This is a genomic window from Streptomyces sp. NBC_01255 (genome assembly GCF_036226445.1).
Taxonomy (GTDB): Bacteria; Actinomycetota; Actinomycetes; order Streptomycetales; family Streptomycetaceae; genus Streptomyces.
In genome coordinates, this window is sequence record NZ_CP108474.1 from 978,487 (window position 1) to 1,034,923 (window position 56,437).

The following is a 56,437-nucleotide window of genomic DNA, read 5'->3' on the forward strand; positions in this document are numbered from 1 at the left end:
GTCTGGGTGCCCGCCTGGAAGCTGGGCCTGCCGCTCGCCCACCTGTCCGTCTACCTACGCTGAACGGTGCACGCCGGGGCGGTACTTGGGAATGCGTACCGTCACCTTCATGCCCGCGCCGACGCCGGTCTCGATGACGAGGCCGTGCTCCGCGCCGTACACCTGCCGCAGCCGCTCGTCCACATTGAGCAGACCGATGCCGGACCCCGCCGGGTGCTCCCCGCGCAGGACGGCCCGCAGCAGCTCCGGGTCCATGCCGACGCCGTCGTCCTCGACGGTCACCACGGCCTCGGCACCCGCGTCCCGGGCGGCGATCGTCACCCGGCAGCCCCGCTCCCGCTCCTGGAGGCCGTGCTTGACGGCGTTCTCCACCAGGGGCTGGAGGCAGAGGAAGGGCAGCGTCACCGGCAGCACCTCCGGGGCGATCTGCAGCGTCACCTTCAGCCGGTTCCCGAAGCGCGCTCCGGCGAGGGCCAAGTACTGCTCGATGGAGCGCAGTTCGTCGGCGAGCTGGGCGAAGTCGCCGTGCCTGCGGAAGGAGTAGCGGGTGAAGTCGGCGAACTCCAAGAGGAGTTCCCTGGCCCGCTCGGGGTCGGTGCGGACGAACGACGCGATGGCGGCGAGGGAGTTGAAGATGAAGTGCGGGGAGATCTGCGCCCGCAGGGCCCTGATCTCGGCCTCCACGATCCTGGTCCGCGAGCGGTCGAGCTCGGCCAGCTCCAGCTGGACGGAGACCCAGCGGGCCACCTCGGTCGCGGCCCGCACCAGGACGGCCGACTCCCGTGAGCCGTACGCGACGAGCGCGCCGAGGACCCCGTCCTCGCCGGTGAGCGGGGCGATCACCGCCCAGCGCAGGGGGCACGCCGGGTCGTCGCAGTCGGTGTGCGCGGACCGGCTGCGGCCCGTGTCGAGGGTGTCGGCGGCCAGCGCGGGAACGTGCGCCCGGTGGTGGTCCCCGCCCGGACCGTCCCAGGCGAGGACCGCGCCCCGGTCGGTGAGGCAGAGCGCCTCGGTGCCGAGCAGCGAGCGCAGCGTGCTCGCCGCCTTGCGGGCGGTCTCCTCGGTCAGCCCGGCACGCAGCGGCGGCGCGGCGAGCGAGGCCGTGTGCAGGGTGTGGAAGGTGGCCCGTTCGACAGGGGTGCCGAGGTCGGGGTCGGCGGTGCGGCCCCCGCGCCGTGCGGCGAACCGCCCCAGGACGAAGCCCGCCGCGAGGAGCACCACCCCGGCGGCGGCCGCGGCGGCGAGCGCGATACCGGTCACGGGCGTACCTCCGGGGCGGCGGGGTCGGTGCCGGTCATCGGCGTCCCCCTCGGGAAGGAACGGTGCCGGTCATCGGCGTACCTCCTGGGAGGGGACGGAGCCGGTGAACTCCTCCGGCAGGTGGAGCCGGGCGAGGAGTGCCGGGGTGCCGGGCGGGATCCGGCCGGGGGTCGCGAGCGAGACGAGGACCATCGTCAGGAAGCCGAGGGGAACCGACCAGACGGCGGGCCAGGCCATCAGCGTGTGCGGCCAGCCCTCGGGCGCGAGCCCGGCCCGGGTCGCCATCACGGCCGCGAGGGCCGAGCCGCCGCCGAGCAGGAGCCCGGCCATGGCCCCGGGCGGGGTGAGCCGGCGCCACCAGATGCCGAGGACGAGCAGCGGACAGAACGAGGAGGCGGAGACCGCGAACGCGAGGCCGACGGCGTCGGCGACCGGCACCTTGGACGCGACCACGCCGACGCCGAGCGGGACGGCGGTGGCCAGCAGGGTCCCGAGGCGGAAGTGGCGCACGCCCCGGGAGGGCAGCACGTCCTGGGTGAGGACACCGGCGACGGACATGGTGAGTCCGGAGGCGGTGGAGAGGAAGGCGGCGAAGGCCCCGCCCGCCAGGAGCGCGCCGAGGAGGTCGCCTGCGGATCCGCCGAGGATCCGCTCGGGCAGGACGAGCACGGCGGCGTCGGCTGAGCCGGTGAGGGCGAGCTCGGGGGCGTAGATCCGGCCGAGGAATCCGTACAGCGGCGGCAGCAGGTAGAACGCGCCGACGAGCCCGAGGACGACGAGGGTGGTGCGGCGGGCCGCGCGGCCGTGGGGGCTCGTGTAGAAGCGGACGGCGACGTGCGGCAGGCCCATGGTGCCGAGGAAGGTCGCGAGGATCAGCCCGTACGTGGCGTACAGCTGGTGTCCGTCGTGTCCCCCGGCGAGCGGCTGGGACCAGCCGAGGGGGTCGGTACCGCTGGCGGCCCTTTCGGGCAGGACCGCGCCCGGGGCGAAGGCGAGTTCGGTGCCGGCGAGGACGTGGTGGGTGCCGGGGGCGAGGGTGACGGTCCGGTGCTCGTACGGGACGGTGTCGACGCGCCCGGTCACGGTGAGGGTGAGCGGGGCGTCGAGGCGGATCCGTACCGTGTCGGCGACGCGGACGACGGTGTGCTCGCGGAGGACGGCGGGGGCGTCGAAGCGGGCCCGGGGCGCGCCGTCCCCGTACCAGGCGGCGAGGAGGAAGAGGACGGGGACGAGCAGGGCGGTGAGTTTCAGCCAGTACTGGAAGGTCTGGACGAAGGTGATGCTGCGCATGCCTCCGGCGGCGACGGTGCCGGTGACGACGAGGGCGACGAGCAGCCCGCCGACCCATTCGGGTGCGCCGGTGAGGATCTCCAGGGTGAGCCCGGCGCCCTGGAGCTGCGGCAGCAGGTAGAGCCAGCCGATGCCGACGACGAAGAGGCTGGCGAGGCGGCGGGCCTGCGGCGATTCGAGGCGGGCCTCGGCGAAGTCGGAGAGGGTGTACGCGCCGGAGCGGCGCAGCGGGGCGGCGACGAGGACCAGCAGGACCAGGTACCCGGCGGTGTAGCCGACGGGGTACCAGAGCATCGCGGGGCCCTGGACGAGGACGAGCCCGGCGATGCCGAGGAAGGAGGCGGCGGAGAGGTACTCGCCGCTGATGGCGGCGGCGTTGAGGCCCGGCCGGACGGTCCGCGAGGCGACGTAGAAGTCGGAGGTGGTGCGGGAGATCCGCAGGCCGAGGGCGCCGATGAGGACGGTCGCGAGGACGACGGCGGTGACGGCCGCGACGGCGTAGGTCTGGTTCACGCGGGGTGCTTCACCGTTTCGGTCACCGTTCGACGAGGCCGGTGAAGTCGCGCTCGTTGCGCTCGGCGCGGCGGACGTACCAGTGGGCGATGCCCCAGACGACGGGGTACACCCCGGCGCCGAGCGCGGCCCAGACGAGGGCCTCGGGCGCGGGCAGCGCGAGCAGCAGGGGCAGCGAGCCGACGAGCAGGGCGAGCGCGCCGAGCGCAGTGAGCGCGGCGCGCAGCTGGCTGCGCATCAGGGAGCGGACGTAGGTGTGCCCGAGGGTGGTCTGCTCGTCGATCTCGGAGCGGGCCGGGGCGTGCGCGGGAGGCCGCCGCCGGGCGGGTCCGGGGACGGCGCCGTGGGCGGAGGCGTACGTGACGGTCTCGCGCCGGGGTCTGCGCGGCGGCTGGTGCTCGGACATCGGCGTCCGCTCCGGCATCTCTCGGACGGCTGCACGGCGGGCGGTCGGGCCGTCGGGCAGGCGGGCCGTGGGGCCCGGGACGCGTGGAGTCTACGCAGCGCTCCCCGGCCACGACAGACCCGCGGGTGATCAGCCCCCGGCCCGGCGCATCAGCAGGTCACGGAGGTGGCGGGCGTGGCGGCGACTCACGGCGAGGTCGGTGTCGCCGAGCCGTACCGAGGTGGCGCCGCCGTCGAGGCGGAGTTCGTCGATCCGGTCGAGGGCCACGAGATGGCTGCGGTGGATGCGGACGAAGCCCCGGGCGGCCCACCGCTCTTCGAGGGTGGAGAGCGGGATGCGGACGAGATGGCTGCCGTGGTCGGTGTGGAGGCGGGCGTAGTCGCCGTGGGCCTCCACGTACGCGATGTCGTCGACGGAGACGAAGCGGGTGACCCCGCCGAGCTCGACGGGGACCTGTTCGGGGGCGGCGGGCCCGGAGGTCACGGCCGGGGCCGCCGGCGCGGTGGCGTGGACCAGGTCGTGGACGCGGCGGACGGCCTCGGCGAGACGTTCGCGGCGGACGGGCTTGAGGACGTAGTCGACCGCTTTGAGGTCGAAGGCCTGGAGGGCGAAGCCCTCGTGGGCGGTGACGAAGACGACGAGCGGCGGGCGGGCGAAGCCGGCGAGCAGCCGGGCGACGTCGAGTCCGGTGAGACCGGGCATGTGGATGTCGAGGAAGACGACGTCGATGCCGTCGTCCCCGTCGGGCCCGGTCTCCAGGGCGCGCCCGATCCTGCGCAGGGCCTCGGTCGCGTCGCCCGCGCCCTCGGCGGTGCGCACCCGGGGGTCGGCGCGGAGCAGGTAGAGCAGCTCCCCGAGGGCGGGCTCCTCGTCGTCGACGGCCAGTACGCGCAGCATGCGGCGGAGTGTAGTGCGCTGCCCGGCGCGGCTATTTGAGCAGCTTCGACATCCGCCGGTCGGCGAGCGGTCTGCCGCCGGTCTGGCAGGTCGGACAGTACTGGAGGGAGGAGTCGTGGAAGGAGACCTCGCGGATGATGTCGCCGCAGACCGGGCAGGGTTCGCCGGTGCGGCCGTGGACGCGCAGGCCGCTCTTCTTCTCGGCCTTGAGCTTGCCGGCGGCGAGGCCGTGGGAGCGTGCGACGGCCTCGCGGAGGGTGGTCCGCAGCGCCGTCCAGAGGGCGGTGGTCTCCTCCGGGGTGAGGTTCTGGGTGGGTTTGAAGGGCGACATCCTCGCGGCGTGGAGGATCTCGTCGCTGTAGGCGTTGCCGATGCCCGCGATGAGGCCCTGATCGCGCAGGGCGCCCTTGATCTGCCGCCGTTCGCCCGCGAGGAGCGCGGCGAAGGCTTCGGGGCCGAACTCCTCGGCGAGCGGGTCGGGGCCGAGCCGGGCGACGCCCGGCACCTCCTGCGGGTCGTGGACCAGGTGGACGGCGAGGCGTTTGGTGGTGCCGGCCTCGGTGAGGTCGAAGCCGTCGCCGCCGGTGAGCGCGGTACGCAGGGCCAGCGGGCCCTTGCCGGGCTTCGGCGGCCCGGAGGGCAGCGGGTCCTGCCAGCGGAGCCAGCCCGCGCGGGCCAGGTGGATCAGGAGGTGGAGTTCGCCCGCCGCGCCGCTGGTGGTGAGGTCGAGGAACTTCCCGTGCCGGCCGACCGCGGTGACCTCGGCGCCCTCGACGGCGGTGAGAGGCGGGTCGTACGTCTTGAGGACGCTGATCGCGACGGGGAGGACGCGGGCGATCTCCTTGCCCACCAGATGCGCGTCGAGGAACTCGCGCAGCGCTTCCACTTCGGGCAGTTCGGGCATGGCTCCACCCTGCCGCAGGGTCGGCGGGGCCGCGCGCCGGGACGCTTTAGGGTGTGTGACGTGCGCGTACTGCTCGTCGAGGACGACGAAGACCTCCGGTTCGGGGTGGCCGCCGCTCTGCGGGCCGCCGGGCTCGCCGTCGACGAGGCGGCCGACCTGCCCGGGGCCGACGAGGCCCTGTTCGTCACCGCGTACGACTGCGCGGTCTTCGACCGGATGCTGCCGTCGGGGGACGCCGCCGCCTATGTCGAGGGGCTGCGGCGCGGCGGCCGCGACGTGCCCGTCCTGTTCCTCACCGCGCGCGACACCGTCGCGGACCGGGTGGAGGGCTTCGCGAGCGGCGGCGACGACTATCTCGTCAAGCCGTTCGCCGTGCCCGAGCTGGTCGCCCGGGTGCGCAGCCTGTGCCGCCGCTCCGCCGTCGTACGCCCGCCGGTGCACCGCGTCGGCGACCTGGAGGTCGACACCGCCCGCCGGCACGTCCGCCGGGCCGGGGTGCTGCTCTCCCTCACCACCAGGGAGTTCGCCGTCCTTGAGGCCCTCGCGACCCGCGCCGACCAGGCGGTCTCCCGCGCCGAGCTGATCGAGAGCTGCTGGGACGAGATGGCCGAGCCGCAGTCCAACGTCCTGGAGGTGCTCGTCTCCCAGCTCCGCCGCAAGCTCGGGGTCCCTCCGCTGATCCACACCGTGCGCGGTGTCGGCTACCGGCTCGCGGCCGACGACGCCCGGTGAGGCGCCTGCTCCCCCGTCGGACGGGCCCGCTCACGCCGACCGCGCGGGTGTTGCGGCTGCGCCGGCGGATCAGCCTGCTGTTCGCGCTGACCAGCGCGGTGGGGCTGGTCGCGATGGCCGTGTTCGCCGTGCGGAGCGACAGCTCCCGCTGGCGTGAGCAGCTCGACCACGCGATGGACGCGGACACCAGCTGGGCCCTCGGTCTCCTGGAGACCGACGAGAGCGGGCAGCTGGCCACGGATGTCCTGGCGGACACGGTGAACACGGGCTGCCCGCCGCTGACCGTGCTTCTCGTGACCGGCGACGACCCGGGCGGTACGGGGGGTGGCCTGACCGTGCAGCACGCGCCGCCCGCGCCGTGTCTGTCGGTGAGTACCGGGGTGGTCCTGGAGGCCGGGCGGGCGGCGGCGCGGACCGGGGATGCGCGGGGCTTCGACCGGCGTACGACGGACGGCGCACCGGTGCGGGTGTTCGCGTTGCCGTTCTACGCGCCGGAAGCGGCGGAGGACGAGGGGCCGCAGGGCGTCCTGGTGACGACGGCCGACGCGACGGCCCAGCGGGACGACCACCGGCGGCTCGTGTGGATGGTGGCGGGCGGCTGCGCGGTGCTCGTGCTGCTGTCCGCCGCCGTCGGGCACGTGCTGTCGGGGCGGGCGGTCCGGCCCGCGCTCTCCGCGCTCGGCCGGCAGGAGGCGTTCCTCGCGGACGCGGCGCACGATCTGCGGACGCCGGCCGCCTCGCTCCGGACGCTCGCGGAGACGGCCCTGCGCGGCGAGACGGACAGCACGGACGTGCACCGGCGGACGCTGCGTCTGGCGGAAGGCATGGGCCGGCTGGTCGACGGGCTGCTCACCCGGGCCCGGCTCATGTCCGGTACGGCCACGGTGGCGCGGCAGCCGCTGCGCCTGGACCAGTTGGCGGAGGCAGTCGCCCAGGAAGCCGCCGAGGCGGCCACAAAGGGACACCGCGTCAGGGTCGAGGCCGAGGACACGATCGTCGTCGCCGATCCGGATCTCGTACGCCGGGCGGTCGGGAACCTGCTGGGAAACGCGCTCGCGCACGGCCACGCGCCGGGCGTTCCGGCGGACGTCCTGATCACGGTGGCCCGGGACGGCACGCTGACGGTCGAGGACGCGGGTCCCGGCCTGCCTCCGGGGGTCGCGGACGCCCTGTTCGAACGCTTCCGCAGCGGATCCGGATCCACAGGCCTCGGTCTGTCCATCGCGTCCTGGGTCGCCCATGTCCACGGAGGCACGCTCACGGCGGGGCGCGGGGAACGCGGCGGTGCCAGGTTCGTGCTCCGGCTCCCCGGCCAGGGCTGAACCTCCCCCGCTCTCTCTGCCCCCCGCCTCAGCAAATCCTCAGCATCCACGCGTGATCCTTCCCTGGACCGACCACCCATGGGAGTACTCCGTGATCACCGCCCCCACCCGCCGCCGGACCCTCGTCCTCGCCCTCGCCGTCCTCGGCGCCACGTCGCTGGCGGCCTGTACGGCCGGAACCGGCTCGGACGGGAACCGGCCGAGGACCTCGGCCGCCCCCACCGACCCCGCCTCCCGCCCCGACCTGCGGCGCTTCTACGGCCAGAAACTCGACTGGCGGCCCTGCGGCGACCACCGGTGCGCCTCGCTCACCGTCCCGCGGGACTACTCCCGCCCCGGCAACGGCAAGACCTTCGTCCTGCCGGTGGCGAAGGCCGTCACCGCGATCCCGGGGAAGCGTGTCGGATCGCTCGTGCTCAACCCCGGTGGCCCGGGCGAGCGCGGGGTGCAGTTGGTCAAGGACGGCGTCGCCGAGGACATCGGCCGGGGCGTGAGCGAGCGGTTCGACATCGTGTCCTTCGACCCGCGCGGAGTCGGCGGGAGCAAGCCGGCCCTGACCTGCACGCCCGCCGACTCGGCGGAACCGGCCGAGGGCGGGGAGGAGTCCACGGACGACGCCGCCGAGGTGCCGCTCCACCCCCGGACCGCCTCCGAGCGCGCCGACGCCCTCGCGAGCGCCCGGGCGACGGCCGCCGGCTGCCGGGCCGCCAGCGGTCCGCTGCTCCCCCACGTCGGAACGGACGACGCCGCCCGTGACCTGGACGTGCTGCGCGCGGCCCTCGGCGAGCGACGGCTGACGTACGTCGGCTGGTCGTACGGCACGAGCCTGGGCACCTCGTACGCCGAGCAGTTCCCGCGCCGCGTACGGGCGATGGTCCTGGACGGGGCCGTCGACCCGTCGCTCGACTGGCGGCAGCGCATGCTCGGCCAGTCCACCGGGTTCAGGAAGGCGGTGGAGGAGTACGCCGACTCCTGCGCCGACACGGTCGGCGACGCCTGCCCGGGCGCGACGCCCGAGGAGATACGGGCCCTGATCGACCGTCTCCTGGAGCGGACCGAGCGCGAGCCGCTGCCGGTCGACGACTCCGCGTACGGTCTCGACGCCCCGGCCCTGGTCTCGGCGCTCAGCCTGTCCATGTACACGCCGGAGGCGCAGTGGCAGGACCTGTCCGAGGCGCTGGTCGCGGCGGACGGCGGGGACGGAACGAGGCTGGCGGCCCTGGCGGCGGGAGAGGAAGCGCCCGAGGACACAGACGCGGACGCCTCCGACGACTCCTCGGGGGCCGCCGTCTCCGAGGGTCCCGCGGAGAGCGAGCCGTCCGGCGCGTCGGAGGACGACGTGCCCGAGGACAACACCGACGCCGCCCTGATCGCGATCAACTGCCTCGACGTCCCTCATCCGCGCGACGCCCAGGCCTACTGGGACGCCCTTGCCCCCGCGGAGAAGGCCGCGGGTGTCTACGGCACGACCGGCGTGGTCAACGAACTGGTCTGCAAGGACCTCCCGGCCGGTTCCCAGCGCCCGCACCGGGTGACGGCCGAGGGTGTTCCGCCGGTGCTCGTCGTGGGGACGGCGGGCGACCCGGCCACGCCGTACGGGGAGGCCGTGAGCCTGGCGCGGCAGTTCCCCGGCGGGATGCTGCTGTCGCTCGACGCCCCCGGCCACACCGGCTACGGCCGCAGCACCTGTGTCGACAGGAAGGTCGAGGCGTACCTGATCTCCCTCACGAAGGTCCTGCCCGGCACGACGTGCACGGAGTGACCCCTGCGTTCTACGGGGCGGCCGGAGGGTCCAGGAGGTCGAGTTCGGCCGTGAACGCGGCGGCGAGCGCGTCGAGGTCGGGGACCGCCTCGCCGTCGGCGACGAGACCGATGTGGACGCTGCCTCCGTACGGGGACATCGCGACGGCGAGGGACTGGCCACGGGCGAGCGGCGCCATGGGGAAGAGCGCCCGCAGCGGGGCGCCGCCGAGCGAGAGCGCGGAGCGGGGCAGCGGCACCTGGGTGACGAGGAGGTCGAAGAGGAGCCGGGCCGCGCCGGAGGCGAAGGGCGCGCCGAAGCGGTGGGCGAGCGGGGGGAGCCGGTCGGCCAGGAGGGCGACGGCGCCCGCGCCCTTGAAGGGGCCTGCGGCTTTGTTCCGGTCCATCGCGTGCCGTACGGCGGCGAGTCGGGCCGCCGGGTCGGGTTCGGTGACCGGCAGGTCGACGAGGTAGCCGGAGAGACTGTTGCCGGGGCCGGGTGCGGCGCCGGGGCGGCGGCGGGAGACCGGGACGAGGGCCTGGGGGTCGGCGCCGGGGAGCGGCAGGCCGCGCCCGTCGAACCAGCGGCGCAGGGCTCCGGCGGCGACGGCGAGGAGGACGTCGTTGGCGGTGCCGCCCGTGGTGCGGCGGATCCGGTGGACGCGGTCGAGGGCCAGGGTCGCGGTCGCGAGCCGGCGCGTACCGCTGGATTCGGCGGCGAGAGGCGCGGCGGGACCGTCGAGGCGGCCGGCGCGGACGACGGAGGCACCGACGACCGAGGCACCGACCTCGACGGCCCTGCCGAGGTCGCCGAGCCGGTCCCGGGCGAGGTCGAGAAGGCGGCCGGGGCCGGGGAGCCAGGAGCGCGGGGGTACGGGGCGGGGGCGGCGTGCGGGGCGGCGTCCTGCGGCGATCTCGTCGAAGATCCCGGCGCCGATGGCGACGGCCCGCATGCCGTCGGCGAGGGCGTGGTGGAGCTTGACGAGGACGGCGAAGGAGCCGTCGGGGGCACCGGTGAGCAGGTACATCTCCCAGGGCGGCAGGCCGCGCTCGACGGGGCGTTCCATGAGCTCGGCGGCGAGCCGGGTGGTCTCGGCGGGGAAGTCGGCACCGGGGAGGGTGATCTCGCGGACGTGGTGGCGTACGTCGAAGTCCGGGTCGGCGCTCCAGGCGGCGCCGCCGACGGGGAGCAGGACGTCGCGCACGCGCATCCGGAGCCTGGGGACGGCGGCGGCGCGGCGGGCGAGCAGCTCCAGGACGTCCACCGGCGGCTCGTGGCCGGGGGCAGCGGGGACGGGTCCGAAGTGGGCGAGGGCCCCGAGGTGGAGGGGGTGGGTGGGGGATTCCAGGTGCCAGAAGGCCAGATCCAGGGGTGCCAGTAGTTCAGGTGCCAGTGGTTCGGGTGCCTGGAGCTCGGGTGCCTGGGGCTCGGGTGCCAGTGGTTCGGGTGCCAGTAGCTCGCTGCTGCTGCTCACGGGTGGTGTCCTCACGTCCTGCGCGGAGAGGCGGGAGACCGCAGTCAATCGCGTACCGACAGTTACGGTCAAGTACGATCAGTTCACGCTCAGTTAACAGGTTCAGTTCGCCACGATGAACTCGCACCAGACACACTTGCCACCGCCCCGCGACTCGACGCCCCACGCGTCGGAGATCTGTTCGACCAGGAGCAGTCCCCGCCCGGAGACGCCCGCCTCCCCCGCCTCGCGGCGCCGGGGCAGCGCGCTGGACCGGTCCTCGACCTCCACACGCATCCGCCGCTCGGGCCCGCTCAGCACCCGCAGGGTCACGATCGCACCGCCGTCGGTGTGCATCAGCGCGTTGGTCATGAGCTCGTCGGCGACCAGCTCGATCTCGTCGGCGCGCTCCCCCGCGCCCCAGGCCCGTACCGCGGCCCTGATCATGTGCCGGGCCGAGCTGAGCGCCTCCGGGTCGCTCTGCGCGACGTGCTGCTGGAACCGGCCGGCCCCGTGGGTCGCGAAGGCGGCCTCACGGCGCAGCAGCAGGATCGCCACGTCGTCCTCGCCGCCGCGGTCGGCGACCACGTCGCAGAGGTGGTCGGCGAGCTGCTGGAGGTCGGCGGGGCCGCGCCGGACGAGGGAGGTGAGCCACTGGAAGCCCTCGTCGAGGTCGGCGCCCGGCTTCTCCACCAGACCGTCGGTGTAGAGCATCAGGGTCTGCCCGGGGTCGAGTTCCAGGGCGGTCACGGGATAGTCGAGCCGGCCGAACTCCGCGGAGAGCCCGAGCGGCAGCCCGCCCTCCACCGGGAGCCTGCGGCAGCGGCCGTCGATCTCCCTGACCAGCGGGTCGACATGGCCGGCGCGGACGATCTGGACGACCCCGGTGCCGAGGTCGACCTCGGCGTAGGTGCAGGTGGCGAAGCGTTCGGTGTCGAGCTCGTGCAGGAAGACGGAGGCCCTGGCCATGACCGTGGCAGGAGGGTGCCCCTCGGCGGCGTACGCGCGCAGCACGATCCGCAGCTGGCCCATGACGGCCGCCGCGTGGGTGTCGTGGCCCTGGACGTCGCCGATGACGGCGCCGACCCGTCCTCCGGGGAGCGGGATGATGTCGTACCAGTCACCGCCGATGTCCCGGCCTAGGCGGGCCGAGCGGTAGCGGACGGCCGTCTGCGCGCCGGGCACCTCGGGGATCCGGCGCGGCAGCATCGCCTGCTGGAGCCCTTCGGCGAGGTCGTGCTCCTGCTCGTACAGCATGGCCCGCTGGAGGCTCTGCGCGATGCTGCTGCCGAGGGCGACGAGCAGCGTCCGCTCGTCCTCGCTGAAGCCGGTCTTGTCGCTGTAGAGCAGGCCGAGCGCGCCGATGGGCCGAGCCTGGGCGATGAGCGGCAGATAGGCGGCGGCGGTGATGCCGAGTCCGCTGATGTGCGGCCAGAGCACCGGGAAGGAGTCGGCGAAGTCCCGGGCCGAGTCGATGAACCGGGGCCGCAGGGTCCGGATCACCTCGCTCATCGGGTACGGCTCGTCCACCCGGGTGAAGCGGGTGCCCGGCACGAAGGCGCCGTCGGGCCCCTCGGCGACCAGATGGATGCGGCCGGCGTCGAGGAGGCCCATGACGAGGCTGGCGGCGCCGAAGTGCTCGAGGGCGTGCGAGTCGTTGAGCAGGTCGATGACGTCCTGCACGGTCCGGGCGTAGGCGAGGGCGGCCGTCGTGCCCTCGACGACGCCCGCGCGCTGCCGGCGCCCCTCGTCGAGGCCGAGCCGGGCGGCGGACTCGGTCAGCTCGTGGGTGGCGTCGCGGAGGATGCCCACGATGCGCACCGGCCGGCCCGTGTCGTCGCGCTCGACGAGGCCCTGGGTGTGGGTCCACTGATGGCTGCCGTCGCGGCGCCGGATACGGAAGTACGCGCCGTACTGGTCACTGCCCTCCTTGAGCGCCTGGGCCACCAGTGTGTCGAGGCGGCGGCCCTCGTCGGGCAGGACGCGGGGGCCGAGGCTCTCGGGCCGGTCGTCGTACTCCGTGCGGTCCAGGTCGAACACCTCGAGGGCGGCGTCGTCCATGATCATCGTCCCGGTGAGCAGGTCCCAGTCGAATCCGCCCATCCGGAACGCCGAGCCGTAGTCGTGCAGGATCCGCGCGGCGGCGCGGGGCTGCTCCGTCGGCGCGTGCGCCGGCCCACGGCGGAGCCGCTCGGCCGCCTCCCCGCCCCCTCTGCCCGCGTTCATGGGGCCACGCTAGGCGCAGCCCCGCCCCTGCGCACCACGAAGATCCCTTTCACCTCGCGGCCCTCTCATCCCTCGAAGGTCTCGGGCTGCTCCTGCTCCGTGTCGGGCGGGAAGAACTCCTCGGGCGGCAGCTCCTCCCCTTCCGGGGCGTCTGGCGGGTAGACGGGCGGCTCGGCGTTGGGGTCGGCGTACGGGTCCGCGTACGGGTCGCTGGACGGATCCTCGTACGGGTCGGGGGCCGCCTCCTCGTAGGGCTCGGCGTACGGGTCCGGGTCCGCGTACGGATCCGTGGGCGGTTCCTCGTACGGGTCGGGGTTCGAGGGAGCGGGGCCTGTCGGATCCGGCGAGGAGGGAGAGGAGGGAGTGGCCGCGTCGGGACGGGAGGGCTCGGGTGTCACGGGGTCCGGGGTCCCGGGGTCGGGGGTCGCGGGGGCCGGTGTCACCGGGTCGGGGGTCGCGGGGGCCGGTGCTACGGTCCCGGTCAGGTGGCACTCGTCCGGGTCGCAGTCCGGCTCGACGGCGGGCTTCCGGTCCTCGGCCCCGTCGCTGCCGGTCCGCCGCTCGATCCAGCTGCTGTCCGCGGCGTTCACGATGACGAGGCTGGTCACGACGGTGGTGGTCGGCCGGACGACGATCACGTGCTCCGGGTCGAAGCCGTCCCAGGGCTCGCCCTGATGGACACCCCCCTGGGCCGCGACCGGGGTGCGGAGCGGGTTGCCGCAGGCGCAGCGGACGCGCGGCGAGCCGTACTGGTCGACGAGGACCGCCGTACCGGACTGGAGGACGGACTGGAAGGCGGTGACGCGGCCGCCCCGGTAGCCGTGGTTCGTGACCCGGGTGTCTGCACGCAGGACGACCGGGGTCAGCCCGCGCAGCCAGCCGGAGACGTTCGTCTCGGGGATGCCGGCGGCCTCGGCAAAGGCGCGCGTCCTGCCGTGGTCGCCGGAGAGGAACGAGACCTGCTGCTCGACGTCGCAGCTGGCCTCCGACCGGGTGCCGCCGTAGAGGCCGGGGGTGGAACCGGTGATCTCGCGGACCTGCTGGACGGAGGCGGCGTCCGGGTCCCGCTCCGGGACGACCGCCCGGCCGGTGATCCGGGCGCTGGAGGCGGTGAAGGGGTCGGGGCCCCGCGCGGCGAGCGGCTGGAGGTGGACGTCCTGGGCGGTGGCCGCCGCAGGCTGCTCGCCGTGACTGCCGCCCTGCTCGTCGGAGGAGCAGCCGGCGACGAGGAGAGCCGAGGCGAGCGTCGCGGTGATCGCGGTGGGGGTTCGCCGCGTCCGGCGCAGAGGTGTGCGCACCTGGTTCTCCCGTTTTCTCTCTCCGGGGCCCGGCGCCCGGTTCCGGCCAGTCCCTCATGTCTGTCGCAGCGCACGGGCCCCCGCAAGCGGAGGAAGGCCGACCGGGTCGGCCGACACCCGGCCGGTCGAACGACCCACTTGAACGCGTTCAAGAAAACCCCTACGCTCAGCGTGCCAGTTGAACACGTTCAAGTCGGGGGGTGTCTCGTGACCGCGCTGTCGATCCTGGTGAACCCGGTCGTGATGATCGGCATGTTCTGGGTCGTACCGACGGGGCTCGCGCTCCTGGACGGGCCCAGACCACCGGGCCTGGACCCGCTCCGGCGCGCCTGGCCGCTGCTCGCCGCCCCCGGAGCACTGGCCCTGTGGCTGCCCCGCTCCGGCTTCTCGGCTGCGCTTGCCGCCGTCTACGCCCTCGCCACGGTGGCACTCGCGCTCCAGGCCCCGGCCCGCCTCATGCTGACCCGCTCCCTGCGGCCCAGGGAGATCGCCGTGCTCACCGCGCTGGCCGCCCCCTCCGTCGCCGGTCTGGCGCTCGTCGCCGAACGGGCCTCGTACCCGCTCTTCGGCTTCGAACTGGACATCCTCGCGCTGACCGTCCCGCACTTCCACTTCGCGGGATTCGCCGCCGCCCTGGTCGCCGGTCTCGTCTGCCGCGCCGACGACGGCCCCACCGCCCGCTTCGCCGCGCTCAGCGTGCCGGCGGGCACGCTGCTGGTCCTGGCCGGCTACTTCGTCGACGACTGGGCCGAGCTGGCCGGGGCGGTCGTCCTGACGGCCGGCATGGCGGGGGTCGCCGTCCTGACCCTGCGGGAACGCCGCGAACTCACGACCGGCCGGCTCACACGCGCGCTGCTCGCCGTCTCGGCCCTGGTCCTCGTCGTCACGATGCTGCTCGCCCTGAGCTGGGCACTCGGCGAGGCCACCGGCCTGCCCCACCTCAGCCTGACGTGGATGGCCGCGACGCACGGCCTGGGCAACGCCCTCGGTTTCGCGGTCTGCGCCCTGCTCGCCCGGCGCCGCCTCCGGGCGGACGAGACGGACCGGACGGACCAGACAGACCACACACACGACAGGCCCCACTCGCCCTACACGCCCCAACCGGCCCACCCGGCACACCCAGCCCACCCGCGAACGGAGCTCCCGGCATGACCCACCTCACGAACAGCCACTCCCACACGACCCGCACCACCCGCCCCCGCCCGGGCCTCACCTACCGCGAGGTCGGCGCCACCCGCTCCCCGGAGGACCTCCCCGAGGGCTACCACCACCTGCGGCACAGCGTGGTCGTCGGCCACGGCCGCGCCGCCTTCGAAACCGCCGGTACCGCCGTCACCACCTGGCAAACGCACCGCGCCTCCGGGGCGACCGTCCGCAGCGAGGCCGTCCGCGCCGAGCCCGGCGTCCGTCTGGAGGTGTCGGCGGGCGTCGGCCGGGTCCGTATCGGCGCCCCCTGCGAAGTGATCTGGACGGCGTACGAGGAGCACCGCACCGGCTTCGCGTACGGCACCCTGACCGGCCACCCGGAGCAGGGCGAGGAGTCCTTCGTCGTCGAGCTGGCGCCCGACGGCACGGTCCGGTTCACGGTCACCGCGTTCAGCCGGCCCGCCGCCTGGTACACACGGCTCGCCGGCCCGCTGGTCCCCGTGCTCCAGAAGGCGTACGCCCGGCATCTCGGCCGGACGCTCCGGCGTCTCGTCAGGGCGTGATCCCGGGCCGATACTGGAAGCGATGGAGTGGTTCACCGCGCCCGACCTCTGGCTGAGCCGGATCGCGTTCCAGCGGGGCCTCGCCGGGCTGTACTGCGTGGCGTTCCTGTCGGCCGCCCTCCAGTTCAGGGCGCTGATCGGCGAGCGTGGCATGCTCCCCGTACCGGAGTACCTGCGCGTGGCCGGCCCGCGCCGCGCTCCTTCGCTCTTCCACTGGCGCTACTCCGACCGGCTGTTCGCGGCCGTCGCGTGGACCGGGGCAGCGATCGCCCTCGCCCTCGTGGCGGGCGCCGGTGACGCGGTGCCGCTGCCGGTGTCGATGCTCCTCTGGTTCGTGCTCTGGGTCCTGTACCTGTCGATCGTGAACGTGGGCCAGACCTGGTACGCCTTCGGCTGGGAGTCGCTGCTCCTGGAGACCGGGTTCCTCGCGGTCTTCCTCGGCAACGACGACACGGCACCGCCCGTCCTCGTCCTCTTCCTGCTGCGCTGGCTGCTCTTCCGGGTCGAGTTCGGCGCCGGGCTCATCAAGATCCGGGGCGACCGCTGCTGGCGGAACCTCACCTGTCTCTACCACCACCACGAGACGCAGCCGATGCCCGGCCCACTGAGCTGGTTCTTCCACCACCTGCCGCGCCCGCTGCACCGGGTCGAGGCTGCGGCCAACCACGTCGTCCAGCTGTTCGTGCCGCTCCTGCTCTTCACCCCGCAGCCGGTGGCCACGGTCGCCGCCTGCCTCATGATCGCGACACAGCTGTGGCTGGTGCTCTCCGGCAACTTCGCCTGGCTGAACTGGCTGACCATCGTGCTCGCCGTCTCGGTCGTGGACGCCTCCGCGCTCACCGGTGAGCACCCGCGGCCGGACCCGCCGCTCTGGTACGTGGTCGTGGTCGTCGCGGTGACCGCCTTCGTCCTGTTCCGGAGCTACCGCCCGGTGCGCAACCTGCTCTCCCGCAACCAGGCGATGAACCGCTCGTACGACCCGTTCCACCTGGTCAACACATACGGCGCGTTCGGCACGGTCGGCCGGGTACGGGACGAGATCGTCGTCGAGGGCACCGACGATCCGGCACCGCACGCGGGCACGGTCTGGCGGGAGTACGGCTTCCGGGGCAAGCCCGGCGATCCGCGGCGGCTGCCGCGCCAGTTCGCCCCGTACCACCTGCGCCTGGACTGGCTGATGTGGTTCGCCGCCCTCTCCCCCGGGTACGCGCGGGAGTGGTTCGGGCCCTTCGTGGAGCGGCTGCTCGACGGCGACCGCGACACGCTGCGGCTGCTCGCCCACAACCCGTTCCCCGACGCACCGCCGACGCACGTCCGCGCCCGGCTGTACCGGTACCGGTACACGACGTGGCGCGAGCTGCGCGAGACCGGGGCGTGGTGGCACCGGACGCTGGTGCGGGAGTACCTGCCGCCGATCCGGCTCAGATAGGGACGCTCTCGGGCAGGGACGTACTCGGGCAGGGACGTACCGCTGCCCCCGGCCGGAAGGAGGACGGGGGCAGCGGAGTGGAGCAAGGGTTACGTCAGGGCACCGGTTCGGTCGGGATGACGTGGTCGATGAATGACCTGGTCGAAGACTCAGTCGATGCCGGGCAGGATGTGGGGCTCCGCGAGGTCGTCCTCGTAGCCCGCCAGCCGGATCGGGGCCGCGTGGGCCCACACTTCGAGACTTCCGAGCTCGCCGTTTCGGCGGGGCCGGTCCTGGGATTCGGCCGGTCTCGGTTCCTGCTTCGTCAGTTCGGGTGTCACCGCGCACTCCTTTGTGTCGCGTACCAATGGGGCCTTGGTGCCGTCGGTCGCGGTGGCGCCGTTCATCGGGCGGGACCGCGGCCTTGGTGGCAGGCCAGTCCCCGGACCGGCCGTGAGGATGGTGTGTCTCCTCGGTGGCCGACCGTGGACATCAGAGTAACCAAATGAGCGCGTCCGCGCTCTACCGGGCTCAGAAGTGTGATGCGATCGAGTGAATGAAGCCGAAAGAGCGCCCTACCAGCAGGTAGAGCGCTCTTTCGGAGTTGCGTTTTACCAGTTGGCGGGGGCGTAGTCCTTGAGGAAGCAGCCGTAGAGGTCCTCGCCGGCCTCGCCGCGCACGACCGGGTCGTAGACGCGGGCCGCGCCGTCGACCAGGTCGAGCGGGGCGTGGAAGCCCTCCTCGGCGAGGCGCAGCTTGTCGAAGTGCGGACGCTCGTCGGTGATCCAGCCGGTGTCGACCGAGGTCATGAGGATGCCGTCGGTCTCGAACATCTCCTGGCCGCTGGTCCGCGTCACCATGTTCATCGCGGCCTTCGCGGCGTTGGTGTTCGGGTGGCCCGCGCCCTTGTAGCCGCGACTGAAGACGCCCTCCATCGCCGAGACGTTGACGACGTAGGCGCGCCCGCTGGCCGCCTTCTTCGCGGCGTCGGCCATCGCCGGACGCAGCTTGCTGATCAGGATGAACGGCGCCGTGTAGTTGCACAGCTGGGTTTCGAGGAGCTCCACCGGGGAGATCTGCTCGATGCTCTGCACCCAGGTGTTGGACTCGACGACGTCCGGCACCAGGCCGCCCGCGTCGATCGCGGTGCCGTCGAGGTGCCGGGCGATGCTGGCGTTCCCCGCGACCAGGGCGAGGTCGGCGACCTGCTGCGCCTCCAGACCGCTGACACCGACGGGCAGCGCGGCGGCCGTCCCGAGCTCACCGACCGCGCCGGAGTTGAAGGCGCCGATGACGTGGTGGGCGGGGAGCTCACCCGCGGGCAGCGGGGCGCTCTCGCCGTCGACCAGGGCGGCGTAGGCGGAGGGCAGGCGGCGCACGGTCTGCGTCGCGTTGTTGATGAGGATGTCCAGCGGACCGGCCTCGGCCATCTGGTCGGCGAGGGCCACGGCCTGGGCCGGGTCGCGCAGGTCGATGCCGACGACCTCCAGGCGGTGCATCCACTCCGCGGAATCGTCCATGGCCTTGAAGCGGCGGATGGCGTCCTTGGGGAAGCGCGTGGTGATGGTCGTGTGGGCGCCGTCGCGGAGCAGCCGCAGCGCGATGTACATGCCGATCTTGGCCCGGCCGCCGGTGAGCAGCGCGCGCTTGCCGGTGAGGTCCGCGCCGGCGTCGCGCTTGGCCCGGTTCAGCGCCGCGCACGGCTGGCAGAGCTGGTGGTAGAAGTAGTCGACCTCGACGAACCGCGTCTTGCAGACGTAGCAGGAGCGCGGACGCTGGAGTATCCCGGCGATCCTGCCCTCCTCCGTGACCGAGGAGGGCAGGATGCCCTCGGTCTCGTCGTCGATGCGCTGCGCGGAGCCGGTGGCCGTGGCCTCGGTGACCGCTTTGTCGTTGGCGGTCTTGGCGGCCCGGCGCTCCTGGCGGCGGCGCTGCTTCACGGTCCGGTAGATCCCGGCCGTGGCGCGCCGGACGACGATCGCGTCCGGGTGGTCGACGTCCAGCTTGTCGAGCTCGTCGAGGACGCTCAGGCAGACGGCCAGGCGCTCGGGGTCGACGCCCGGCCCGTAGTCCTGGTTTTCTTCGGTCACCGTCATGGCCTTCGGGTTCCTCGTTCGCTCGTACGTCGTCGCCGCCGCTCGCGGGCGCTCGAATAAGCAACTTTACGGAGCGGGGGGCCGCGCCTCCAAACCCGTTCGGGGGGCGTGGTCGAAGACACAGTCCCCGCAGAGGCCGCCGCCGGGGCAGCGGTAGTAGAGGCAGCAGCTGGCGCGGCGCAGCCGGGGGCCTCGGACCGTACCGGCGAGGTCCGGGTGATCGAGGAGCCCGGAGACGAGGACGGCGGCCCGGTCGGCGACCTCCGGCCTGCCCTGCGCACGGGCCCAGCGGGTGAGCTCGCGCAGGGCGCCGGCGAGGGCGGAGCCCGCGTTTCCCCAGAGCAGCCGGGGCGAGATCCGGCCGTCGCGGCGCAGCGCCGCGTGCAGCGGGACGAGGTGGGCCTCCTGGACGGCCGCGCGGAGGGCGTCGACGGTGGCGGGCCGGGTCGTGGAGCCGGACCACCACAGGTCGTCGGGTGAGGTCAGCGCCCCGTCCCAGTGCAGCTCGCCGGGGGCGAGGTCGGGGAAGGCGCCGTACAGCGCGGCCGGTCCGAGCGCGGTCGACCAGAGCCTGGCCGCGAGCCCGAGGTGGGCGACGGAGGCCCCGACCCGCCGCTCGGGAGCGTGGAGCCGGGCGGCGACCCGGTCCACGCGCGCGGTGAGGGGGCCGTCCTCCCCCGCGTACAGCTCGGCGAGGGGGCGGTGCGCCCCTCCGGTCTCCGGCGCGGTGGTCCGCAGCGCGAAGAATCCGCCCACCGATCCTCCCCCAGCCTCCGGCCGGGGGTACCCCCATCTCGCTCCGCTCGCCACGAGATCCAGCTCGGGTTCCACGCGCCTGCCCCCACGTCCCTCGGTCCTGCGGCGAAGACTTCCGTACCGCCATGATTCTTCCGCACCGGCAGGAGGGCGCCGGAAAGATCCCGTTCCACCCCTTCCGACCTGCGCGGGTGTACATCTCCGGGCGTACGCGCGGGCCGCGTACTGCGACGGCGGTACCCCCCAAGACGTTCCCTGGTACGACGCCGAAATCGCCCGGAAGAGAGATCGTGGAGGGTATGAGCCCCCTCCTGCTGTCCGTGCTCCTGTCTCTGGTCTCGGCGGTCGCCTACGCGGCCGCGGCGATCGTGCAGGAGCGGGTCGCGGCCTCCGCCGCCGGTCCGCGCTACGCGCCGTTGCGCAGCCCTGCCTGGTGGGTGTCCGTCCTGCTCAACGGTCTCGGCGCGACCCTGCACGTGGTCGCCCTCGCGTACGGCCCGCTCAGCCTGGTCCAGCCGCTGGGCGCCCTCACGATCGTGTTCGCGCTGCCCATGGCGGCCCTCTTCGTCGGCCGCAGGGCCGGGCGGCGGGCCTGGCGCGGCGCCCTCATGGCCACGGTCGGCCTCGCCGGCCTGCTGAGCCTCACGAACGGCTCCGACACGCAGTCGCTCGCCGACGGGGAACGGTGGCTGCTCGCGGCCGGCACGTCCGCCGTGGTGGCCGTCCTGTTCACGGTGGCGCACCTGGTGGGCCGGTCCGTGCTGCGCAGCGTGATCCTGGCCGCCGCGGCCGGTGTCTCCTTCGGCATGGCCTCGGTCTTCACCAAGTCCGTGGCCGAGGAATGGACCTCCGGCGCCCCGCTCGCCGAGTGGACCGGTCTGCTCGTCCTGTCGGCGCTCGCCGTGACCGGGCTGCTCCTCTCGCAGGCCTCGTACCGGGGCGCGGGGCTCGCCGCCCCGCTCGCCACGGTCACCGTGGTGAACCCGGTGGTCGCGGCTGCCGTGGGCCTCACGCTCTTCGGCGAGAGCTTCCGTTACGGCACGGCGGGCACCGTCGCCGCGCTGATCTGCGGCGCGGTCGCGGCGGGCGGCCTGGTCCAGCTCACCCTGGACCGCATGACGGTCCCGCCGGAGGCCCTGTCGGTGTCATCGGAGTCATCGGAGTCATCAGCAACAGCAGGGTCAGCGGGGTCAGATGGAGACGCCCCGCGCCCTGAGGTAGGCCAGCGGGTCGATGTCGGAGCCGTACCCGGGACCCGTCCGTACCTCGAAGTGGAGATGCGGTCCCGAGCTGTTGCCGGTCGACCCTGAGCGTCCGATGCGCTGACCTCCCTGGACGCGCTGGCCCTCACGGACGGTGAGGGCGGAGAGGTGGGCGTACTGGCTGTAGCGGCCGTCCTCATGGCGCAGGACGACCTGGTAGCCGTACGCACCACCCCACCCCGCGGAGACGACCCGGGCGTCGGCGACGGCCTTGACCGAGGTGCCGGTGGGGACGGGGAAGTCGACGCCGGTGTGGTAGCCGCTGGACCAGGACGAGCCGCGGGTGCCGTAGCGGGTGCCGATGCCGGCGGCGATGGGAGCGGAGTAGCGGTCCTCGTCGGGCGTGGCGGCGGGACGGGGCTTGGACGCGGGCCGGTTGACGGGCTTCGTCTGCGCCTTCGGCTTCGGCTTCGCGGAGGGCTTGGCAGTGGGAGTGGCACGCGGGGCCGGGGTCTTGGCGGCGGGCGCCTTCGTGACCGGGGCCTTCGTGACCGGGGGCCTCGTGACCGGGGGCCTCGTCGTCGGCGGCTTCGCCGGGGGCGCCTTCGTGACCGGGGGCTTGACGGCCGCGGCCTTCACCGGAGGGGCTGCCTTCACGGGCGGGGGTGTCACGGCCCGCGGGGGTGTCTTAGCCTCCGTCGCCTTCTTGGTCTTGGGGGCGGCGATGCGCAGGATCAGCCGCTGGCCGGGGTGGATCAGGTCGGGGTCGTCGCCGACCACGGGCCGGTTCGACTCGTACAGCCGCTTCCAGCCGCCCTGAACGCGTTCCTCGCGGGCGATCTTCGAGAGGGAGTCGCCGGGCGTGACCGTGTACATCTCACGGATGGTGGGCACGGTGGTCGGGCCGGCGCGCTTGGTGGCCTGCTCGGGTAAGACGCGCTGCCCGGGCAGGGACGCGGTCCTCGGCGCGTTCCCCCGGCCGGACGGGCCCTCGGCAGTGCTGCCGGGCGCCTCGCCGCCCCGGGCGAGGCCGGCGCGCGGCCCGCACGAGGGCCAGGCGCCGGGCCCCTGTCCCTTGAGGACGCGCTCGGCGATCACGATCTGCTGGTCCTTGGAGGCGAGGTCGGCGCGCGGCGCGTAGTGCGTGCCGCCGTAGCTCTCCCAGGTGGACTGGCTGAACTGGAGGCCGCCGAAGTAGCCGTTCCCGGTGTTGATGCGCCAGTTGGAGGAGGACTCGCAGGCCGCGACCTTCTCCCAGACGTCCAGCGATGCGGCCTGTACGGCTCCCGCGCCGATCAGCGGCAGCGCCATTCCGGCGCCTCCCGCGGTGACGGTGAGCGAGGCACGGTTGATCCGGCTCGGCTGGTGGCGGCGGTGACGTCCGCGTACGCCCATGGGCCCCCCTTGGAACACAGCGACAGCCGTCCAAGTTAGGGGTGGCGCACGCTCCGTGACAAGGGGCGGCGCGGAACATCAAGCGCCTTCCGTCACCTTCCTGTTGACGGCGGGCGGAGTCCCGCAGGGCCCGGCTGGGGCTGAGGCTCGGGTTCCGGTACGGGTCCGCCGGGCTGGGGCACCGGGGTGGGCACGGGATCGGGCGGCACCGGTACGGGGTTGGGCGGGGGTACCGGCGGCGGGGTGGGCACCGGGGGCGGGACGGGTGAGGGCTGCGGATCGGGGACGGGGTGGGTCATCACGGACCTCTCGATGGTCGGGATCCTCCCTCCCCAGGGTGACCCGGCGGACGGGCTCGCGCCCGCCGGATCGCTCCCTTCGGGGTCACCAGAGGCCGGGGGTGGCCTTGAGCTGGAGCTTCGCCGCGCGTACGACGTCCGCCGGGGGGACGGGGGCCTCGTCCGGGTGGCGCTCGGCCCACTTGGCGGCGTACGGGCAGAGCGGCACGACGGGGACGCCCTCGCCGGCGGCGATCGTGTAGAACTCGCGCACGAGCGCTCCGGCGATGCCCTTCCCCTCGTGCCCGTCCTCGACGATGGTGTGGACCGCCACCAGGGCGTGGGGGTCGGCGTCGAGGACGAAGTAGACGATCACACCGACGAAGGTGTCCTCCTCGAACGCCTCCAGGCGCCCGTTCGTCCGGTCGTCGCGGATCTTCAGCTCGGCCATGCGGCGGCTCTCCCTCGGCTCAGATCTGTGCGGGCACGGCGTGCGGGGCACGGACCGTGTCGCTTCCGGGGACGGGCGCGGAGGCGTCCTCCCCGAGCTCCACGATGCGGTTGTCCGCGTCGACGTGCACGACGCGCGGCGTGAACGCGCGCGCCTCGGCGTCGTCGACCTGTGCGTAACTGATGAGGATCACGAGGTCGCCGGGGTGCACGAGGTGCGCGGCGGCACCGTTGATCCCGATGACGCCGGAGCCGCGTTCGCCCTCGATGACGTAGGTCTCCAGCCGGGCCCCGTTGTCGATGTCGACGATGTGCACGAGCTCGCCGGGCAGCAGATCCGCCGCCTCCATCAGCTCGGCGTCGACGGTGACCGACCCGACGTAGTGCAGGTCGGCCTGCGTCACGGTCGCGCGGTGGATCTTGGACTTGAACAGAGTGCGCAGCACTTTGGACTCCTCGAAGACGGCTCCCTGCCTGCTTTCTGCAGGTCAAGGGCGGTCTCGAGCTTACACCGACACCCCCGTCCGATGTTTGTGAGGAACATCGCCCCGGTCAGGCGATACGGGTCCCCACCTGGGCTTTCACGCCGTCACCGACACCTGTTCAAGCAATTCTCCGGGAACGCCGGCGACTCATGCTGACCCGATGCTGACTTACCTGATGAGCCATCAAACATGCGGGAGACCACTCTGCACACACGGACGACGTGCGTGCACGCACCGACCTGTCGGGCACCGACATCGCTCTGGCTCATGGAACACGGTCCCTTGGCCGTCGGCCGGTCGACGCTCGACCGCTCCGAAAACGGTCCAACCGATGGCGAACCGCCCTCGCACACCGTGAAGGAGAGCTGTTGAAGCCGACCAAGGAAGTGCTCCAGGACCTGACCCAGCCGTCGAACGTCTCCGTCCACTCCGACGAGACGCTCGTCGGGAAGGTGGAGGCCGCCATCGGGGCGGACGACAGGAAGCGGAAGGAGAACGAGGACGAGCCGCTCCGCCGGAAGCCCGACCTCGCCCCGATCCCGCAGACGGAGCTGCCCCGGCAGTTCGAAGTGACCCTCTGGGACGTCCTCCACACCCTCGCCCGGGCCAAGGAACCCCTGCCGGGTGCGGCCGTCCCAGAGGTTGACCCACGCGGTGGTGGCGGCGAGGTGGGCGTCGCGAAGGTCGTCCCCGGAGGCCCTCCGGTCCGTTTCCGGTCCGAGCCCGGCCTGAGCGAAGGGTGGCACCCCGACCGGCCCGGTCCCGCTCCTGTCGTCGCGGAGGTCGGTCGGTCAGCTCGTCGCCCGTACCGCGTCCCTGATCAGGTCGGCGACCCGTGTGGGCTCGGACAGGACGACGGCGTGGGAGGCGTCCGGAAGTTCGACGACGACGGCGCCGGCCCGTGCGGCGCCGAAGTGCTGAACCTCGGGGCTGATCGTGCGGTCCGCCCCGGCCACCAGGGCCCAGGACGGTTTGGTCCGCCACGCCGCCGCGGACGCGGTCTCGGTGAAGGCGGCCGTGGCGAGCGGGCGTTGGGTCGCTGCCAAGACGCCGGCGACGTCCTCGGGAACGTCCGCCGCGAAGACGGAGGGAAAGGCCGCCTCCTCGATGGTGACCTCGACCCCGTTGTCGCCATCGAGGAGCGGGTACGTCCACTCCTTCAGGTTGCCCGTCAGCGGGGACTCGGGGAAGCTCCCTTGGAGCTGGCCGAGGCTCTCGCCCTCGTGGGGCACGTAGGCGGCCACGTAGACGAGCGCGACGACGTTCTCCGCGGCGCCGGCCACGGTGATCAGCGCACCGCCGTAGGAGTGGCCGACGAGTACGGCCGGGCCGTCGACCTGCGCGAGGACGGAGGTGAGGTAGGCGGCGTCCGACGTCAGCCCTCGCAGCGGGTTCGACGGAGCGATCACCGGGATACCACTGCTCCGCAGTTCCGAGATGACGCCTATCCAGCCTGTCGCGTCGGCGAAGGCACCGTGCACGAGGACGACGGTGGGGTGGGTCATGCGAGTTCTCTTCTCGGTGTCGGGCCGCGTGTGGGGCGTCGTCACGACGGTCAGGTCGCGGCCCGGAGTTCGGCAAGAGGTCCATGCAGCCGTTACTCACGGTAAAGCCCTGGAAGCGGCTCCTCTTGTACGTGCGCGCAGCCGCGCTGTCATGACAGCGGGCACGCGTCGCGGCGCCTTCACTCGTCCTGGGCGCCGGCGGTCGTCGTCGCGAAGGCCGAGGTCGCCAGCGCCTGCCATTCGCTGGGGCTCATGCCGTAGGCCCCGCGGAACGTGCGGCTGAAGTGCGAGGGGCTGCTGAAGCCCCAGCGATGTGCCACCGCGGCCATGGTGATCCTCCGGTTGGAGCGGCCCAGCTCGAGCCGGCAGAACTCGAGCCTGCGCTGCCGCACCCATTGGCTCACCGTGCTGCCGTCGTTCTGGAAGAGCTTCTGCAGGTACCGGACGGAGATGTGGTGGGCGCGTGCGATCGACTCCGGTGAGAGGTCCGGGTCCATCAGGTGCTCTTCGATGTAGCCGTGGATACGGGACAGCATCTCGTTGGCGGCCCCGGACGCGTCGTCGGCCTCGGCCGTCGTGTCCGCTTCGAGGAGCTCCATGACCAGGACGGAGAGTAGGTGTACGGCCGTCCGGGCACGCCGGTCCCCGATCGTGGACCGGCGGAACTCCGCCTTTGCGGCGAGCGCGGTCAGGAAGTCGGACGCCAGCGCCCCGATCCCCTCCCCGCCGCGTACGGGTACGCCGAGCACCTGGTCCAGTTCCGACTGCGTGACGCCCAGATAGCAGCGGGGCACCCGGAAGAAGATCATCTGGCAGTTCTCGCCGAACTGCAGCAGGTGCTGTCGGGCCGGGTCGCAGAAGACCAGGTCGTTCGGCTCCAACAGGGTCTTGGCACGCTCGTGGACGACGGTGACGGGCCCACGGACATGGACGCCGAGATAGACGTGGGTCCGGTCGTTCGTCTCCGGCATCTCGGAAAGCATCTGGACCAGCCACCCCGAGCGGGAGGAGGGCGAGGCCGGATCGGGCGCTTGCCGGGGCACCCGTTCGGGCGCACGAGACATCAGTGTGAGGGGCATGGGATTCCTTCCTGGCCGTAAGTGCGGGCGGCGGGGGCAGGTTCACACCCCGTTCGCCGGCTCCTCGGCCAGGAACTTCTCCACCACGGCATTGAAGGCCGGCGGGTTCTCCAGGAAGGGGAAGTGCGAGCTCGCCACGTCGGAGGCGAAGACGTGCAGGCGTGCGCCGGGAATCCGCTCGGCGACGAAGCGCTGCGAGTCGGGGTGCACATGGCTTCCCTCACAGCCGATCACCAAGGTCGGCACATCGATCCGGGGAAGCACGTCGCGCCAGTCCTGCGCGCAGTGGTCGAACAGCAGCGATACGCCCGCATAGGCGGGTGTCGACCGGATCTCCTCGCCGACGAAGGCCAGCACCTCGGGGTTGGGCTCGCCGGAGAACATGCCGCGCACGAAGTCGGCGCGGACCGTGTCGCCCTCCGGCCCCGCGAGGGCCGCACCCAGGTACAACAGCCCCGACACATCGAAGATGGCACCGGAGTCCCGCTGTTCCCGCTCGGTCATCCAGGGCACGGCGGCGACCGCCGCGGGCTGGTCGACGGCGACGAAGCGCCGGATCCGTCCGGTCCCGCACTGGTCGATGAAGCTCCACCACACCGAGACACCCATGGACCAGCCCAGTGCGTCGAAGCGGTCGAGACCGAGATGGTCGACGAGTTCGAGCACGTCGCGGGAGAGCCGGGCGATGCGGTAGCCGTGCCGCGGCTTGCCGGACTTCCCATGGCCGCGGAGGTCGACGGTGACGACGCGACGGCCGGGCGCCAACCCCTCGATCTGGTGGCGGAACATCGCCTGCGTCTGCCCCCAGCCGTGCAGCATCACCAGCGGGACGCCCTCGCCGCCGGTGTCCTGGTACGCGAACCGTGCGCCGTCCGTCGTGATCAGTTCCTTCATGACCTCTCCCCTGGTCAGAGGGCGGTACATCGTTCCCGCCCGTCCCGAACATCATCGAATGGGGCCCGCCGCCCGCACCACCGCGAGCTGTAGGAATCGGGCCGTGGATCCTCCTCGCTTTGTCGAAGCGAGTCCGTGGTCAGACGGCCCCGTCGCCGCCCGGCGCGAGGAGTTCCTCGATCCTGAGGCCGAGGTGGAGAGCGAGCCGGTCGGCGCCGTCGTCGAGGTCGAGTCCGGTGATCTCCTGGATCTGGCGCAGGCGGTAGTAGAGCGAGGTGCGGTGGATTCCCAGCGTGTCCGCGGTCCGGGGAATCGATCCCGCGTGTTCGAGGAAGCAACGCAGGGTGTCCCGCAGGCGGTCGCCGCCATGAGTGTCGCTCAGGGTACGGAGCGGCTTCGGGACCAAAGACGCGTTCAGGGCGTGCTCGGGAAGCTGGAGCAGCACCGCGAGCTCCCCGAGCAGCTCCCAGTCACCGGCGCTCTTCAGGGTGGGCAGTCGGCGTGCCGCGCGTGCCGCCACGAGCGCCTGCTCGTACGACGTCCATGCGTCGTCCAGACTGGAGTGCCGGCCGCCGGCGCCGATCACGGGGTCCGCCGACGGGCCCAGGAAGGTGCGGAGTTCGTCCAGGATGCGAGCGGACTGTGCGGTGACCTCGTCCTGGCCGGGTGGGCGGTCGCGCAGCTGGAGCAGTGTCGCCCGCTCCTTGCCGATCGCGACGAGGCCCTGGGCGGAGCGCGTCTGCCGGAACCCCTCCAGCGCCCCCCACAGGACAGCCTCGGACTGCCGCACGAACTCCGTCGCGCAGCTCAGCTGGACGACGGTGACAAGGACGTGCTCCGCCGCTCCGAGCAATCCGAGTTCCCGGCCTCGCCGGCGTGCGGTGGTACGGGCGGCGACGTCGGTACCGACGAGTGCGAGGACCAGGTCCCGCTCGTCGACCCTCCGGGTGTCGGCGGCGATGTACTCTCCGTACATCTGGGCGGCCATGGCGTCCGCGGCCCGGGCGATGGCATGTGTCTCCCGCTCTCCTAGCGCCTTCTCGGGCACGACCACCATGAGCAGCCCGAGGAGGTGCCCGCGCTCGCGCAGCGGCACGACGTAACGGGGCAGCAGTCCGAGATCGTCACGGCCGTCGATGAATCCGGCTCGGGACCACTGGGTCACGCCCTGGGCGAGGATGTAGCGGATGGTCGCGTTGTCGGCGCGGCCCTGCAACAGGGTGCCGATGCGTACCGGGTCCTCGTCGCCGAAATGGCGGCTCGTGCAGACCAAGCGGACCAGCGGGTCGTCGACGGCGACGGACCGGCCGAGCCGCTCCGCGAGCTCGTCGACAAGCGCCTGGAGCTCGGGGCTGCCAGGGCGGGCTCGCTGGAGCCTTACGGTCATGCGCTGTTCCTCTCTCGACCAACTGTCCCCGCGGACTTCTCCATTCCGCGGCTCTTGATCATTCTGAGGAAGCGACGACGTCGGCACATCACACGAATCGTCCATTGCCATGAGGCCCACATGGGATACGAAGCGACTACTCTCCGCTGTCACGGTCCTTCGCCAGCCGGGTCAGCTCCCCGCGCGAGGTGACGTCCAGCTTGGTGAAGGCCCGGCGCAGGTGCGAACTCACCGTGTGCGGCGAGAGGGAGAGGTGCTCGGCCACCTGCTGGTTGGTCAGCCCTTGGGCCACGAGCCGTACCACCCGTATCTCCGCGGCCGTCAGCTCGGGCCATGCCCCGGAGAGTCCGGCCGTCGAGGGCCGGCGGCGGACACCAGCGGCCCGCAGGCGCCGGCGGACGCGTGCGACGTCCCGCTCGGCGCCCCCTCGCGCGTAGAGCGCGAGGGCCGTGTCGAAGTACGGCACCGCTTCGGACTTGCGGGTGGCCGCAAGCTTGCGTCCGGCGTCCTCCAGTGCCGACGCCCGGGCCAACGGCCGAGGGCAGTCCTCGTACAGCCGGACGGCGCGTACGAGAGGGGCGAGGTCGTTGTCGAGGAGCCCCCGGGCATGCGCGGCGGTAGCGGCCAGGAACGTGAGGTCGGGGTTGAGCACGGCCAGTCGCTCGGCCAGGGCCACTGCCTGCGCGGCCCGTTCGTGTGCGCCTGCACGCAGCGCCAGGCGGACGAGGACCGGGGCGTCGGCGGGGTCGACCAAGCCGGCGTAGGCCGGCCGGTCCGCGGCGGGCGACGTCATCACCTCGTCGAGTTCGGCCATGGCACGGTCGGGACGGCCTTCGAAGTCGGCCATCAGCGCCAGCATCCAGGAGCCGAAGTGCCGGACGACGGGTGCGCCGTCGCTCCGCATGCGCCTCGCCTCCGCCGCATACGCTCGTGCGGTCTGCTGGTCGTTGGTGTGGAGGGCGACGCGCATCATCACGTACCGGAGCGTGACGTCGGCGAGGTTGCCCGGGCCGAGGTCGTCGGTCGTCGCAGACGCGGCTTCGGCGTCGGCCCGGGCGTCCGTCAGCCGTCCGGCCTCCAGAAGGATGCGGGAGCGGGTCATGAGCCACATACGAGTGGCGGCCGTCCGGCCCTGCTCCCTGGTGATCCGGATGCCGTCCTCCGCGGCCGCGAGCGCCTCCGCGGAGCGTCCGGTGGTGTTCGACAGGAGAGCGTGCCACAAGGCCTCCGGAACCCACAGCGAGGTGCTGACGCCCAGGGCGTCGGCCAACGCGACGGACCGCTCGGCCTGCCGGAACGCCTCGGTCAAGTCCATGCGGTGGAAACTCGCGGCCGAGCGGACCGTCGTCAGCGTGGCCTCGGCGGAGCGGTCCCCCGCTGCCGCTGCGGTCTCCCACGCCTCCGCGGCGACCTGCTCGGCCGCCGAGTGCTCGCCCGACATCGACAGGCCGACAGCGAGCATGGCGAGCAGTCGCCCCCTCACGTCCACGGGGATCCCGGGCAGTGCCGACCCGGCGCGGGCCTGGCGGACCGCCTCGGAGAAGTCGAACGGTACGGCGAGGCGTGCCAGGGCAAGGCGTATGCGCGCCTCGTCCTCTGGTCCGAGACCGCCGGTCGCCAGGGCGGAGACTCCCAGCTCACGCGCCTGGGCGGCCCGGCCCGTCTGCCAGAGCAGCGGGATCGTCTCGGCGATGACCCGCGGCCGCTCCGGAGCGTCCGCCGTGGTGAGTTCCAGGGCCTTGAGACTGCGTTCCGCGGCGGGTCCGGGAGCGGTGGCCGCGAGTTCCGCCGCGGCGGTGCGCAGCCGGTCGGCCTCCGCCGCGTCTCCCGGCCCCGCTCTCCCGGCCTCCGCCGCATCTGCCGGCGCTCTCCCGGCCGACGGCCCTGGACGCTCGACGGGGGAGGCCGCAATCCCCGGCGGCAGCTCGGCGGCTTGACCACGCAGGGCCTGAAGCAGGGGCAGGGGGAGGCCGGCTTCCACCGCCTCGCGGATCAGGTCGTGGCGGAAAGCGAGGTGATCGCCGCTTTCGATGAGCAGATCGGCGTCGAGGGATTCCCGTACCGCTGTGATGAGCGCCGCCGAGGACCTGCCGAGCAGTTCGGCCAGCAGCGCGACGGTGACCGGGCCGCCCAAGGCGGCCGCCGTCTGCACCAGCGCCCGTGCCTCGTCGGACAGCTGGTCGAGGCGGCGCACGACAGAGGGGAGTTCGTGTGGGGCGGGGGGTCCGGCCGACAGCCTGGCCGTGCCGTTCTCGGTCGTCACTGCCTCACGAAGCGAGCCGAGCAGCTCGACCAGCAGTTGCGGGACTCCTTCGGCGCGGCGGGCGACGCGGAGGACGTCCGGGTCGGGAGCGGCGCCGAGGGCCTCCTCGGTGATCTGTGTGGTGGCCTGGTCGTCCAGCGCTCCCAGCGCCAGCTCTTGTGCGCCTGCCTGCCGGATCCGGTCCAGGGTCGTGCGCACTCCTGACGGCACGCTGCCGCCGCGCACGGCGACCAGCCACAGGATGGCGTGCGACGAGAGTCCGGCCGCGAGGGTGTTGAAGGTGAGAAGGGTCAGGTCGTCGCACCACTGGAGGTCGTCGAGGACGACGAGCAGGGGGCCGTTTCGAGCCGTCTCCCGCAGGCGGTCCCCCAGCTCCTGGAGCAGCCAGAAGCGCTGGCCGGGTGTCGTGGCGAGGTCCCTGAGGCGGACGGCGCCCGACAGCGGTTCCTCGCCGGAGAGCAGGCCGTCGAGGAGCGGGCCGAGCGGCACGAACTGTTCGTCGGGGTCCGCCGCTCCCTCGAACACCCTCGTCCCGCGCCGCCTCGCGGCAGCCGCGGCCTCCGAGAGGATCCTGGACCTGCCGATGCCGACGGGGCCTTCGACGCGGATGATCCCGCCTTCGCCCCGGTCGAGCGCGTCGAGCCGCACCTCGATGAACGCCAGTTCGGCGTCCCTGCCGCGGAGGGGCGTCCGTACACCCTCGCGTTCCTCGGGCACGGTCCTTGTCGTCACTCGGTTCACGCTCATACGGCGGAACAGTATGAACCATATGAACCACCCCGCCGCCGCCCGGCCCGGGGGCCCGTCTCAGTCGAAGCGCAGGTCGGCGAGTTGCCGTTCGAGGACGGTGACGTCGTCCTCGGGCTCCTCACTGGCCGGGCGCGCCGCCAGGAGCGCGACGAGCTCGACGCCCGCCCGGCGGACGCGGCCGGGCAGGCCGTCGGTGTACTCGTCTCCCCCCGAGCCCCAGTCCTCGGAGGCCGCGAACACGGCGGTGGGGACGACGACGGCGCGGAGATAGGCGAAGAGCGGGCGCACGGCGTGCTCAAGGACCAGGGAGTGGCGGGCGGTACCGCCCGTCGCCGCGATCAGGACCGGCTTCCCGGAGAGGGCGTCCGGATCGATCACGTCGAAGAAGGACTTGAAGAGACCGCTGTAGGAAGCCGCGAACACGGGAGTCACCACGATCAGGCCGTCAGCCGCCGTCACCGCGTCGATCGCGGCGCTCAGTCGCGGCGGCGGAAAGCCGGTCACGAGGTGGTTGGCGATGTCGCCGGCCAGTTCCCGCAGCTCCACGACCTCGGTCGACGGCGCCTGCCCCCGGGCGGCGAGTTCGTCGCGGGCCGACTCGGCCAGCCGGTCCGCGAGCAGGCGGGTGGAGGAGGGGGTGCTCAGCCCCGCGGAGACGACGATCAGCTTCATGCGGCGGACACCTCCCGGACGGCTCGGAGCGACGCGTGCGTGGGGGCCTCCGGCACGTCGGCCGGACGCCCCTTGGCGAATTCCCTCCGCAGCACGGGCACGACCTCTTCGCCGAGGATGTCCAGCTGTTCAAGGACGGTCTTCAGGGGCAGGCCCGCATGGTCCATCAGGAACAGCTGGCGCTGGTAGTCGCCGACGCTCTCCCGGAACGACAGGGTCCGCTCGATGACCTGCTGGGGAGAGCCCACCGTCAGCGGGGTCTGCTCGGTGAAGTCCTCCAGCGACGGACCGTGGCCGTACACGGGAGCGTTGTCGAAGTAGGGACGGAACTCCCGTACGGCGTCCTGGGAGTTCTTCCGCATGAAGACCTGTCCGCCCAAGCCGACGACGGCGTCCTCCGGCCGGCCGTGGCCGTGGTGCGCGAACCGGCGCCGGTAGAGCTGGACCATGCGCCGGGTGTGGTCGGCCGGCCAGAAGATGTTGTTGTGGAAGAAGCCGTCGCCGTAGTAGGCGGCCTGCTCCGCGATCTCGGGGGACCTGATGGATCCGTGCCAGACGAAGGGCGGGACGCCGTCCAGGGGCCGGGGTGTCGAGGTGAAGGCCTGGAGCGGCGTACGGAACGTGCCCTCCCAGTCCACGACGTCCTCGCGCCACAGCCGGCGCAGCAGCGTGTAGTTCTCCTTGGCGAGGTTGATGCCCTGGCGGATGTCCTGTCCGAACCACGGGTAGACCGGACCGGTGTTGCCGCGCCCCAGCATGAGGTCGACCCGGCCGTCGGCCAGGTGCTGGAGCATCGCGTAGTCCTCGGCGATCTTCACCGGGTCGTTGGTGGTGATCAGCGTCGTGGACGTGGACAGGATCAGCTTCTCGGTGCGGGCGGCGATGTAGCCGAGCATGGTCGTCGGCGACGACGGGACGAACGGCGGGTTGTGGTGCTCGCCCGTCGCGAAGACGTCCAGGCCGACTTCCTCGGCCTTGAGAGCGATGGCGACCATCGCCTTGATGCGCTCGTGTTCCGACGGAGTACGGCCGTTGGTGGGGTCGGGGGTCACGTCCCCGACGGTGAATATGCCGAACTGCATGGGGTGTCTGCTCTCCTGAGCTCGTCCGGTTCCCGCGCCGGGGAACCGGGGCCGGGGTGACGCCGGGGGCTCCGGCGTCACCCAGCGGGTCAACGGTGCGGCGTCACTTCGCCAGGAAGGCGAGGAGGGCGGTGTTGACCTCCTCCGCGTGGGTCCACAGCAGGCCGTGCGGGGCGCCCTCGATCTCGACGTAGTCGGCCGACGGGAGCGCCTTGTGGAAGGGGCGCGCCGTGCCTTCGGCCGGCAGGATGCGGTCGGCGGTGCCGTGCAGGATCAGGGCCGGCACGTCGACGGCGGGGATGTCGGCGCGGAAGTCGGTGTACCAGGTCGCCGGCGCGGCGGACGCGGCGAAGGAGCCGCCGCGGGCCGCGGTGTTCCAGCTGTTGCGGACGGCCTCCTCGCTGATGCGGGTGCCCAGGTTCTCGTCGAGGTTGTAGAAGTCGTTGAAGAAGGCCGTGTAGTAGGCGTAGCGGTCGGCCTTGACGGCGGCGACGACGCCGTCGAAGAACTCCTTCGGGGCGACGCCGTCCGGGTTGTCGTCGCTCTTGAGCAGGCAGGGCTCGAGCGAGGCCAGGAAGGCGACCTTGGCGACGCGGCCGGAGCCGTACGTGGACACGTAGCGGGCGACCTCGCCGGTGCCCATGGAGAATCCGACGAGGACGGCGTCCTTCAGGTCGAGGGTCTCCATCACGGTGTTCAGGTCGGCAGCGAAGGTGTCGTAGTCGTAGCCGATGGTCGGCTGCGAGGACTGCCCGAATCCGCGTCGGTCGTACGTGATCACGCGGTAGCCGGCGTCGAGCAGCGCGGCGCTCTGGCGCTCCCAGGAGTGGCCGTCGAGCGGGAAGCCGTGGATGAGGACGACGGGCTGCCCGGCACCCTGATCCTCGAAGTACAGCTCGATGGGGTTGGTGTTCTCCTGGCCCACGGTGATGTACGGCATGGGGATGCTTCCTCGATTCGGGTCGGCTGGTCCGCGCGTCGAAGCGGCGCGGTATGCCCGTCACGTTAGGACCGGTCCCGCGCCTCCTGTTGACGCGCCGCGCACCACACCTTGCACGCGGGCGCAGAGTCACTCAGCTGCCGGTGACCGTACCGGCGGCGCCCTCCGCGAGCACGATCCGGGCCAGGTGGACCCTTGAGCGCACCGAGAGCTTGCGGAAGATCGACGCCAGATGGGTGTTGACCGTGTGCGGGGAGACGACGAGGGCCTCCGCGGCCGACCGGTTGGTGTGGCCCGCGGCGATCAGCCGGGCGACCTTGCGTTCCGAGGCCGTGAGCGCGTCCCAGCCCTGGCCGGGGCGCGGCCGGAGGCTTCCGGTGCGCCGGCCGGAGCGGCTGGTGGCCCGTTCCAGATCGGCCCGGACCCGGTCGGCCTCGGCATCGGCCCCCGCCTGGGCGTAGATGTCGTGGGCCCTGGTCAGAGCTGGTGTCGCGGCGGGGTCGCCTGCTGTGAGGAGCGCGCGCCCGAGGTCGGCGGACGCGGCGGCGAGGGGCAGCGGCCGGGGGCCGGTGAGGAGGATGCGGACCGACCGCTCCAGGAGTCCGGGGTCGGCGTTCGCCAAGGCGGATGCGTGGGCGGCCGCCCCCTGGGCGGTCGGCACGCCCGGGTTGCGGGTGGCGTGTTCGACAGCCTGGGCCGCGAGGTCCTCGGCCAGGTTCCGGTCCCCGCCGCGCAGGGCGATCCGCACGGCCTGGACGATATGGGGGCGCAGCAGCCGCCATCGGAGGAAGGGGTGGTCCCGCTGCACGGATCGGACCAGTTCGGCCGCTGCCGCGTGGTCGCCGTCGGCGTCGGCGACGACGGCCTCGAAGTACTGGTGCGTGGCGTGGTTGCCCGTGTTCGGCCGCTCGGCCACGGTCGCCCGCACGACGTCCAGGTGTTCCCGCGCGGCTTCGCGGTCGCCGCGCAGCATCGCGAGGAGGCCGCGGTTGACGCGGATGTTGACCAGGTTGCCGGGCACGTGGAGGTCCGCTTCGAGCCGCTCGGCGGTGACGAGGTCGGCGTCCGCGTCGTCGAGCCGGCCGAGCCCCATGTTCAGGGTTCCCTGGGCCCAGATCAGCATGGCGGGGCGCAGGGGAGCGTCGCCCGCCGTCCGGAGCAGTCGCCGTACGGTGTCGAAGTCGTCCATGTGGATCCGGGCGACGGCCTCCTCGGGCAGGAAGGCCGTGTCGAACACGCTCAGCGCCGTGTGGTGTTCGACGGCGGCGGCGCAGTCGCCCGCGTTGAGGGCGATCTCGCCGAGGCCCCACAGCGCGAGGACACGGGCCTCCCGGTCACCGGACCGCTCCGCCTCGGCGAGCGCCCGTTCGCCGGTCTCGCGAGCGGCCCCGAGGTCGCGCCCGCGGGACCGGGCGAGGGCCTGCCGGGCGGTGAGCCGGGCGCAGATCGTCGGGTCGGTGACGGCTGCCAGTGCTGCCGTCGAGCGGCGGGTCAGCTCGTGGACGTCGTCGACGTGCCACAGCGTGTCGCCGAGTACGGACTGCAGACGGGCGAAGACGTCCAGGGGCGGCTGCCGGGCGAGCAGCGTGTCGCCGGCATCCCGTGCCTGGGTGTACCGGCCCGCGCGGGTCAACGCGACGATGGCCCGTTCTCCCACGTCGAACACCATGGGCGCATGGGGCGGTACGAGTTCCAGGGCGCGTACGGCCAGGTCGGCGGCGAGGTCGGGCATCACGGCGATCACGTCCGTGGCGGCCGTGCCGAGCAGCCCGATCGCCTCCTGGTCGCCGGGTTCGGCGCTCTTCAGCAGGTGCGGGACCGCGTCGGTGGAGCTCCGGCCCGCCGCGACGAGCCGGCTCGCGGCCTCACGGTGGAGCGCCCGGCGTACGGAGGGGGCGAGATCGGCGTACACCGCCTGGCGGAGCAGGTCGTGGCGGAACAGGAGGCGTTCGCCGTCGTCGTGGAGGAGGGCGGCGGCGATCGCCTCGTCCACTTCGGCGCTGAGTCCGGAGGCGGGCCGGCCGCACAGGGCGGCGGCGTCCGCGAGCGAGAACGCGCGGCCGAGGACCGAGCCGATCCGCAGGAAGTGGAGGGTGTCCGGCCGCAGGTCGGCCAGCCGGTCGCGTACACCGCGGACCAGCCGCTCCGGCGGCTCCGGCCCCTCCGGCCCCTCCGCGCCCGACGCCGCGATGCCCGAGAGCATCTCGGCAGCGAGGAAGGGGTTGCCTCCCGCCCCGTCGAGGAGCTCCGCGACCTGCTCCGGTACGTCCACGCCGAGGACGTCCCGTGCCAGCTCGGCCAGGGCCGCATCGGACAGCGGCCGGAGGGGGAGGGTCGTCGTCCGCGGCCCCTGCCCGTACAGTTCCGGGTCGTTTCTGCCCGTGAGCAGCCAGAGGACCGGGGAGCTGAGCAGCCGTGCCGGCATGACACTCAGGGCGAACCGGCTCAGCGGGTCGGCCCATTGGACGTCGTCGACCGCGATCAGTACGGGCGTGTTCGCCGAGCGTTCCTCGATCAGCTGGGCCAGTCGTTCGACGAGCCAGATGCGCTGGCCGTGATGGCCCGCGAGGTCTGCGAAGTCCGTGCTGGACAGCAGCGGCGGGTCACCGTGCAGGAGGCCAGAGGCCAGTGAGGCGAGCGGTGCGAGCTCGTGCAGTTCCTCGGCGCGTCCATGGCTGACGACGAACCCGTGAGCCCGCGCGATCGAGACGGTCTCCTGCAGCAGTACGGTCTTCCCGATCCCGGGCTCGCCCAAGAGCAGCGCGATCGCTCCTCCCTCGCCGTCGCGCACCGCCTCGACCAGGGCGCGCAGCCGCTCCAGCTCGGCTTCGCGGCCCCGCAGCCCGGGCCGGCTCAGCGCCGCGCTCCCTGGCACCGCCATGCCTTCCCCCTCGGGCCGGTCGGGGCTCATCCCTTGACCGATCCGGCGAGCAGTCCCCGTGCGAAGTGCCGCCGGAGGGAGAAGAACACGAGCAGCGGGACGAACGCCGCCACGAAGGCTCCTGCGGTGAGCCGCTGCCACTCGTTGCCGTACGTCCCGGCCAGGCTCGCCAGTCTGAGCGTCATCGGCGCGGTCTCGGCCGTCCCGCCCGACAGCGTCAGTGCCACGAGGAGGTCGTTCCACACCCAGATGAACTGGATGATGGCGAAGGAGACCAGGGCCGGGCGGGCCAGGGGCAGCACGATCCGGAGCAGCAGCGTCCCGTGCGACGCGCCGTCGACGCGGGCGGCCTCGATCAGGTCCCGGGGCAGCCCCGCCAGGAAGTTGTGCAGGAGGAACACCGCGAACGGCAGCGCGAAGACCGTGTGGGCGAACCAGATCTGGCCGAAACGCGCGGGACCGGTGAGGTTCCACGCGGGCAGGAACAGCCAGCCCTGGGAGAACAGCTTCAGGAGGGGGACGAGCGCCATCTGGAGCGGCACGACCTGGAGCGCGAAGATGCCGACGACGAGCGCGTCCCGCCCCCTGAAGTCGATCCACGCCAGGGCGTACGCCGCGAAGAACGCCAGCACGAGCGGGAACAGCACCGAGGGAAGGGTGATGACGACGGAGTTGACGAAGTACTCCGCGAGCCGCCCCGACCCGTTCCCGCCGCCGGAGAGCACCTCGCCGTAGTTGTCGAGCGTGAGATGCGGCGTACCGAACACGGTCCACCAGCCCGTCGTCTTGATCTCCTCCTCGGGACGGAACGAGGAGAGCAGCAGACCGAGGGTCGGTGTCGTCCAGAGGACCGCGATCACCATGGCGATCGACGTGAAGGCGCGGGAGGCCAGACGCTCCCGGACGCAGTTCACCCCGCCCTCCGCTGGGCCCGGACCTGGTGGGCGACGAAGGGCGTGACGAGGACGAAGAGGAGCACGGCGAGAGCGGCGCCGCGACCTGTCTCGCCGTAGCGGAAGGCCTGGTCGTACATCTCGTGGGCGATGACGCCCGTGTCGAACTGTCCTCCGGTCATGGTCTTGACGATGTCGAAGGCCTTGAAGGTGCCGATCGCCTGGGCGAGGACCACGACGAGCAGAGTGGGTCTGATCGACGGCATGGTGATCCGCCAGAAGATCTGCCGGGGGGACGCGCCGTCGAGTCGGGCCGCTTCGGTCAGCTCTCCGGGAACGGCCCTGATCGCGCCGGCCAGCAGGACGGCCGCGAAGCCCGCCTGTGTCCACACCATCACCACGATGAGGAACAGGACGTTCCAGGGAGAGTCCACGAGCCATTGCCTCGGTTCGCCGCCGAACGCGACGACGAGCTGGTTCAGCAGCCCGATCTGCCCGGCCTCCGCGGGACGGTAGGCGTAGACGAACTTCCAGACGACACCCGCGCCGACGAAGGAGATCGCCATCGGCATCAGGACGAGGGACAGCGCGAACGCTCTGAACCGCGACCGTACGACGGCCGCCGCGTAGAGCAGACCGACCGAGGCTGCCAGCAACGGCACGAGCACCACCCACGCCAGGGTGTTGCGCAGCGCCACCATCGCCCGGGGGTCGGTGACCATCCACACGTAGTTGTCGAAGCCGGCCCACGCGTCTCCCCCGTTCGCCGTGAACGACAGCGCCAGGGTGCGCAGACCGGGCAGGAGGAGACCCACCGTGAGCAGCAGCAGCGCGGGGGCCAGCAGGAGAAGGGCCGCGGCCCTTCTCCGAACCGGCCCCCGGTGCAGCGCCAGCAGGATCAGGGAGACCACCGCCGCGAAGGCGGCGACGCCCTGGAGCAGGTACAGCAGCTTGGGCTGCTGGGCGACGACGTCGAACGACATCAGTGGCTCGGCCAGGACCGTTCGATGGAGTCGGCGACCTGCCGGGTGCTCGCGCCGCCGGTCCAGTCGACGGATCCCTTCCAGAACGTCCCGGCGCCGACCGAAGCGGGCATCAGGTCCGAACCGTCGAACCTGAACTGTGTCCTGGGATCCTGGAGCAGCTGGATCGAGAGCCTGTCGACCGGGGTGGCGGCATTCGCCGGATCCACGCCCTTGTTCGCCGAGACGAACGGGCCCTTCTTCATACGGGCGTTCGCGAAGTCCGCGGAGGCCAGATACTCCTGATAGGCCCGGACTTCGGGACGGTCGGCGAACACCGCGGTGAACACCCCACCGCCCAGTACGGGGCGGCCGGCCGGGTCGGCCCCCGGCAGGAGGAAGGCGTAGACGTCCTTGTCCGGTCCGATCTCGGTGCCCTTCGGCCACATGTCGGCATAGAACGAGGCCTGGCGGTGCATCGCACAGTCGCCGGAGAGAATCGGTGTGCCGGCCTCCTGGAAGGAGATCGACGCCATCGAACGGGCCGGACCGAAACCGCCGTTGGCGTACCGGTCGTTCTTGAGGATGGACCCCACGGTGTCCATGGCCTTGATCACCCGCGGGTCGTTGAACGGGATCTTGTGGGCGACCCACTGGTCGTAGACGTCCGTGCCCTGCTGACGCAGCAGGACGTCCTCGATCCAGTCCGTCACAGGCCAGCCGGTCGCCTCGGCGGACTCGATGCCCGCGCACCACGGCTTGACGCCCGACGCCGCGACCTTCTCCGTCACGGCCATCAGCTCGGACCACGTGCGGGGAACGCTCAGTCCCCTGTCGCGGAAGAACTTCGGCGAGTACCAGACGAACGACTTCACGTTCGCGACCAGCGGCGTGCCGTAGAGGGTGCCGTTCACGGTCGCATAGCTGTTCCAGTCCGCCGACCAGCCCTGCTTGGCGAGGGCCACGACCCCGGCGCTCGCGGGCTTGAGCTTCCCCGCCCGCGCAAAGCGTTCCAGGAGCCCGGGCTGAGGGAAGAACGCCACGTCAGGCGCACTCCCGCCGTCGACCCGGAGCTGGATCTGGGCCTCGAACTCCCCGTCCCCCTCGTACTGGACGTCGATTCCCGTGCAGTCCGCGAAGTCCGCCCAGGTCTCTTCGAACAGGTCGGCCTCCCGGTCCCGGTTCTCCGCGTAGACGGTGACCTTGGTGCCGGGGTGCTTGCCGTACCTGGCGTACGGCCCACAGTCCACGGCGGTGTGCGACGGCGAACCACTGTCCTGCGGAACACCGCAGGCGGTGGCAAGGGCGGCGAGGGCGATGACGGCGAGCGCGAGCCTCGCGCCGAACCTCATGGGTGCATCTTCTCCGATCGCCCGCCGAAGGGTCCTCGGGGGCGATCAGAAGCTACCAGCGCTCGAATATTATCGACTAATCGTTCGATCCCGAACGATCGGGTCAGTGGGCGGTGGCCCGGGCCGCGTCCTGGATCAGCTCCGCCACGGCCTTGGGCTGGGCGAGCATGACCAGATGGGAGGAGTCGACCTCGACGGTGGTCATGCCGGCGCGCTCGTACCCGAAGCGCTCCACATCGGGGTTGATCGTGCGGTCGGAGGAGGCGACCAGGCCCCACGAGGGCTTGGTCTTCCACGCCGCGACAGGCGCCGCCTCCGAGAAGGCACGTGCGGCCAGGGGGCGCTGGGAGACGGCGAGCACCGCGGCGAGGTCGGGGTCGACGTCCGCCGCGAAGAGGGCGGGGAACTTCTCGATCTCCACCGAGACGTCGGTGCCGGTCTCGGTGGAGCCGGCCACCGGGAACGGGGTGTAGACGAGCGCGTCGGCGAGACCGGAGTCGGGGAAGCGGCCCTGCAGCTCGCCCAGGCTCTCGCCCTCCTCCAGCGCGTATCCCGCGAGGTACACCAGTGCGCGGACGTTGTCCTCCGTGCCGGCGAGGGTGATGACGGCGCCGCCGTAGGAGTGTCCGACCAGGATCACGGGGCCTTCGACGGCGCGGACCACCGAGGCGATGTACGCGGCGTCGTCGACGAGGCTGCGGTTGGGCACCGCCGGGGCCACCACTTCCATGCCGGCGGCAGTCAGTTCGGGGATGACGCGGGCGAAGCTGGAGGCGTCGGCGAAGGCGCCGTGGACCAGGACGACGGTGGGGCGGGCGTGTCGGGACATGGGGGAACTCCTCGGTGCGTGACGGGGAATGGGGCTGGGGACAGGGATGGGGCTGGGGATGCGGGAGATGGATGCGCGGTGCTTCACAGGCCGAAGCGGGCGCGCCTCGCCTCGGGCACCAGGTCGGTGTACTCGGGGTGCTTGCCGATCCAGCCCCGGATGAAGGGGCAGTACGGCAGGACGCGCAGCCCACGGGCCCGGGCGTCGTCGAGCGCTCCCCGGGCGAGGAGACCGCCCAAGCCCTGGCCGGCGAACCGGCTGTCGATCTCGGTGTGGATGAAGGCGATCTCGCCCTCCGAGAGGTGGTACTCGGCGAAGCCCGCGGTCTCGGTGCCGTCGTCGCCGGCGAGGATCTCGTACCGGGACTTCTGAGGCCGGTCCGTCACCTGCGGTTCCATGGGTGCTCCTGTGCGGTCGTGGTGTGACGGGGTGGGTGGGCGCGGTCAGAGCGTGCGGCGCACGCCCGCCTGGCGTTCCAAGTTGCGGAGCTGGACGGCCAGGTCGCCTTCCACGGCGAGGTGGGCGGGGCCGCTGCGGCCGATGGGCAGGACCTGCTCGCTGCGCATGTCCTCGAGCATCAGGGCGAACGCCGTGTACATCGCGACCAGCGCCACCACGAGGCCGAGCGCGCCGGACGTGCGCGTCAGCCATTCGGCACCGGTGATGCCCCCGAGACCGGTGGCCGCCCAGCGAGGCAGGGAGACCGCGAGGACGAGCCACAGCGCGCGCTTGGGCCGGGTCACGGCGGTCATCAGGGCCCCGAAGCAGAGGAGCGCCAGGTTGAACACGCCGAGGACCTGAAGGCCGTCGGCCGCGCCGCTGAGCATGATGAGCGAGTAGGGCAGCCAGCTGCCGGCGAAGACCGCCATCAGCGTCGCCGCGATCACGTCACGGGCGCCGAAGGCCAGGAAACTCACCAGGAGTTGGAGCACGAAGGCCGGCAGCACGGTGTAGGCGACGGCGGCGCGGGCCGCCTCGTCGAAGAGCCCGAGCTGGAGGCAGCCCGTCATCACGGACGCGATGGCTATCGTGAAGAAGCCGAGCGGCATGGGTGAGGCGATGGGGCGCAGGTTGATCCGTGTCATCGACCGGAGGTCCGGTTCGAAACGGCGTCCCGGGGGCGCGTCCGGCGAGGTCGCCGGGGTGTCGCCGCTGTCGGCGGCGGGGGAGGCTGCGGACATCGGGTGGATCTCTCTTTCAGTGCTCGAAGCAGGGGTCGACGAAGGACGGCGTCGTGTCGGGGACGGAGCCCCGGGCGACGCGCCAGCGGCGGTGCTGCTCGGACTCGGCGACGGCCTCGGCCACGGCCGATGCCTGGCGGGCGCCGCTCTGGTAGCCGCCGAAGTGGGCCACGGGGCTCCACTCCGGGGTGACCGGCGGGACGGCCTCGTCGAGACCTTCGTACTCGGCGGAGGCGTAGACGATGCGGCCGCCGACGACGGTGAGGACGGACTCGATGTCGGGAATGACGTCCTCGGGCACAGTGAGGAAGTCGTCGGAGAGGATCGTGAGGTCGCCGTAGCAGCCCTCTCGAAGGGTTCCCTTGACGTCCTGCTCGCCGGTGAGCTGCGCTCCGCCCCGGGTGTAGAGGCCGAGGGCGGTCTCCCGGTCGATCAGGTTCCCGGCCGGGTAGAGGGCCGTGCCGCCGACGGTGCGCCCGGTGACCAGCCAGTGGAGCGCGACCCAGGGGTTGTACGAGGAGACGCGGGTGGCGTCGGTTCCGGCGGCGACGGTCAGGCCCCGGTCGAGCATGGCCCGGACCGGCGGGGTGTGGGCGGCGGCCTCGGCGCCGTAGCGGTCGAGGAAGGCGGCGCCCTGGAAGGACATCCGGTTCTGCACGGACAGCGCGCCGCCGAGGGCCGCGATCCGGTCGAGGCTGTTGGCCGAGACCGTCTCCGCGTGGTCGAAGAGCCAGCGGTTGCCGCCGGGGAAGAGCCCTTCGGCCGCGAGCTTCTCGAAGACGGCCAGGTCGCGGCGGATCGTCTCGTCGTAGGTCGCGTGGAGCCTAAAGCCCCAGCCGTTCTCGAGCAGCAGCCGGACGGCGCTCTCGAATTCGGTCTCGTAGCCGGCGGCGAGTTCGGGCCGGGGTTCGGAGAAGTTCTCGAAGTCGGCGGCGGCCCAAGTCAGGTTCTCTCCCGCGCCGTTGAGCCGGAGCCACTCGTCCCCGTCCCCAGGCTTGACCATCTCGGTCCAGCGCTTCAGGTCGGCGAGCTCCTGGCCGGCCGTCTGCGGAAAGAGGTGGTAGGCGATCCGGAGGGTCAGCTCCCCCGACCGGGCGAGGTCGACGACCGTGGCGTAGTTGTCGGGGAAGTTCTGGAACCCGCCGGCGGCGTCGACCGCGGACGTCAGTCCGAAGCGGTTCAGCTCGCGCAGGAAGTGGCGCGTCGACGTCCGCTTGTCGGCCTCGTCGAGAGCCGGCGCCTTGGCCAGGGTCGAGTACAGGATGAGGGCGCTCGGCGCCGCGAGGAGCACGCCGTTGGGTTCGCCGTCCCGGCCCCGGACGATCTGCCCGCCGCGGGGATCCGGGGTGTCGCGGGTGAATCCGGCTGCCTGCACCGCGGCCCGGTTCATCAGCGCCGACTGGTACAGGTGCAGGACGAAGACCGGGGTGTCGGGGGCGGCGGCGTTCAGCTCCGCAACGGTCGGCATCCTGCGCTCGGCGAACTGCTCGGCGGTCCAGCCGCCCACCACCCGGATCCACTGCCCCTTCGGGGTGCGGCCGGCCTGCTCGCGCAGCATCGCGAGGGCGTGTCGGAGGCTTCGTACGCCGTCCCAGCGCAGCTCCAGGACGTAGTTCAGGCCGCCCCGGATGACATGCAGGTGCGAGTCGTTGAGGCCGGGGATCACCCGGCGGCCGAGGGCGTCGACGACCTTCGTTCCCGGCCCGACGAGGTGGGCGAGGTCGTGGTCGTCGCCGAGGGCCGCGACCCTGCCGTCGCGGATCGCGACGACACGGGCCTCGGGCCGGTCGGGGTCACCGGTGAAGACCTTGGCGTTACGGACGAGGAGGTCGGCGTGCTCGCGCTCCCGACGCGGGGCGGGGACGAGGCCCGCCACCGGCATGCTCGTCGACGGCCCGGTCATGCGAGGGCCTTGCGCAGGGTGTCAGTGGCGAGACCGATGGCGAGCTCCGCGGCCTGCGTCTCGCGCAGTGCGTTCAGCATCACGAAGTCGTGGATGACGCCCTGGACGCGCAGGGCGGTGACGGGGACGCCGGCTGCGCGGAGCTTCGCCGCGTACGCCTCGCCCTCGTCGCGCAGGACGTCCGCCTCGGCGGTGATGACCAGGGCCGGCGGCAGGCCGGTGAGCTGCTCGGTGGTGGCGCGCAGCGGCGAGGCGGTGATCTGGGCGCGCTCGGCCTCGGCGGTCGTGTACTGGTCCCAGAACCACTTCATGGCGTCGCGGCGCAGGAAGTAGCCCTCGCCGAACTGGTGGTACGAGTCGGTGTCGAAGCTCGCGTCCGTGACCGGGTAGAAGAGGACCTGCTGGACGAGCACGACGTCGCCGCGCTGCTTGGCCATGAGGGTGAGGGCGGCGCTCATGTTGCCACCGACCGAGTCGCCCGCGACGGCGATCCGCGTGCCGTCGAGGTCCTTGTGGTGCCCCTCGCGGGCGACCCACTGGGCGACGCTGTAGTTCTGCTCGATCGCGACGGGGTAGCGCGCCTCGGGCGAGAGGTCGTACTCGGGGAACACCACGGCCGCCCGGGTGCCGACGGCGAGTTCGCGGACGAGCCGGTCATGGGTGTGGGCGTTGCCGAAGACCCAGCCCGCGCCGTGGATGTAGAGGATGACAGGAAGCGGGCCGGTGGCGCCGCGGGGGCGGACGATCCGGGCGCGGACGTCGCCGGTCGGGCCGCCGTGGACGGTGATCCACTCCTCGTCGACCTCGGGCAGGGGGACGCCCTCACCGCTCTGGACACCGTCCACGGCCTTACGGCCTTCGGCGACGGGGATCTGGTAGAGGTACGGCGGCTGGGCGGTGGCGTCGGCGAAGGCCTGGGCGGCGGGTTCGAGGATCGGTCGGTTCTTCATCAGGGGTTCTCCTTCTGGGGATGTACGGGAGGGCGCAGGTCGGGGGCTCAGCGGGTCGCCCGTACGGCGTCGAGGATCACGTCGGTGACCACGGCCGGACGGGAGACGGCCACGGCGTGCGACGCGTCCACTTCGGTGATGTGCGAGCCGGCACGCCGGGCCATCCACCGTTCGGCGGCCGGCGGGATGTTCTTGTCGGCGGTGGCGATCAGCGCCCAGGACGGGATCGTCTTCCAGGCCGCTTCCCCGGCCGTCTCCTCCAGCGCGGCGGTGGCGACCGGGCGCTGGGTCGCGGCCATGACGGCCGCGTCGGCGGTGGGGACATCGGCGGCGAACTGCCGGTGGAACTTGGCCCGTTCGATGACGAGTTCGGTGCCGCTGCCACCGCCGGGCAGCGGGTACGACCGCGGGTTCACGGTGTCGCCGAGGGTGGAGCCGGGGAACTTGGCGGCGAGCTCGGCCGCGCTCTCGCCCTTGTCCGGGGTGAACGCGGCGATGTAGACGAGGGCCTTCACACGGATGTCGCCCAGCGCGGCGCCACTGATGACGGCGCCGCCGTAGGAGTGGCCGACCAGGACGACGGGTCCCTCGACGGCGGCCAGCACGCTGCGCAGGTAGGCGGTGTCCGCGGCGAGACCGCGCAGCGGGTTGGCGGGGGCCAGGACGGGGTAGCCGGCGCGCTGCAGCCGCCTGATCGTGCCGCTCCAACTGGAGGCGTCGGCGAACGCCCCGTGGACTAGGACGATCGTGGGCTTGGGTCCGTGCCGGTCGGCGCCGGCGGCGGCCGGGCCACTCGCGGGTGCGGCGGGTGTGGCAGGTGTGGCAGGTGCGGCGGGTGCGGCGCCCATGAGGGCGGCCAGCGTGGCCGGCAGGGCGAGGGCGAGGGTGCGCCTCTTGGGGTGCATGAGGGTTTCCTTGTCGGGTGGTGAGGCGTTCGGGTGCGCTCGGGCGGGCGGGAGGGTGCGCCGATGGGGCCGAGCGGGTGCGGCGGTCGGGCGGGGCCTCGCCTCAGAGGCCGTACGCCTCCAGGAGCCGGAGCCAGACCTCGCTCACCGTCGGGAAGGCGGGCACGGCGTGCCACAGGCGCTCCAGGGGGACCTCGCCCACGATGGCCACGGTGGCGGTGTGGATGAGTTCGGTCGCCAGGGGGCCGGTGAGCGTGCAGCCGACGACGACTCCCCGGGTCTCGTCGACGACGAGCTTGGCGTGGCCGCGGTAGTCGTCCGCGTGGAGCGCGGCGCCGGCGACGTCGTCGATGCGGTACTCCACCGTGCGTACCGCGAGACCCGCTTCGCGTGCCGCGCGTTCCGTGAGACCGACGCTCGCGACCTCGGGACGGGTGAAGACGGCCTGGGGGACGGCAATGTGGTCGGCCTCCGCGCTCCACGGCTGTCGGCCGCCGGTGACGGCCGGGCGCCCTGCTGCCCGCTCGGCGATCGCCGCCGTGCAGGCGCGGGCCTGGTACTTGGCCATGTGGGTCAGCGGCGCACGGTGATTCACGTCGCCGACGGCGTAGAGCCATGCGCCCTCGACCGCGGTGACCCGACAGGTGTCGTCGACCGGGAGCCAGTCGCCTGCCGGCAGTCCGACGGAGTCCAGGCCGAGGTCCGCGGTGCGCGGGCGACGGCCGACCGCGGCGAGGACCTCGTCGCAGACGAGGGCGGTGCCGTCGTCCGTGTTCACGGTCACCGTGCGGGTGTCGGCGTCACGGGCGACTCGGACGGCCGACACCCCGAAGCGGATCGTGACGCCCAGATCGCTCAGCCCCCGGGTGACCTCTTCGCCGGCACACGGCTCCCAGCCGGTCAGCAGGGCCTGGTCGCGGACCAGCAGAGTGACGGAGGAGCCGAGCGAGCGCCACGCGGTGGCCATCTCGCAGGCCACCGCTCCCCCGCCGATGACGACGAGCCGCTCGGGCACCGCGTCGGCCGTGGTGGCCTGCCGGTTGGTCCACACACCGATCCGGTCGAGCCCTTCGACCGGCGGAAGGGCGGGCTCCGTGCCGGTGCAGACCACGACCGCGAGCCGGGCCCGAAGGGTGTGGACCGTGCCGTCGGCCCCGGTCACCTCCACCCGGCGCTCACCGGCGAGCCGTCCGTGGCCCCGTACGAGCGCGATGCCCGCACCGTCGAGCCAGTCGGCCTGGCCGGTGTCGTCACCGCGCCCGGTGAAACGGTCACGCCGGGCCAGGACGCGCGCCGGGTCGAGTGCCGCCGTGACCGACTGCCGGGCCCCGTCGACCGACCGGGCCGCCGCTCGGGCGGCGCCGGGTCGCAGCAGGGCCTTGCTCGGCACGCAGGCACGGTAGGAGCACTCGCCGCCGACCGCCTCGGCCTCGACGACGACGGCGGTCAGTCCCGACCGGACGGTCCGGTCGGCGACGACCTCGCCGGCCGGACCGCCGCCGACCACGACGACGTCGTACGTGTCCTCCATCAGCTGCGCACCAGGGGGGTGTCGACGAGGTGCTCGGCCAGGAACCACACCTGTGCCTCGCCGGTGCGGATGACGTCGGAGACGAGCAGGTCGGCGCTGCCCTCGTCGCCCTCCCCGGAGAGCCGGGCGGCGGCGTCCCGGGCGTCGATCAGGATCCGTTCGTGCGCGTCGAGGAGCCGCGACAGCATGACGGGGACCGGCTCGACGCCGTCCGGCGGCCGGGGTATCGCAGTCAGCTCCGCGACGTGGCGCGGGTCTCCGACCGCGACGCCGCCGAGGCTCTGGATCCGCTCGGCCAGCGCGTCAACGATGGCCAGTTGGGCTTCCGCGTGCTTGTCCAGCATCAGGTGGAGCGAGTAGAAGGTAGCCCCGCGCATGAGCCAGTGGTGCTTCTTGTAGAGGGAGTACAGGATCTGCGTGTCGGCGAGTACGCGGTTCAGCCGCTGGCACGCGTACATGCGGGTGTCGTGGCCGAGACCGATCGGCAGCTGCTTGAGCGTGCCGAACGCCTGGGTCTCGGCGCCCTTCTGATGCAGCAGCGGCTGGCCACCGCCGTGCAGGGTCGTGAGGGTGTCCATCGGGTGCTCCTGTTCGGGAGAGAGGGTGGGAAGGGCCCGGCCGCCCGGTCGGGGGTACGCGGGCGGCCGGACCCGGTCTGTGCGGCTCGCGCTCAGCGGTCGGCGATCGCCGGGGCGGGGGGCCGGTGCAGAACGAGCCGGGTGAGGAGTCCGCTGCCGAGACCCGCCACGAGCGCGAGGGCGGCCCACCACAGCGGGTACGGCGTGAGGCCGAGGGCCGCGTCGAGGGACCAGGCGCCGGGTCCGGTGGCGGCGAGGGCGGCGGCGGTGCCGACGAGGACGAGCGGGTACTCGTATCCGTCGTTCTGCACCCAGAGCCCGTGGCGCCATTTCACGGTGAGCGCGACCGTCATGACCCCGATGACGCCGGTCGCGGCGAGCGGAGTCAGGAGGCCGGCGGCGAGCAGCAGGCCAGATCCGATCTGACCACCGCCCGCCGCCAGGGCGGTGAGGGCACCGCCGCGGAAACCGTCGGCGCGGAACTCCTCGGTACCACCCTCGAGCCCCTTGCCGCCCAGGTGTGAGCTGATCTTCTGCACACCGTGGCCGGCGACGAGCAGTCCCACCAGCAGACGCAGGATCAGAATGCCGGTGTCCACAGGGGTCAGCCGGCGGCGTGCGCGCCGATGACGGCCTGCGCGTACACGACGCCCAAGCCGTAAGCGCCCGCGTGGGCCTTGACGATCTCCATGACCGCGCCGTACGACTCCTGGCGCGCCCAGTCGCGCTGCAGTTCCAGGAGCACCTGCACCCAGGTCACCGGGACGGCGCCGGCGGCGATCATCCGCTGCAGCGCGTGCTCGTGGGCGGCCGGGCTGACGCCGCCGGAGGCGTCGGAGACCACGTACACCTCGTACCCCTGCTCAAGGGCGGAGAGCGCGGGCAGCACCAGGCAGACCTCGGTCCACAGGCCCGACAGGATGATCTTCTTGCGCCCGGTCGCCTTGACCGCCGCCACGAGCGCCTCGTCCTCCCAGGCGTTCATGGACGTACGGTCGATGACCTCGTTCTTGGGAAACACCTCGGCGAGCTGCGGCAGCAGAGGCCCGGAGAACGACTCGGCGGCGACCGTGGTCAGGACGGCCGGCACATCGAATGCCTGAGCCGCCTTGGCAAGACCCACGGTGCTGTTGATGATCGCGGCGCGATCGCCGCTGCCGGTGCCGAAGAACATCTGCGGCTGGTGGTCCACGAAGAGCATGACCGAGTTGTCGGGCGTGAGCAGATCCTTGCTCGGGGCGGCCTGCACCTTGTTGATGTCGAACATGAGGGGTCCTCTCGAAGCAATCGGTAACGTGCCCGCCGCGTCCGCGGCTCGGCACTTCTTCAAGCTACGAGCGCCCCGACCGACCGGGTTGACCTCCTGCGCCCAGGGGTTGGCACGACAGCGCACAACCGGTCAAGGACCAGAGCCGCGCGGTGTCACGGGCGCGAACGCACAAGGTCGCGACGCCGGCACACTCGCCCTGGGACTCCTCCGAAACGGTGCGCAACCACAGCCCAACCCAACGAAGGGTCGCCTCACCAGCGGAAACACCGTCAGGAACGGGCCGCGGCTGGGGAGAATCGACCGCGTAGGACGGCGTCACGGTGAAAGCCCCGGAAACGAGCAAAGTCGCAGGCCAGCCCGACTCGTACAGCAATCTGCGCAGGTCAGCTCGTTGCGGGCGACGGCTTCAAGAAGATCTCCTCGCCACCTCAACAGGTCATGTGTCGCTCTAACCGCCCTTCAGGCTGCTTCCCAAAGGCCGGCGTCCAGGATCCGTGCGGCCTTGGTGATGCTGCCCGGCATCAGGTGCCGGTAGGTCCGGTACGTCTCCTCGATGGACTTGTGGCCCATCCATTCCGCCACGTCGGTGATCGGGAAGCCGCTGCCGAGGGCGTTCGAGGCGAAGTAGTGCCGGAAGCCGTACATCCCGACACCTTCTTCCGGCGGGAGGTCTTCGAAGAGCCTCTTCACCCGGCGTCGCTCCATGCCTTCGGTGAAATAGCCGCCCGGGCCGCGCAGGAGGTAGCCCTCCTTCGTGGTGCCGTGCTTGGCCGCGTAGTGCTCGATCGCCTCCCGGACCGATCGTGGCAGAGGAACCTCCCGGAACTCCCCCGTCTTGCGGTGCTTCAGCTTCGCCGGCTTGAGCGTGTTGGAGTGGATCTGCTCGCGCACCCGGTACACGTCCTGGGCTACGACGTTGTGGACGTTCACCGCCCGCGCCTCACCATTCCGCAGGCCACATCCCGCCATCATGACGATTTCCAGCGCAAGGTCCTCGTCGGCAACCTTCAGCGCCTTTTTCACATAGGCGAGGGACGGGATGGCGACCGTTGCCCGCACGTACTCCGGTTCCTGGACACCCTTCACCGGGTCGTCCGCCATGGCCCCCTTGGCATAGGTGTCTCGCAGGATGGTCTTGAGGGCGCGGAATACGTTCACCTGGTTTCCTCGGCCGACCCCGTCGCTCTCCATCTCGTCCAGGAAGCGTTCGACCACGATCGGTGTGACCGAGTCCAGCTTTCGTGATCCGAGGCGGGGGACGATGTGCACGCTGATCGAGCTGTCGACGTGCTCCCCCGTGGAGTAATCCGTCATCTTGCGCTGCCGAGGCCGCCACTGCTTCGCGTATTCCTCGACCGTCTGCTGCCCCAGTTCCCGGCGGGTCGCCGCCACCGACGGCGCTGTCGTCTTCTTCTCCGCGTACACCTGCGTGAGGCGTTCGATCGCCTCGTCCTGCGTACCGAAACCGGACTCCTCGCGCTGCCTGCCGAGCGCGTCCCGGAAACGGATCGAGTACGGGTGAGGGCAGCGGGTGGGCTTGGCACAGCCGCAGTCCTTGAAGAAGGACCCCATGCCACGGGCGAGCTGTCGGGCCATGTCACGCACCATCCGTTCCAGCCCAAGAACTTGCTCAGGCGCCGCACTGTAGGTCGCAGGTCAGCAAGCGGGTACACGTCTGGGACGCATGCTGACCGTTTGCTGACCTGAGGGGGGCACATAATGCCCCTGACCTGTGGCGACGCCAAATAGTCAGATCTTAGACTTAAACAGAGTGCGCAGCACTTTGGACTCCTCGAAGACGGCTCCCTGCCTGCTTTCTGCAGGTCAAGGGCGGTCTCGACTCTACACCGACACCTCCGACCGATGTTTGTGAGGAACATCGCTCCGGTCAGACGAGACGGCTCCCTACCTGGGCTTTCGCCCCGTCACCGACGCCTGTACAGGCGATCCTCCGGGAGCGCCCGGCGACTCATGCTGACCTACCTGATGAGCCATCAACCATGCGGGAGCCCCCTCTATACACACGAGGGACGTGCGTCCACGCACCACCCACCTGTCGGGCACCGACATCACTCTGGATTCATGGAACACGGCCCCTTTGGCCATCGGCCGGTCGACGCTTGACTGCTCCGCAAGCCAGCTCGCTGCTTGCCTCCCGCCCGAGGCCCCTCGGCAGCGTGGAACTCGCGAGCGAGGCGGGGCCAAGGCGTCGACGCCGGCCCGCCCGGACCGAAGCCCAGGTCACGCGCCCCTGCGCACTTGCGTGCGCCGCTCCTCCCTTCCGTACGGTCCGGCCGATGGTGAACCACCCGCGCACGCCGTGAGGAGAGCTGTTGAAGCCGACCGAGGAAGTGCTCCAGGAACTGACCCAGCCGTCGAACATCTCCATCCACTCCGACGACGCACTCGTCGGCAAGGTGAAAGCTGCCATCGCGGCGGACGACAAGAAGCGGAAGGAGAACGATGACGAGCCGCTCCGCCGGAAGCCCGACCTCGCCCCGATCCCGCAGACGGAGCTGCCCCGGCAGTTCGAGGTGACCCTCTGGGACGTCCTCCACACCCTCGCCCGGGCCACCGCCCTGTCGTGGCGTGGTGCGGGCCGGGGACTGGCGGAACACTGGGGAGCGCTCAAGTACACACAGGCACTGGCGGGCGGTCGCAACTCCTTCCTCGGCCTCACCGACGAGGGCCACCGCATCGCGGACCACTACAAGTCGCTGCAGTCCGGCGAGCTCGGCATCGGCTTCGCGCTCACGCTCACCGAGCACATGCTGGGCAGCCACAGCGACGCCGCCACCTCCGCCGAGCAGCTGGCCTCCGCCTCGGCCCACGCCGAGGCAGTCCACATCGGAGTGTGGAACGAGACCCCCGGCCTGCTGTTCAGCACGCAGCTCCCGACGGACGGCGGCACGATGACCGTCCACGCCCTCCAGGCACTCGGCAGCGGTGGCCGGCTGTCCCCGGCGGAGGACCGGGAGGCGAACCTGAACGCCCCACCGTTCCAGTCGAACGTGATGCCTGACATCCACCCGCCGACCGAGGGCCTGGTGGCACCGGAACCCGTACGGGGCTGCCACGTGCAGGCGAAGGACTACGCCTGGTTCCAGGAGTCACTGGCCCACACCACGGCAGCGGGCCTCATGGCGTTCACTGGATCCGGCCACGCCACCGCCCGCCACCTGACCGACCGGCAGGGCCGCAAACGCTTCACCGGCCTCGAACACGCGGCCAGCATGAGCATCCAGGACGCCGCCCACACCCTCTTCGGCAACGAGTACGTCGGCACCGACCACGTCTTCCGCCTGAACGGCCCCCGCGTCGAAGCCTTCTCCGGCGTGGACGCGGAGGTCTTCCGACTCCTCGCCAGGGGCGACATCGAGGAATACCGCGCCCTCGTCCACGCGAGCCGCCACGTCCGCCCCCGCCTCACCTTCGACAAGGACTGGGGCGGCCCCGTCTCCGTCCACGCCGACGGATCGGTCCTCGCCCTGCGACTGCTGCCGGGGCAGGACGAGGAGCCGCGTCCGGGCTCCCCCCGCTGACATCGGAAGGCTGCCGGGACCGGCTCATCCCAGAGCCGGTCCCGGCGGCAGGACGACGTACACGCTTGCTCAGAGCGACGCCTCGACTCCGAGGCTTCCGGCGCCGACGGCTCCCCTCAGCACGTGCGCGATCTCCTCGGGCTTGAGGTCGATGCCGTCGAGCCCCTCCAGGGTCAGTGGGACCTCCTCCAGCGCGTACTCGCCGCGGCCTTCGGCACTGAACTCGGGGCCGGTGCGGTCGTCGAAGGACCAGGTCGCGATGCGGGCGAGGTAGAAGAGCTGGCGCTCGTCGTCGGTCTCCAACGTGTGGAGGAGTCGGATGATGTCAGCCTTTCCCGCGATCTCCTCGTGGATCTCCCGGTGGAGGGCGGCCTCCCGGGACTCGTCGCTGGGCTCGACGCCGCCGCCGGGCAGGACCCAGTACTCGGGGATGCCGGGCCTGGTGCGGCGGATGACCAGCATCGTGTCGTCGGCGGTGACGAGGACGGCGCGGACTCGTTCGATCATTTCGGTTCGTCTCCTTGCTTGTTGAAGGTCTCAGTGGAGCAGACAGCCGCCGTCGACGTGGACGGACTGCCCCGTGATGAACGAGGCGGAGGGGCCCACGAGGAACGCCACCAGGGCAGCGACGTCCTCGCATGGCCACCAAGCACCTCGCCATGTCCGAGACCGCCATCGCCAAGCCGGCCTCCGCAGCCGGCGACTCCTGGGCCGCCCACTACTCCCCCGGCCGCTGGGCCCACGAATCCGGCATGATCCTCTCCCGCCTCGGCGACCTCGACGCCGCCGAGGAACACCTCCACCTCGCCCTCGACATCCACGGCCTCGACCGCCGCCGCACCCGCGCCATCGTCCTCGCCGACCTCGGAGCCGTACGCCTCCGGCAAGGCGACGTCGACGGAGCCCTGGCCACCTGGCGCGACTTCCTCGACTGCGCCGATGGCATCCGCTCGGTGAAGGTCCAGGCCGCCCTTCAGGACATGCGGGTCCGCCTTCGCCGGTACAGCGGAGTCGCGGAAGCTCAAGAGCTCCGAGAGAGGGCGATCCGCAGCTCGCAGTGATCCGGCATGCAGCAGTCGTGCGGAAATCGAGCACAGCTCCGAACCTCAGCCGGTCGCACGTCGCCCCTGATCCCTCAATTTCATTGAACAGTCATCTACGTGGCAGTACGCGGCTAAAGTCACCGCCCTGACAACACCTGCCCCGCCGCAAGCGGGAGCCCATTCAAGCCCGAGAACTGGGCGACGCACGCAGGGGAGCGTGCATCTCGCAGGAACAGAGGGGGACCCAAACGTGGCCCAGAACCAGAGACCTCAGCGTACGGCGGAGGACAAGAAGAACTTGCGCGTCGGCTTCGCGGAGTACCGCCGTCGAGCGCTGCGGGGTCTGGTCGAGAACGGGACGGCCGATCACACGGAGGCCGTCGCCGCGCGCCTGGCGGACCCCGAGGCGCGGTCCGAAGCGGTGAACGCGCTGGCGCGGCTGGGCGACTCCCGCGCGGTCGGGCCGTTGCTGCGCGAGCACCTGGCAGACGACTCCTCGTTCGCCCGGTGCGCCGGAACAGCCCTCGACCAGGTCGAGCAGCGCATCGGTGGGCCGCCGGAACCGCCGGCCTGGCGCGAGCTGGGCCCGGTGGTGTTCACCGCGCAGGCCGTGATGGGCGTGCCGTGGTGCGTGACCGAGATCCTGGTGGAGCCCGGCCAGACCGTCCGGGGTGGCGAACTCATGGCCATCCTGGAGAACGACGCGATCTGCCAGGAGCTGATCGCAGACCGGCCCGGCACGGTCACGGAGGTCCGGATCGCGGTGAACGACGAAGTCCCGGAGGAGGCCGTCGTCCTCGTTGTGCAGTCCCGTCGCCGGATCGGCTCGTACTCCAGTAGGGCTTCGACGTTTGGTGTGTTCAGAAGGCTGCGCGGTGAGTGCAATGAGCTGATGCATCGTCAGGGACGGTCTTCCCGGGGCTACGGGTCCGCAGTTGGCGCTCCAGGAACGGCAGAGCTCGCGGATCCTTGATGTACTCCAGCGTCTCCATGATTGCCGATTCACGCGTGGGGTCCGCCGCCTCGTCGAAGAAGGTGTCAGGGAAGGCGCGGGCAAGGTGTATCTGCGCTTCTCCGGGGCGCCGGCAGTCGTCCCGGTCGCGGCGCATGATCTCCGCCATGCCCCAGCCCGGTTCGGCCCGACCCGCCCGAATGGCGAGGAGCCGACGAAGACGCACCGGCACGGGCCGGACCCCGGACTTCCGCTTCGCATCCGCCGGGGTCCACGGGAGCCACTGTCAGACCTTGCCATCGCCGGCCAGACGCGTCCGCGTTCGCGTTCGCGTCAGGATGCGACCCAGCATGTTCTTGCCCGTACCCGTGGAACCTCGACCCCAGTAGTGGTCGGTGGTGGTGTCTTCCACGAGTCGCTGCTGGCCGGTTGCCAGCAGGATCAGCCGGATTTCCTGGTTCTGCATGAACTTCTCGTAGACCGCTCGCCGCATGACATCATCTTTGACCCCGTCCCAGTCACGACGCAGAGGATACGAGCGGGTGCGCCCGAGTTCGGCTGCCTGCATGACTGATGGCGCGCGGCGAATCCGGTCTGCGTGGGCAGTCCCGGCGAACTTCTGTGCTTGGAAGTAGTGTTCTGAGGTCGGCCACCGGAGCCCGTCGGCGAGGAAGGCATGCGGGGAGAAGTTGGAGAAGCAACCGTGCGGGATCTCATCGGCTCCGTAGAAGTAGATCGTCACAGGGTCGCTCACCTCTCTTCCGTACGAATGGGGTGGCTCGACTTCCATCCCCGCCGAAGCGCTGCGCAAGCCGCACCGAGTACTGGGCAGGCTAACCGCCTGACCCATACTCTGCACTTGGTTTCAAGGCCGGTCCGGTACGCCTTCACCGGGTCATGGGGCGGTAGATCGGGGGCGACGGCGAGGGTCGGCCCGTTCACCCGGCGCAACGGCTGACATCGGACGTCGGTGCCCGTCTCGATCCCGACGTGGAGCGGCAGTCCGTGACGAGGGGTGGTGGGTGGTGAGCTGGTGGCTCTGGGCTCTCGTGGGCGTCGGACCCGCGGTCGTACTCCTTTACGCGTTGCCGCTGAGGATGCTCCTCAACGAGCTTCGGTCGCCCGACACCCGATCGATGGGGTTCGACCTAGGGCGCGACGCGCAGGGGAACCGACTCTTTCTCGACACAGCCAACAACTGGGCATCCATGGTCGAGATCTACGACCGGGAAATCGCGCGGGAAGTCGACTTCCTGGGTGCGAACAGGCTCT

The 56,437-nt window shown here is 72.0% G+C and carries 52 protein-coding genes (2 of these 52 running past the window's edge); 12 read left to right on the top strand and 40 right to left on the bottom strand.

What is annotated here, in order from left to right; all coding sequences use genetic code 11:
* A protein-coding gene (locus OG357_RS04015) for a hypothetical protein (protein WP_329619795.1) crosses the window boundary here: on the top strand, positions 1-63 show its 3' end. 420 nt of this gene lie to the left of the window's left edge; 63 of the gene's 483 nt are visible here — the last part of the coding sequence; the start codon falls outside the window, past its left edge; the stop codon is at positions 61-63.
* On the opposite strand, the gene OG357_RS04020 is transcribed toward OG357_RS04015, so the two are convergent.
* The 5 genes from OG357_RS04020 to OG357_RS04040 form a co-directional block, all read right to left on the bottom strand.
* Entirely contained in the window at positions 55-1,260 is a 1,206-nt protein-coding gene (locus OG357_RS04020; protein WP_329619796.1) for a sensor histidine kinase, read from the bottom strand. The genes OG357_RS04015 and OG357_RS04020 overlap by 9 nt on opposite strands.
* Positions 1,261-1,329: 69 nt before the next feature.
* Positions 1,330-3,063, bottom strand: a complete 1,734-nt coding sequence (locus tag OG357_RS04025) for a sodium/solute symporter (protein ID WP_329619797.1) — start codon at positions 3,061-3,063, stop codon at positions 1,330-1,332.
* Positions 3,064-3,085: 22 nt separating this feature from the next.
* A complete protein-coding gene (locus tag OG357_RS04030; protein ID WP_329619798.1) occupies positions 3,086-3,469 on the bottom strand; it encodes a hypothetical protein in 384 nt (127 codons plus the stop codon).
* A gap of 129 nt (positions 3,470-3,598) precedes the next feature.
* Positions 3,599-4,366, bottom strand: a complete 768-nt coding sequence (locus OG357_RS04035) for a LytR/AlgR family response regulator transcription factor (protein WP_329619799.1) — start codon at positions 4,364-4,366, stop codon at positions 3,599-3,601.
* A gap of 31 nt (positions 4,367-4,397) precedes the next feature.
* On the bottom strand, positions 4,398-5,270 hold the full coding sequence (locus OG357_RS04040; RefSeq protein WP_329619800.1) for an Fpg/Nei family DNA glycosylase: 873 nt from the start codon (positions 5,268-5,270) through the stop codon (positions 4,398-4,400).
* A 60-nt stretch (positions 5,271-5,330) separates the two neighbouring features.
* On the opposite strand from OG357_RS04040, the gene OG357_RS04045 reads away from it, so the two are divergent.
* The 3 genes from OG357_RS04045 to OG357_RS04055 are packed head-to-tail and all read left to right on the top strand — an operon-like array spanning position 5,331 to position 9,086.
* Entirely contained in the window at positions 5,331-6,002 is a 672-nt protein-coding gene (locus OG357_RS04045) for a response regulator transcription factor (protein ID WP_329619801.1), read from the top strand.
* On the top strand, positions 5,999-7,324 hold the full coding sequence (locus OG357_RS04050; protein WP_329619802.1) for a sensor histidine kinase: 1,326 nt from the start codon (positions 5,999-6,001) through the stop codon (positions 7,322-7,324). The genes OG357_RS04045 and OG357_RS04050 overlap by 4 nt, the downstream gene beginning before the upstream one ends.
* A gap of 52 nt (positions 7,325-7,376) precedes the next feature.
* A complete protein-coding gene (locus OG357_RS04055) occupies positions 7,377-9,086 on the top strand; it encodes an alpha/beta hydrolase (RefSeq protein WP_329619803.1) in 1,710 nt (569 codons plus the stop codon).
* Between the two features lie 10 nt (positions 9,087-9,096).
* Here the strand turns inward: OG357_RS04055 and OG357_RS04060 are convergent, their stop codons facing one another.
* From OG357_RS04060 to OG357_RS04070, 3 genes are all read right to left on the bottom strand, one after another.
* Positions 9,097-10,458, bottom strand: coding sequence for a wax ester/triacylglycerol synthase family O-acyltransferase (locus tag OG357_RS04060; protein ID WP_329625483.1), 1,362 nt, complete (start codon positions 10,456-10,458; stop codon positions 9,097-9,099).
* 183 nt (positions 10,459-10,641) lie between these two features.
* Positions 10,642-12,744: a SpoIIE family protein phosphatase gene (locus OG357_RS04065; protein ID WP_443066619.1), complete on the bottom strand. Its 2,103-nt coding sequence runs from the start codon at positions 12,742-12,744 to the stop codon at positions 10,642-10,644.
* A gap of 65 nt (positions 12,745-12,809) precedes the next feature.
* On the bottom strand, positions 12,810-14,042 hold the full coding sequence (locus tag OG357_RS04070; RefSeq protein ID WP_329619804.1) for a DUF6777 domain-containing protein: 1,233 nt from the start codon (positions 14,040-14,042) through the stop codon (positions 12,810-12,812).
* 216 nt (positions 14,043-14,258) lie between these two features.
* On the opposite strand from OG357_RS04070, the gene OG357_RS04075 reads away from it, so the two are divergent.
* From OG357_RS04075 to OG357_RS04085, 3 genes are read left to right on the top strand one after another with little or no spacing between them, the layout of a single operon-like run.
* On the top strand, positions 14,259-15,194 hold the full coding sequence (locus tag OG357_RS04075; RefSeq protein ID WP_329625485.1) for a YndJ family protein: 936 nt from the start codon (positions 14,259-14,261) through the stop codon (positions 15,192-15,194).
* On the top strand, positions 15,191-15,751 hold the full coding sequence (locus OG357_RS04080) for a DUF1990 family protein (protein ID WP_329619805.1): 561 nt from the start codon (positions 15,191-15,193) through the stop codon (positions 15,749-15,751). The genes OG357_RS04075 and OG357_RS04080 overlap by 4 nt, the downstream gene beginning before the upstream one ends.
* A 22-nt stretch (positions 15,752-15,773) precedes the next feature.
* Positions 15,774-17,180 (top strand): lipase maturation factor family protein, encoded by a 1,407-nt coding sequence (locus OG357_RS04085; RefSeq protein WP_329619806.1) that lies wholly within the window; start codon positions 15,774-15,776, stop codon positions 17,178-17,180.
* A gap of 149 nt (positions 17,181-17,329) precedes the next feature.
* Here OG357_RS04085 and OG357_RS04090 read toward each other — a convergent pair whose 3' ends face one another.
* The 3 genes from OG357_RS04090 to OG357_RS04100 all read right to left on the bottom strand — a co-directional run bounded on the left by OG357_RS04090 (position 17,330) and on the right by OG357_RS04100 (position 20,065).
* On the bottom strand, positions 17,330-17,500 hold the full coding sequence (locus OG357_RS04090; protein WP_314614228.1) for a hypothetical protein: 171 nt from the start codon (positions 17,498-17,500) through the stop codon (positions 17,330-17,332).
* Positions 17,501-17,770: 270 nt separating this feature from the next.
* Complete coding sequence (locus OG357_RS04095; protein WP_317601346.1) at positions 17,771-19,255, bottom strand: SDR family NAD(P)-dependent oxidoreductase; 1,485 nt, start codon at positions 19,253-19,255, stop codon at positions 17,771-17,773.
* A 66-nt stretch (positions 19,256-19,321) separates the two neighbouring features.
* Complete coding sequence (locus OG357_RS04100) at positions 19,322-20,065, bottom strand: (2Fe-2S)-binding protein (RefSeq protein ID WP_443066793.1); 744 nt, start codon at positions 20,063-20,065, stop codon at positions 19,322-19,324.
* A gap of 245 nt (positions 20,066-20,310) precedes the next feature.
* Here OG357_RS04100 and OG357_RS04105 point away from each other — a divergent pair, with 245 nt between their 5' ends.
* Complete coding sequence (locus OG357_RS04105) at positions 20,311-21,321, top strand: DMT family transporter (RefSeq protein ID WP_329619808.1); 1,011 nt, start codon at positions 20,311-20,313, stop codon at positions 21,319-21,321.
* Here the strand turns inward: OG357_RS04105 and OG357_RS04110 are convergent.
* The 26 genes from OG357_RS04110 to OG357_RS04235 form a co-directional block, all read right to left on the bottom strand.
* Positions 21,202-22,608, bottom strand: coding sequence for a transglycosylase family protein (locus OG357_RS04110; protein ID WP_329619809.1), 1,407 nt, complete (start codon positions 22,606-22,608; stop codon positions 21,202-21,204). The two genes, OG357_RS04105 and OG357_RS04110, sit on opposite strands and share 120 nt — an antisense overlap.
* Before the next feature lie 384 nt (positions 22,609-22,992).
* Positions 22,993-23,337 (bottom strand): GNAT family N-acetyltransferase, encoded by a 345-nt coding sequence (locus tag OG357_RS04115; protein ID WP_443066620.1) that lies wholly within the window; start codon positions 23,335-23,337, stop codon positions 22,993-22,995.
* Positions 23,338-23,356: 19 nt separating this feature from the next.
* Complete coding sequence (panD, locus tag OG357_RS04120; RefSeq protein ID WP_329619811.1) at positions 23,357-23,782, bottom strand: aspartate 1-decarboxylase; 426 nt, start codon at positions 23,780-23,782, stop codon at positions 23,357-23,359.
* A gap of 830 nt (positions 23,783-24,612) precedes the next feature.
* Positions 24,613-25,326 (bottom strand): alpha/beta fold hydrolase, encoded by a 714-nt coding sequence (locus tag OG357_RS04125; protein ID WP_329619812.1) that lies wholly within the window; start codon positions 25,324-25,326, stop codon positions 24,613-24,615.
* A gap of 179 nt (positions 25,327-25,505) precedes the next feature.
* A complete protein-coding gene (locus OG357_RS04130) occupies positions 25,506-26,297 on the bottom strand; it encodes a helix-turn-helix domain-containing protein (protein WP_329619813.1) in 792 nt (263 codons plus the stop codon).
* A 150-nt stretch (positions 26,298-26,447) separates the two neighbouring features.
* On the bottom strand, positions 26,448-27,299 hold the full coding sequence (locus OG357_RS04135; protein ID WP_329619814.1) for an alpha/beta fold hydrolase: 852 nt from the start codon (positions 27,297-27,299) through the stop codon (positions 26,448-26,450).
* A gap of 139 nt (positions 27,300-27,438) precedes the next feature.
* The gene (locus tag OG357_RS04140) at positions 27,439-28,686 is read right to left on the bottom strand and encodes a PucR family transcriptional regulator (protein ID WP_329619815.1); all 1,248 of its coding nucleotides are present in this window, start codon (positions 28,684-28,686) and stop codon (positions 27,439-27,441) included.
* Between the two features lie 136 nt (positions 28,687-28,822).
* Positions 28,823-31,696: a helix-turn-helix transcriptional regulator gene (locus tag OG357_RS04145; protein ID WP_329619816.1), complete on the bottom strand. Its 2,874-nt coding sequence runs from the start codon at positions 31,694-31,696 to the stop codon at positions 28,823-28,825.
* A gap of 60 nt (positions 31,697-31,756) precedes the next feature.
* Positions 31,757-32,371 carry an FMN reductase gene (locus OG357_RS04150; RefSeq protein WP_329619817.1) on the bottom strand — a complete coding sequence of 205 codons (615 nt, stop codon included), beginning with the start codon at positions 32,369-32,371 and terminating at the stop codon, positions 31,757-31,759.
* Complete coding sequence (locus tag OG357_RS04155; protein WP_329619818.1) at positions 32,368-33,453, bottom strand: LLM class flavin-dependent oxidoreductase; 1,086 nt, start codon at positions 33,451-33,453, stop codon at positions 32,368-32,370. The genes OG357_RS04150 and OG357_RS04155 overlap by 4 nt, the downstream gene beginning before the upstream one ends.
* Before the next feature lie 103 nt (positions 33,454-33,556).
* On the bottom strand, positions 33,557-34,393 hold the full coding sequence (locus OG357_RS04160; protein ID WP_329619819.1) for an alpha/beta fold hydrolase: 837 nt from the start codon (positions 34,391-34,393) through the stop codon (positions 33,557-33,559).
* 133 nt (positions 34,394-34,526) lie between these two features.
* Positions 34,527-37,274 (bottom strand): helix-turn-helix transcriptional regulator, encoded by a 2,748-nt coding sequence (locus OG357_RS04165; protein ID WP_443066621.1) that lies wholly within the window; start codon positions 37,272-37,274, stop codon positions 34,527-34,529.
* Between the two features lie 26 nt (positions 37,275-37,300).
* Positions 37,301-38,188: a carbohydrate ABC transporter permease gene (locus tag OG357_RS04170; RefSeq protein WP_329619821.1), complete on the bottom strand. Its 888-nt coding sequence runs from the start codon at positions 38,186-38,188 to the stop codon at positions 37,301-37,303.
* Positions 38,185-39,150, bottom strand: coding sequence for a carbohydrate ABC transporter permease (locus tag OG357_RS04175; protein WP_329619822.1), 966 nt, complete (start codon positions 39,148-39,150; stop codon positions 38,185-38,187). The genes OG357_RS04170 and OG357_RS04175 overlap by 4 nt, the downstream gene beginning before the upstream one ends.
* Positions 39,150-40,481, bottom strand: a complete 1,332-nt coding sequence (locus OG357_RS04180; RefSeq protein WP_329619823.1) for an ABC transporter substrate-binding protein — start codon at positions 40,479-40,481, stop codon at positions 39,150-39,152. The genes OG357_RS04175 and OG357_RS04180 overlap by 1 nt, the downstream gene beginning before the upstream one ends.
* A 103-nt stretch (positions 40,482-40,584) precedes the next feature.
* Entirely contained in the window at positions 40,585-41,310 is a 726-nt protein-coding gene (locus OG357_RS04185) for an alpha/beta fold hydrolase (protein WP_329619824.1), read from the bottom strand.
* A gap of 83 nt (positions 41,311-41,393) precedes the next feature.
* The gene (locus tag OG357_RS04190; RefSeq protein ID WP_266782491.1) at positions 41,394-41,708 is read right to left on the bottom strand and encodes a GNAT family N-acetyltransferase; all 315 of its coding nucleotides are present in this window, start codon (positions 41,706-41,708) and stop codon (positions 41,394-41,396) included.
* A 45-nt stretch (positions 41,709-41,753) separates the two neighbouring features.
* Complete coding sequence (locus tag OG357_RS04195) at positions 41,754-42,491, bottom strand: GPR1/FUN34/YaaH family transporter (protein WP_329619825.1); 738 nt, start codon at positions 42,489-42,491, stop codon at positions 41,754-41,756.
* A gap of 16 nt (positions 42,492-42,507) precedes the next feature.
* Positions 42,508-44,394 (bottom strand): amidohydrolase, encoded by a 1,887-nt coding sequence (locus OG357_RS04200; RefSeq protein ID WP_329619826.1) that lies wholly within the window; start codon positions 44,392-44,394, stop codon positions 42,508-42,510.
* A complete protein-coding gene (locus tag OG357_RS04205; protein ID WP_329619827.1) occupies positions 44,391-45,344 on the bottom strand; it encodes an alpha/beta hydrolase in 954 nt (317 codons plus the stop codon). Before OG357_RS04205 ends, OG357_RS04200 begins: the two co-directional genes overlap by 4 nt.
* A gap of 47 nt (positions 45,345-45,391) precedes the next feature.
* Positions 45,392-46,249, bottom strand: a complete 858-nt coding sequence (locus OG357_RS04210) for an alpha/beta fold hydrolase (RefSeq protein ID WP_329619828.1) — start codon at positions 46,247-46,249, stop codon at positions 45,392-45,394.
* A 103-nt stretch (positions 46,250-46,352) separates the two neighbouring features.
* Positions 46,353-47,780 carry a dihydrolipoyl dehydrogenase family protein gene (locus tag OG357_RS04215; RefSeq protein ID WP_329619829.1) on the bottom strand — a complete coding sequence of 476 codons (1,428 nt, stop codon included), beginning with the start codon at positions 47,778-47,780 and terminating at the stop codon, positions 46,353-46,355.
* A complete protein-coding gene (locus OG357_RS04220; RefSeq protein ID WP_329619830.1) occupies positions 47,780-48,358 on the bottom strand; it encodes a Dps family protein in 579 nt (192 codons plus the stop codon). The genes OG357_RS04215 and OG357_RS04220 overlap by 1 nt, the downstream gene beginning before the upstream one ends.
* Positions 48,359-48,450: 92 nt before the next feature.
* Complete coding sequence (locus tag OG357_RS04225; protein ID WP_329619831.1) at positions 48,451-48,957, bottom strand: DoxX family membrane protein; 507 nt, start codon at positions 48,955-48,957, stop codon at positions 48,451-48,453.
* A 5-nt stretch (positions 48,958-48,962) separates the two neighbouring features.
* On the bottom strand, positions 48,963-49,625 hold the full coding sequence (locus OG357_RS04230) for a hydrolase (RefSeq protein ID WP_329619832.1): 663 nt from the start codon (positions 49,623-49,625) through the stop codon (positions 48,963-48,965).
* A gap of 462 nt (positions 49,626-50,087) precedes the next feature.
* Entirely contained in the window at positions 50,088-51,224 is a 1,137-nt protein-coding gene (locus OG357_RS04235; protein WP_329619833.1) for a tyrosine-type recombinase/integrase, read from the bottom strand.
* Positions 51,225-51,961: 737 nt separating this feature from the next.
* On the opposite strand from OG357_RS04235, the gene OG357_RS04240 reads away from it, so the two are divergent.
* Positions 51,962-53,170: a hypothetical protein gene (locus tag OG357_RS04240; protein ID WP_329619834.1), complete on the top strand. Its 1,209-nt coding sequence runs from the start codon at positions 51,962-51,964 to the stop codon at positions 53,168-53,170.
* Between the two features lie 69 nt (positions 53,171-53,239).
* Here OG357_RS04240 and OG357_RS04245 read toward each other — a convergent pair whose 3' ends face one another.
* Together OG357_RS04245 and OG357_RS38770 are read right to left on the bottom strand one after the other, a co-directional pair.
* A complete protein-coding gene (locus OG357_RS04245) occupies positions 53,240-53,677 on the bottom strand; it encodes an NUDIX hydrolase (RefSeq protein WP_329619835.1) in 438 nt (145 codons plus the stop codon).
* Positions 53,678-53,707: 30 nt separating this feature from the next.
* Positions 53,708-53,788 (bottom strand): hypothetical protein, encoded by an 81-nt coding sequence (locus OG357_RS38770; protein ID WP_443066794.1) that lies wholly within the window; start codon positions 53,786-53,788, stop codon positions 53,708-53,710.
* A gap of 20 nt (positions 53,789-53,808) precedes the next feature.
* Between OG357_RS38770 and OG357_RS04250 the strand changes: the two genes are divergently transcribed.
* Positions 53,809-54,231 (top strand): tetratricopeptide repeat protein, encoded by a 423-nt coding sequence (locus tag OG357_RS04250; protein ID WP_329619836.1) that lies wholly within the window; start codon positions 53,809-53,811, stop codon positions 54,229-54,231.
* Between the two features lie 232 nt (positions 54,232-54,463).
* A complete protein-coding gene (locus tag OG357_RS04255; RefSeq protein ID WP_329619837.1) occupies positions 54,464-55,186 on the top strand; it encodes a HEAT repeat domain-containing protein in 723 nt (240 codons plus the stop codon).
* Positions 55,187-55,451: 265 nt separating this feature from the next.
* Here the strand turns inward: OG357_RS04255 and OG357_RS04260 are convergent, their stop codons facing one another.
* The gene (locus OG357_RS04260) at positions 55,452-55,907 is read right to left on the bottom strand and encodes an NADAR family protein (protein ID WP_329619838.1); all 456 of its coding nucleotides are present in this window, start codon (positions 55,905-55,907) and stop codon (positions 55,452-55,454) included.
* 283 nt (positions 55,908-56,190) lie between these two features.
* Here OG357_RS04260 and OG357_RS04265 point away from each other — a divergent pair, with 283 nt between their 5' ends.
* Positions 56,191-56,437 carry the 5' portion of a hypothetical protein gene (locus OG357_RS04265; RefSeq protein ID WP_329619839.1) on the top strand. The gene runs 209 nt beyond the window's last position, so 247 of the gene's 456 nt are visible here — the first part of the coding sequence; the start codon lies at positions 56,191-56,193; its stop codon lies beyond the right edge, outside the window.

What these genes read in the sequence shown, in the direction of transcription:
- OG357_RS04030 (WP_329619798.1), bottom strand. Translation starts at nt 3,469, where the DNA reads ATGTCCGAGCACCAGCCGCCGCGCAGACCCCGGCGCGAGACCGTCACG.
- OG357_RS04035 (WP_329619799.1), bottom strand. Translation starts at nt 4,366, where the DNA reads ATGCTGCGCGTACTGGCCGTCGACGACGAGGAGCCCGCCCTCGGGGAG.
- OG357_RS04040 (WP_329619800.1), bottom strand. Translation starts at nt 5,270, where the DNA reads ATGCCCGAACTGCCCGAAGTGGAAGCGCTGCGCGAGTTCCTCGACGCG.
- OG357_RS04065 (WP_443066619.1), bottom strand. Translation starts at nt 12,744, where the DNA reads ATGAACGCGGGCAGAGGGGGCGGGGAGGCGGCCGAGCGGCTCCGCCGT.
- OG357_RS04080 (WP_329619805.1), top strand. Translation starts at nt 15,191, where the DNA reads ATGACCCACCTCACGAACAGCCACTCCCACACGACCCGCACCACCCGC.
- OG357_RS04085 (WP_329619806.1), top strand. Translation starts at nt 15,774, where the DNA reads ATGGAGTGGTTCACCGCGCCCGACCTCTGGCTGAGCCGGATCGCGTTC.
- OG357_RS04095 (WP_317601346.1), bottom strand. Translation starts at nt 19,255, where the DNA reads ATGACGGTGACCGAAGAAAACCAGGACTACGGGCCGGGCGTCGACCCC.
- OG357_RS04105 (WP_329619808.1), top strand. Translation starts at nt 20,311, where the DNA reads ATGAGCCCCCTCCTGCTGTCCGTGCTCCTGTCTCTGGTCTCGGCGGTC.
- OG357_RS04110 (WP_329619809.1), bottom strand. Translation starts at nt 22,608, where the DNA reads ATGGGCGTACGCGGACGTCACCGCCGCCACCAGCCGAGCCGGATCAAC.
- OG357_RS04115 (WP_443066620.1), bottom strand. Translation starts at nt 23,337, where the DNA reads ATGGCCGAGCTGAAGATCCGCGACGACCGGACGAACGGGCGCCTGGAG.
- OG357_RS04125 (WP_329619812.1), bottom strand. Translation starts at nt 25,326, where the DNA reads ATGACCCACCCCACCGTCGTCCTCGTGCACGGTGCCTTCGCCGACGCG.
- OG357_RS04130 (WP_329619813.1), bottom strand. Translation starts at nt 26,297, where the DNA reads ATGCCGGAGACGAACGACCGGACCCACGTCTATCTCGGCGTCCATGTC.
- OG357_RS04135 (WP_329619814.1), bottom strand. Translation starts at nt 27,299, where the DNA reads ATGAAGGAACTGATCACGACGGACGGCGCACGGTTCGCGTACCAGGAC.
- OG357_RS04140 (WP_329619815.1), bottom strand. Translation starts at nt 28,686, where the DNA reads ATGACCGTAAGGCTCCAGCGAGCCCGCCCTGGCAGCCCCGAGCTCCAG.
- OG357_RS04145 (WP_329619816.1), bottom strand. Translation starts at nt 31,696, where the DNA reads ATGAGCGTGAACCGAGTGACGACAAGGACCGTGCCCGAGGAACGCGAG.
- OG357_RS04150 (WP_329619817.1), bottom strand. Translation starts at nt 32,371, where the DNA reads ATGAAGCTGATCGTCGTCTCCGCGGGGCTGAGCACCCCCTCCTCCACC.
- OG357_RS04155 (WP_329619818.1), bottom strand. Translation starts at nt 33,453, where the DNA reads ATGCAGTTCGGCATATTCACCGTCGGGGACGTGACCCCCGACCCCACC.
- OG357_RS04160 (WP_329619819.1), bottom strand. Translation starts at nt 34,393, where the DNA reads ATGCCGTACATCACCGTGGGCCAGGAGAACACCAACCCCATCGAGCTG.
- OG357_RS04165 (WP_443066621.1), bottom strand. Translation starts at nt 37,274, where the DNA reads ATGGCGGTGCCAGGGAGCGCGGCGCTGAGCCGGCCCGGGCTGCGGGGC.
- OG357_RS04175 (WP_329619822.1), bottom strand. Translation starts at nt 39,150, where the DNA reads ATGTCGTTCGACGTCGTCGCCCAGCAGCCCAAGCTGCTGTACCTGCTC.
- OG357_RS04180 (WP_329619823.1), bottom strand. Translation starts at nt 40,481, where the DNA reads ATGAGGTTCGGCGCGAGGCTCGCGCTCGCCGTCATCGCCCTCGCCGCC.
- OG357_RS04185 (WP_329619824.1), bottom strand. Translation starts at nt 41,310, where the DNA reads ATGTCCCGACACGCCCGCCCCACCGTCGTCCTGGTCCACGGCGCCTTC.
- OG357_RS04190 (WP_266782491.1), bottom strand. Translation starts at nt 41,708, where the DNA reads ATGGAACCGCAGGTGACGGACCGGCCTCAGAAGTCCCGGTACGAGATC.
- OG357_RS04195 (WP_329619825.1), bottom strand. Translation starts at nt 42,491, where the DNA reads ATGTCCGCAGCCTCCCCCGCCGCCGACAGCGGCGACACCCCGGCGACC.
- OG357_RS04200 (WP_329619826.1), bottom strand. Translation starts at nt 44,394, where the DNA reads ATGACCGGGCCGTCGACGAGCATGCCGGTGGCGGGCCTCGTCCCCGCC.
- OG357_RS04205 (WP_329619827.1), bottom strand. Translation starts at nt 45,344, where the DNA reads ATGAAGAACCGACCGATCCTCGAACCCGCCGCCCAGGCCTTCGCCGAC.
- OG357_RS04210 (WP_329619828.1), bottom strand. Translation starts at nt 46,249, where the DNA reads ATGCACCCCAAGAGGCGCACCCTCGCCCTCGCCCTGCCGGCCACGCTG.
- OG357_RS04215 (WP_329619829.1), bottom strand. Translation starts at nt 47,780, where the DNA reads ATGGAGGACACGTACGACGTCGTCGTGGTCGGCGGCGGTCCGGCCGGC.
- OG357_RS04220 (WP_329619830.1), bottom strand. Translation starts at nt 48,358, where the DNA reads ATGGACACCCTCACGACCCTGCACGGCGGTGGCCAGCCGCTGCTGCAT.
- OG357_RS04230 (WP_329619832.1), bottom strand. Translation starts at nt 49,625, where the DNA reads ATGTTCGACATCAACAAGGTGCAGGCCGCCCCGAGCAAGGATCTGCTC.
- OG357_RS04235 (WP_329619833.1), bottom strand. Translation starts at nt 51,224, where the DNA reads ATGGCCCGACAGCTCGCCCGTGGCATGGGGTCCTTCTTCAAGGACTGC.
- OG357_RS04245 (WP_329619835.1), bottom strand. Translation starts at nt 53,677, where the DNA reads ATGATCGAACGAGTCCGCGCCGTCCTCGTCACCGCCGACGACACGATG.
- OG357_RS04250 (WP_329619836.1), top strand. Translation starts at nt 53,809, where the DNA reads ATGGCCACCAAGCACCTCGCCATGTCCGAGACCGCCATCGCCAAGCCG.